Raw genomic sequence first — 57,671 nt, forward strand, 5'->3', positions numbered from 1 at the left:
TCGTTTGCAAAGGAAGGTAAATCTTTGCCAAATCAGATGTGTCTCTGATATGTTTAACTCCCGTTTAACAACCATGGAGTATAGGGCAGTAGCCCGCAGTATGGATCGTCACCGACGTCATTTCAGCATCAGGCCTTTTAACGCCTGCTTTTCTGGCACTTTATGCCGCACCTTTCGTTTGCCTTTTGTCGTTACGCCTGCATTATTTCTGGCGCCGAATAGCTATTCCTTAAGCAGGAGCTTGTCATGGAATTCTTAATGGACCCCTCAATTTGGGCGGGGCTACTCACGCTTGTTGTTCTCGAAATTGTGCTGGGTATCGATAACCTGGTCTTCATCGCCATTCTTGCTGACAAACTGCCGCCAAAACAACGCGATAAAGCGCGTTTGCTGGGATTATCACTGGCGCTGATTATGCGTCTGGGGCTGCTGTCGCTGATTTCATGGATGGTCACGCTGACCAAACCGCTATTTACCGTCATGGATTTCTCTTTCTCCGGACGCGACCTGATTATGTTGTTCGGGGGGATATTCTTGCTGTTTAAAGCGACAACCGAACTGCATGAACGGCTGGAAAACCGCGATCATGATTCCGGCCACGGTAAAGGCTACGCCAGTTTCTGGGTGGTCGTCACACAGATCGTCATCCTTGACGCCGTCTTCTCGTTGGATGCGGTAATTACGGCAGTAGGGATGGTTAACCATCTACCGGTGATGATGGCGGCGGTGGTGATTGCGATGGCGGTCATGTTGCTGGCATCGAAACCGCTGACGCGATTTGTTAACCAGCATCCAACGGTGGTGGTGCTCTGTCTGAGCTTCCTGTTAATGATTGGTCTGAGTCTAGTGGCAGAAGGTTTCGGTTTCCACATTCCGAAAGGTTACCTGTATGCCGCGATTGGCTTCTCGATCATCATCGAAGTGTTTAACCAGATTGCGCGTCGCAACTTTATTCGTCACCAGTCGACTTTGCCGCTGCGTGCGCGTACTGCCGATGCCATCCTGCGTTTGATGGGGGGGAAACGTCAGGCCAATGTTCAGCACGATGCCGATAACCCGATGCCTATCCCGGTACCGGAAGGTGCGTTTGCCGAAGAAGAACGTTACATGATTAACGGTGTATTGACGCTGGCGTCGCGTTCTCTGCGCGGGATCATGACGCCGCGCGGTGAAATAAGCTGGGTTGACGCTAATCTCGGGGTCGATGAAATCCGTGAGCAGCTGCTCTCCTCACCGCACAGTCTGTTCCCGGTATGTCGCGGTGAACTGGATGAAATCATCGGTATCGTACGTGCTAAAGAACTGCTGGTGGCGCTCGAAGAAGGTGTTGATGTGGCGGCGATTGCTTCGGCGTCTCCGGCGATTATCGTCCCTGAAACCCTTGACCCGATCAACCTACTGGGCGTGCTGCGTCGTGCTCGCGGGAGCTTCGTTATCGTGACCAACGAGTTTGGTGTGGTACAAGGCCTGGTCACGCCGCTGGATGTGCTGGAAGCCATTGCGGGTGAATTCCCGGACGCTGACGAAACGCCGGAAATCATTACCGATGGTGACGGCTGGCTGGTAAAAGGCGGTACAGATTTGCATGCCTTGCAGCAGGCGCTTGATGTTGAGCACCTTGCCGATGACGATGATATCGCGACGGTCGCGGGCCTCGTGATCTCGGCAAATGGTCACATTCCCCGTGTGGGCGATGTGATTGATGTAGGGCCACTGCATATCACCATCATTGAAGCCAATGATTATCGTGTTGATCTGGTTCGCATTGTTAAAGAGCAACCGGCGCACGATGAAGATGAGTAAGCGTTAACGTAACGGCATAACGGGCGTGATATGTCCATTATGCCGGGCGGGCGGCGGTTGGCTGCCCGCCAGCCATTTGGGAAAATCGCGTAGCGGCATCGGCTGTGCGTACAAATACCCTTGCAAAATATGCACGCCATGACGGCGCAAATACTTCGCCTGTTCTTGTGTTTCCACACCCTCCGCCACCAGTTCAATATTCAGTCTTTGCCCCAGTGCGATGATGATATCGGTCACCGTCGAGTTAACCGCGTCAGAACCTATAGCTGCGGTAAATGACTTATCAATTTTCAGCACGTCAGGACGTAATGTTTCAAGCCAGGAAAATGAACTGTTGCCGGTGCCGAAGTCATCAATCGCCAGTTTGACGTTTTTACGATGCAGCTCGCGGGCAATCCGATAATCAACATCCAGTAAGGCATCGCGTTCGGTGATTTCGAGGATCAGTTGCTGAATCGGGTGAGCGCTAAACCAGTACTGATTGAGATCTTTTATCAGCACACCACGGCGAAAATGGCTGGGTGCTACGTTAATGCCAACATGAAACTGACTACTCATTGGGAAAACATGCCGCTGACGGATGGTTTCTGCCATCACATAGCGGGTCAGTGGCACAATTAAATGATGTTCTTCCGCGATAGGAATAAACACATCCGGTGAAATCCAGCCCTGACGTGGATTGTTCCAGCGCAGCAAAATCTCTACACCAATACATTGCTGGCTGCGCGCATTAAGCAAAGGCTGGCAGAACAATTCGAACTCATGTTGCGCCAGGCCCAGATTGATTTCACGGGAAAAACTCATCCGGTAAGCGGTCGCCAGCCAGGTGATATAGCCCACAAGTAAACTTAGCAGCACCGCCAGCGGTAATTGTGTTGGAAGATAGTGCCATGCCAGCGCCGTAGCCCCCGGACCATTAACGTTAATGGTAAAAGGAAAGCGTTGCGAAGAAACCTGATAGTTTTCATTGTCTTCAGGTTGCGGAAGGGAATCTACCAGCCCATTACCATAGAGCAAATGCCGATCGTCCACCGTCAGGCTGGCGCTACTGATTTGCGGCAGTTGTGGCTCAAGCAGCATTGCCGCCAGTAAGTCGATGTTGATCATCTCCATGACCCCAGCATTGCTACTGCCCGCTGCAGGCGTCCATTGAATCAAAACCGGACTGCCTTTAATCAGGGCATGGTCGGTCGTCAGTCGTAAAAGTGGTTGCGGTGCAGGAAGTTCAGCCAGAATGTCCACGACGGGCACATTGCGATAACCAAAAATGCTGGAGCAATAAAGTGTGCCGTCTTGCACCAGGCCAATGGATCGCACAGTTTGGAGTTTTGCCGCCTGTTTACGTAATGGCAAATGGGCGACAGAGCAGGGCAGACCAATTAGCGGAAGTAAGACTTCGCTACCTGCCTGTAGGGGAAGCAGTACTTTATCTAATTCCTCTACAGCGTGATTGGCGAATTGTACTACCCGTTGTTGATTTAAGTTACGCTGTGAAATAAATCGCACGCTCAGGGTCGAAGCGAGCGTAACGAGTGCGCAAATCGTACAAACAATCATTCGATTACGGCGATAGGTTTTAATGATCCGTTGTGCTTTTTGCATGCGGGCCACCCTGTAAGCGTATGGCGACAAACGCCTGACGCAACAGTGGAAGTGTAGTGGGGAAAATTACAGCAGACGAGAAAGCAGGGATAAATTCGCCCATCCGTTGCAGATGGGCGAGGATAAAGTATTAGTCACACTGGACTTTAATTGCCAGACCACCACGAGACGTTTCGCGGTACTTGGCGTTCATGTCTTTACCGGTTTCGTACATCGTTTCGATGACTTTATCCAGCGAGACGCGCGGCGCACTGGTGCGACGCAGGGCCATCCGCGCGGCGTTAATCGCCTTGACTGACGCAATGGCGTTACGTTCAATGCACGGCACCTGAACTTGCCCTGCAACAGGGTCACAGGTCAGACCGAGGTTGTGCTCCATGCCAATTTCCGCTGCCACACAAACCTGTTCCGGGCTACCGCCCAACAGCTCGGCAAGGCCCGCAGCAGCCATTGAACAGGCAACACCCACTTCGCCCTGGCAACCGACTTCCGCACCGGAAATAGAGGCGTTCATTTTATACAGTGCACCAATCGCGCCCGCAGCCATAAAGTAACGGGTATAGATGTCCGGGCTAACCGATTCAATAAAGTGGTCATAATAAGCCAGCACTGCCGGAACAATGCCACAAGCACCGTTGGTTGGCGCTGTTACCACACGACCACCGGCGGCGTTTTCTTCGTTAACTGCCAGCGCAAACATGTTTACCCAGTCAATGACATTCATCGGATCGTTAGACAGTTTATCGCTGGAAACCAGCATCCGGCGCAGGGCCGACGCACGACGCGGCACGCGCAGCGGGCCTGGCAGTACGCCTTCGGTGTTCATCCCGCGATCGATACATGCCTGCATGGTTTGCCAGACATGCGCGAAATACTCGTCGATCTCTTTCTTGCTGTGCAGCGCCAGTTCGTTCTGCATAGCGAGACCAGACAGCGAATAGCCGGTTTCATTACAGTAAGCGAGCAGTTCGGTGGCAGATTTGAACGGATACGGCACGCTCACTTCGTTGGCGGCATCCTGACCAAAGTGTTCTTCATCGACGATAAAACCGCCGCCGATGGAATAATAAGTTTTGCTGTAGACGACTTCATCGCCGTTATAGGCGTGGATTTGCATACCGTTTTCATGCAGCGGCAGGTTGCCGTTATGAAAACGCATCCCGTTGTCGCGCGGGAAATCCACTTCATGCCGTCCCTGTGCCAGCAGCAGACGTTCGCGCTCTTCTACGTCGCGAATAAAACCGGGAATACTGTCGATATCCACGGTGGCAGGTTCGTTACCTGCAAGACCCATAATAATGGCGATATCGGTGTGGTGGCCTTTACCCGTCAGCGACAGTGAACCATAAACGTCCACGGCAACGCGAGTAACGCTATCCAGTAAGCCTTTTTCGACCAGATCATCGACGAACTGTTTACCCGCCTTCATAGGCCCTACGGTATGGGAAGATGAGGGACCAATCCCCACCTTAAACATGTCGAATAGACTAATCACGATAATACTCCTGACAAGGTGACTGGACTTCCAGTAACGAACGAATAACAGCGCATAGTGTAAGAGGGAACGCGGCGACTGGCTTAACTATTCACATGAATTAAACTAATCAAAAACCGCGATTTAACTAATATTGCGATGATTGTCTCAAGTAGTGTTTTGTAGATGTAAAGATAAGTATAGTCAGGGTTTCACACCAATTTGCAGCGCCAGCTCACGAATTATGCCTGCGGTCATTCCCCATACAAAATACTGTTCATACCAGGACAGCCATACCCGATGTGAATCGCCACGGCGGTAGATATCTAAAGGGTGATAACGACCCAGATGTAATGCCTGGGCGAGCGGCATTTCAAACACAGCGGAGACTTCATCTTCACTGGCGCGATACGGCAGATCGGGCGGGATAATGCCGACCACTGGCGTTACCTGGTAGCCAGTGACGCTATCGACGGGCGGCAGCACGCCGATAACTTCGACGGCGGAAGGTGGTATAGCAACCTCTTCTTCAGCTTCGCGCAGCGCAGCGGCGATAACTGACGCGTCCGTATCATCCACTGCGCCGCCTGGAAACGCCACCTGTCCGGCGTGTTTACGCAGATGAATGGAGCGTTGGGTAAGCAATAACCCTGGCTGTGGTCGGCGTACAATGGGGATCAACACGGCAGCCTGACGATGATTTAACGTTTCCCTGTTAATTTGCGGGCGCAAAAGTTGAAAGCGCGATAAAAAATCATCAAGCGTCAGGCTACGGTATTCCACGTTTATTTCTCCAGTTGCTTCAGGATACGATTAACTTTATCAAAAGTTTCCTGATATTCCGCTTCTTCCTGGCTATCGGCGACAATTCCACCGCCCGCAGAGCAGTATATTTGTCCGTTAATGGCAGTCAGCGTGCGGATAGTAATGCTGGTATCCATGTTGCCGCAAAAGCTCAAATAGCCAATGCTGCCGCACCAGGCATTGCGTCGCTGCGGTTCCAGTTCGTCGATAATTTCCATAGCCCGTACTTTCGGTGCTCCAGTTATTGAGCCACCAGGAAAAGCTGCGCGCAGCAGATCGCTGGTGTGTAACTGTTCTGGTAGTTGCGCCGTTATGGTGCTGACCAGATGATGCACGGCAGGGAAGGGTTCCACCACGAACAGCTCTGGTACTTTTACCGAACCTGCTACGGCAACACGACCGATATCATTACGCATTAAATCGACAATCATCAGATTTTCGGCACGATCTTTCGCTGAGTTCGCCAGTTTTTCTGCTTGTTTGCTATCTTCCTGAGGATCGGGCAGGCGTGGTAGCGTGCCTTTAATCGGGCGGGTCTGGATTTCACTATTATCACAAAGAATAAACCGCTCAGGCGAAAGGCTTAAAATCGCGCCCTGTTCAAGACGTAAAAAAGCGCTAAATGGCGCGCGGTTGGCCTGATTAAGCTGAAGGAATGCCTGCCATTCATCGCCAGAATAGGTCGCATGGAAACGCTGGGCGAGATTCACCTGATAGCAATCACCGCTGTGCAGATATTCCTGTACCTGGCGAAATTTTTCGCCGTACAGCTCGCGGGTCATATTGGATTGCCAGTCGGAAGTGAGCGTGAAATCTTCCTGCGGCGAGAATTGCTGGCTTTCCAGCCAGGCCCGACGGGCATTGACATCATTATGACTCAGCAAAGAAACTGTTTGACGCTGGTGGTCGACAATGAGCGCCCAGTCGTAGATACCCACAGCCATATCCGGCAGAACGATATCTTGCTGCGCAATTTCTGGCAGTGACTCAAAACGGCGGCCCAGATCGTAGCCAAACAACCCCAGCGCGCCGCCCTGAAATGGCAAATCTTCGTTATGCGCTGGGCGAATGTCTGCGCGATCCAGCACCTGCTGGAGCACCTGTAGCGGGTCATCAGTGGTCGTTGTGCGTTTTTCGCTTTCACTAACAACGGTTTCTTTACCGAAAGTGGTTAAAGTGCAAATCGGCTCGGCGACCACAATATCAAAGCGGCTATATGGATGATCGGCATAGCCGGAGTGTAAAAGCATCGCCCACGGCAGGTGACTTAAGCGGGAGAAATAAAATTCAGCGGCGTCCTGACGCCAGGGTAAAGTAATCACAGCGGGAGATAACGTCTTCATCAGTCCTGACTCTACTGGCTATGTGCCGGGTAGCATGAAATAATTAGCGCCAACAATTTAGCAGGAGTTAACAATGTTTGCAGGTTTACCTTCACTCACCCATGAACAGCAGCAAAAAGCCGTCGAGCGGATCCAGGAACTGATGGCACAAGGGATGAGCAGCGGCCAGGCAATCGCGTTGGTGGCAGAAGAGCTGCGTGCCAACCATTCCGGCGAGCGAATCGTGGCGCGTTTTGAGGATGAAGACGAGTAACACACTAATCCGTATCGCTTTCGTTATAGAAGCCGATGGTTATTTGATTGTGAGAAAAAGGACGCTTTTCATATGTGATTAAAAGCGTCCTGACCCATTTATGCTGATGTAAATTTAACTTAGACCAGTGCTTTTAGTTCTTCCTGCATATATGTTGAAAAGTATTCAGGATTTTTAATCACAATGCGTTCACCAGACTCCATTTTTTTTGCCCATCCAACCATTTTTTCCGTGAACCCAGGGTTCCAGCCTTCCTGGTCAGCTCGCGCCGTAATATCAGCGGCACTCGCGGGTACTCCCAGTTCTTTCAAATATTTAAAGATTCCCTTCGCCGTGCTTTCATTCATCGAACTTGGTGTTGGCGCTGATACATCCATGGCACCAATGAAATCCAGGGCTTTATCTATTACAGCAGGCATATTCTTATCCTTAAAATTAACCATGTTATCGATAAGGCTATATATGACCTTAATTTGCATCTAATATCAAAGGGATTATAACGATATGGCACGAGTTAACCTGTTGACATTCAGGTGTTTTAAAGGTAGCAGCTCATGGTGTGTTATCCAGTAAGAGGGAGAAAATTAACGGTCAGTTCTCACGCTATAACCAGATTGTTCAGCTAAGAAAGTAAACCAGAGATGCTAATCGAAGGGCGAACACAACGGCATTGTTATGTTTATTTATATAGTTAGTTTTATAGCTAAAATTGAAATTATAAAAATAAATAATGAATTAGCAGGAGCATCAACAGTAATATCTTAATCTCTGGTCGATTTATGTAAAACCGACCAGTATTATCGATAAATTATCGTCTGACTTATTTTGCTTCGATAAAGCTTACACCGCAGCCACAATCTTAATTTCAACTTTATACTTCGGGTTCATCAAACCCGCTTGTACCGTGCAGCGCACCGGCGCATGACCCGCGACAACCCAGGCATCCCACGCTTTATTCATCGCCGCGAAGTCGTTTTTATCAGCCAGGAAAATGGTGGCATCCAGAATGCTCGATTTATTGCTGCCCTGTTTTTCCAGCACGGCGTCAATCTGCGCCAGCGTATTCGCAGTTTGCTCAAAAGCATCGGCGTCGAGGTTTTCCGGTACACCAGTGTAGTAGAGCGTGTTGTTGTGGATTACTACATCAGACCAGCGGGCTTCAGCATCGATACGAACGATAGTCATCATTTTGTCCTCATTATCCTTCCATTTTCGTGCTGCAAAGACTGCCACAATGTGAGGTCGCCGTCACCACTTCAACTGGCGAAAGCGCCCTCATCCTGACATAATCCCTGTTCAAATCAACAGGGGGTAGTGTGACGGACGATTTTGCACCAGACGGTCAGCTGGCGAAAGCGATACCAGGCTTTAAGCCGCGAGAACCACAGCGTCAGATGGCGGTAGCCGTCGCCGGGGCGATAGATAAAAGCCAGCCGCTGGTGGTGGAGGCCGGAACCGGTACGGGCAAAACCTACGCTTACCTGGCCCCTGCGCTGCGGGCGAAAAAGAAAGTCATTATCTCGACCGGCTCAAAAGCGTTGCAGGATCAGCTCTACAGCCGCGATTTGCCAACGGTTTCAAAGGCGTTGAAATATACGGGCAACGTGGCGTTGCTGAAAGGGCGCTCTAACTACCTCTGCCTCGAACGTCTCGAACAGCAGGCGCTGGCGGGTGGCGATCTACCGGTACAAATTTTAAGCGATGTGATCCTGCTGCGCTCCTGGTCTAATCAAACAGTCGATGGTGATATCAGCACCTGCGTCAGCGTGGCGGAAGATTCACAGGCGTGGCCGCTGGTCACCAGCACCAACGACAACTGCCTTGGCAGCGACTGCCCGATGTATAAAGATTGCTTTGTGGTCAAAGCACGCAAAAAAGCGATGGACGCCGATGTGGTGGTGGTAAACCATCATCTGTTTCTGGCGGATATGGTGGTGAAAGAGAGTGGATTTGGCGAACTGATCCCGGAAGCTGACGTGATGATCTTCGACGAAGCCCACCAACTGCCTGACATTGCCAGCCAGTATTTTGGTCAGTCACTCTCCAGTCGACAACTGCTCGACCTGGCAAAAGACATCACCATCGCCTACCGCACCGAATTAAAAGACACTCAGCAGTTACAAAAGTGCGCCGACCGCCTTGCCCAGAGCGCGCAGGATTTTCGCCTTCAATTAGGTGAGCCAGGTTATCGTGGCAACCTGCGCGAACTGTTAGCTAATCCGCAAATTCAGCGGGCATTTTTACTGCTCGATGACACCCTTGAACTCTGTTATGACGTAGCGAAATTGTCGCTGGGGCGTTCCGCCTTGCTGGATGCAGCATTTGAACGCGCCACACTTTATCGTACGCGGCTTAAACGGCTGAAAGAGATTAACCAGCCGGGTTACAGCTACTGGTATGAATGCACTTCGCGCCATTTTACTCTGGCGCTCACGCCGCTTAGCGTGGCGGATAAATTCAAAGAATTAATGGCGCAAAAACCAGGTAGCTGGATCTTCACCTCAGCAACGCTGTCGGTGAACGACGATCTGCATCATTTCACCTCGCGGCTCGGGATAGAACACGCGGAGTCGTTGCTATTGCCAAGCCCCTTTGATTACAGCCGCCAGGCATTACTCTGTGTGCCGCGCAACCTGCCGCAAACCAATCAACCGGGTTCCGCTCGGCAGCTGGCGGCAATGCTGCGACCGATCATCGAAGCCAATAATGGTCGTTGTTTCATGCTTTGTACCTCGCACGCCATGATGCGCGATCTGGCCGAGCAGTTCCGCGCTACCATGACGCTTCCCGTGTTGTTGCAGGGGGAAACCAGCAAAGGCCAACTGCTACAGCAGTTTGTCAGTGCCGGTAATGCGCTGCTTGTGGCGACCAGCAGTTTCTGGGAGGGGGTGGACGTGCGTGGCGATACATTGTCACTGGTGATTATCGACAAGTTGCCGTTTACCTCCCCGGATGACCCGTTGTTAAAAGCGCGCATGGAAGATTGCCGTTTGCGCGGTGGTGACCCGTTCGATGAAGTACAACTGCCGGATGCGGTCATTACTCTCAAGCAGGGAGTAGGGCGACTGATTCGCGACGCCGACGATCGAGGGGTTTTGGTGATTTGCGACAATCGGCTGGTGATGCGCCCTTACGGCGCGACGTTTCTCGCCAGTCTGCCGCCAGCGCCGCGCACCCGTGACATTGCCCGTGCGGTTCGTTTCCTTGCGATACCATCCTCCAGGTAATTTGTGATGGAGTATGGTATGATGCGCGCCTTTTTATTGAGCTAAGCACGAAGACCCATGCGAATTCTGGCTATCGATACCGCGACAGAGGCCTGCTCTGTCGCCCTGTGGAACGACGGTACTGTCAACGCTCATTTTGAGCTTTGCCCTCGTGAACATACTCAACGAATCTTACCGATGGTGCAGGATATCCTGACCACCAGCGGAACTTCCCTGACGGACATAAATGCTCTGGCTTACGGGCGCGGCCCCGGTAGCTTTACCGGCGTGCGCATTGGTATTGGCATTGCGCAAGGGCTGGCGCTTGGCGCGGAATTACCGATGATTGGCGTCTCCACGCTAATGACGATGGCGCAAGGGGCGTGGCGCAAAAACGGCGCAACCCGCGTGCTGGCAGCCATTGACGCGCGAATGGGCGAAGTTTACTGGGCCGAATATCAGCGTGATGAAAATGGTATCTGGCACGGTGAAGAAACCGAAGCCGTACTCAAACCTGAACTCGTTCATGAACGGATGCAACAGCTTTCCGGCGAATGGGTGACGGTAGGGACGGGCTGGCAAGCCTGGCCGGATCTCGGTAAAGAGAGCGGTTTGGCCCTGCGCGATGGCGAAGTGTTACTGCCCGCTGCAGAAGATATGCTGCCGATTGCTTGTCAGATGTTGGCCGAGGGTAAAACGGTGGCGGTGGAACATGCCGAACCGGTTTATTTACGTAACAACGTCGCATGGAAGAAACTTCCGGGCAAAGAATGAATCTTAAGAGTATGCCCTGAGAAAAAAAGGAGTCGCATCATGGCGGTTCAAAAGAATGTTATCAAAGGCATACTGGCAGGTACGTTTGCGCTAATGCTGAGCGGTTGTGTCACTGTGCCGGACGCCATTAAAGGCAACAGTCCCACGCCGCAACAAGATTTAGTTCGGGTAATGAGTGCGCCGCAGCTGTACGTTGGTCAGGAGGCACGCTTTGGCGGCAAAGTGGTTGCGGTACAAAACCAGCAAGGGAAAACCCGCCTGGAAATTGCCACCGTACCGCTGGACAGTGGAGCCAGACCGACGCTGGGAGAACCTTCTCGCGGTCGCATTTATGCCGATGTGAACGGTTTTCTGGATCCGGTAGATTTTCGTGGACAATTGGTCACGGTAGTTGGACCAATCACCGGTGCGGTTGACGGCAAAATCGGCAACACGCCCTATAAGTTTATGGTGATGCAGGTAACAGGTTATAAACGTTGGCATTTAGCCCAGCAGGTGATTATGCCGCCTCAGCCGATTGATCCGTGGTTTTATGGTGGTCGTGGCTGGCCCTATGGCTACGGTGGATGGGGCTGGTATAATCCTGGCCCCGCGAGAGTACAAACAGTTGTAACTGAATAATTGCTTGTTTTTAAAGAAAAAGAAACAGCGGCTGGTCCGCTGTTTCTGCATTCTTACGGTAAAGATAAAAATAAATAGTGACGCGCTTCGCAACCTTTTCGTTGGGTAATTATCAAGCTGGTATGATGAGTTAATATTATGTTAACGGCATGTATATCATTTGGGGTTGCGATGACGACGAACACGCATTTTAGAGGTGAAGAATTGAAGAAGGTTTGGCTTAACCGTTATCCCGCGGACGTTCCGACGGAGATCAACCCTGACCGTTATCAATCTCTGGTAGATATGTTTGAGCAGTCGGTCGCGCGCTACGCCGATCAACCCGCGTTTGTGAATATGGGGGAGGTGATGACCTTCCGCAAACTGGAAGAACGCAGTCGCGCGTTTGCCGCTTATTTGCAACAAGGGTTGGGGCTGAAGAAAGGCGATCGCGTTGCGTTGATGATGCCTAACTTATTGCAATATCCGGTGGCGCTGTTTGGCATTTTGCGTGCCGGGATGATCGTCGTAAACGTTAACCCATTGTATACCCCGCGTGAACTTGAGCATCAGCTTAACGATAGCGGCGCATCGGCGATTGTTATCGTGTCTAACTTTGCCCACACTCTGGAAAAAGTGGTTGATAAAACCGCCGTTCAGCACGTAATTCTGACCCGTATGGGCGATCAGCTATCTACGGCAAAAGGCACGGTAGTCAATTTCGTTGTTAAATACATCAAGCGTCTGGTGCCGAAATACCATCTGCCAGATGCCATTTCATTTCGCAGCGCCCTGCACAACGGCTACCGGATGCAGTACGTCAAACCCGAACTGGTGCCGGAAGATTTAGCTTTCCTGCAATACACCGGCGGTACCACTGGTGTGGCGAAAGGCGCGATGCTGACTCACCGCAATATGCTGGCGAACCTGGAACAGGTTAACGCGACTTATGGGCCGCTGTTGCATCCGGGCAAAGAGCTGGTGGTGACGGCACTGCCGCTGTATCACATTTTTGCGCTGACCATTAACTGCCTGCTGTTTATTGAACTGGGTGGGCAGAACTTGCTTATCACTAACCCGCGCGATATTCCGGGGTTGGTAAAAGAGTTAGCGAAATATCCGTTTACCGCGATAACCGGCGTTAACACCTTGTTCAATGCGTTGCTGAACAATAAAGAGTTCCAGCAGCTGGATTTCTCCAGTCTGCATCTTTCTGCAGGCGGTGGTATGCCTGTTCAACAAGTGGTGGCTGAACGTTGGGTGAAACTGACCGGACAGTATCTGCTGGAAGGTTATGGCCTGACCGAGTGTGCGCCGCTGGTCAGCGTTAACCCGTATGATATTGATTATCATAGTGGTAGCATCGGTTTGCCGGTGCCGTCGACGGAAGCCAAACTGGTGGATGATGATGATAACGAAGTACCACCGGGTCAACCGGGTGAGCTTTGTGTCAAAGGACCGCAGGTGATGCTGGGCTACTGGCAGCGTCCGGATGCTACCGATGAAATCATCAAAAATGGCTGGTTACACACCGGCGACATCGCGGTGATGGATGAAGAAGGATTCCTGCGCATTGTCGATCGTAAAAAAGACATGATTCTGGTTTCCGGTTTTAACGTCTATCCCAACGAGATTGAAGATGTCGTCATGCAGCATCCTGGCGTACAGGAAGTCGCGGCTGTTGGCGTACCTTCCGGCTCAAGTGGTGAAGCGGTGAAAATCTTCGTTGTGAAAAAAGATCCATCGCTTACCGAAGAGTCACTGGTGACTTTTTGCCGCCGTCAGCTCACGGGCTACAAAGTACCGAAGCTGGTGGAGTTTCGTGATGAGTTACCGAAATCTAACGTCGGAAAAATTTTGCGACGAGAATTACGTGACGAAGCGCGCGGCAAAGTGGACAATAAAGCCTGAGCGTTAAGTCAGTCGTCAGACGCCGGTTAATCCGGCGTTTTTTTGACGCCCACTAAAGAGAATACAATTTGAATTACCAAATGATTACCACGGACGATGCGCTGGCTTCTTTGTGTGAAGCTGTCCGTGCCTTTCCGGCGATAGCCCTGGATACTGAATTTGTTCGTACGCGCACCTATTACCCGCAGCTGGGTCTAATTCAACTTTTCGATGGCGAGCATCTGGCGCTAATTGATCCTCTCGGGATCACCGACTGGTCACCGCTGAAAGCGATCCTGCGCGATCCGTCCATCACAAAATTTCTCCATGCAGGCAGTGAAGATCTGGAAGTGTTCCTCAATGTCTTTGGCGAATTACCACAACCCCTGATTGACACGCAAATCCTTGCTGCCTTCTGCGGACGCCCGATGTCATGGGGTTTCGCTTCCATGGTGGAAGAGTATTCCGGCGTTACGCTGGACAAGAGTGAATCGCGCACCGACTGGCTGGCCAGACCGCTGACCGAACGTCAGTGTGAATACGCAGCGGCGGATGTCTGGTATCTGTTACCGATCACCGCAAAGCTTATGGTAGAAACGGAGGCCTCCGGCTGGCTACCTGCGGCGCTGGATGAATGCCGCCTGATGCAAATGCGTCGTCAGGAAGTCGTTGCACCGGAAGATGCCTGGCGTGATATCACCAATGCCTGGCAGTTACGCACACGCCAACTGGCCTGTCTGCAACTGTTAGCCGACTGGCGACTGCGCAAGGCGCGGGAGCGCGATCTGGCGGTGAACTTTGTCGTGCGTGAAGAGCATTTGTGGTCGGTAGCGCGTTATATGCCGGGAAGTTTAGGCGAACTGGACAGCCTGGGCTTATCCGGTAGCGAAATCCGCTTTCACGGTAAAACGCTGCTGGCGCTGGTGGAAAAAGCGCAGACATTGCCGGAAGAGGCCTTACCGCAGCCGATGCTTAACCTGATGGACATGCCGGGTTATCGTAAAGCGTTTAAAGCGATTAAGTCGCTGATTACTGACGTGAGCGAAACACACAAGATCAGCGCCGAATTGCTGGCATCGCGTCGGCAAATCAACCAGCTGCTGAACTGGCACTGGAAACTGAAACCGCAGAACAATTTGCCGGAGCTGATTTCCGGCTGGCGTGGTGAGCTGATGGCGGAAGCATTACACAATTTATTGCAGGAATATCCGCAGTAAAACCTTCCTGAGCCGGACAGGGTGTGTCCGGCTTCAGACAAACTACAAATCCAAAACCAGGCGTTTACCCTTCGCGCGTGAACAACAGATCAACATACTTTGCTGGCTGGCACGCTCTTCATCGCTAAAATACTGATCCCGATGGTCAGCTTCACCTTCCAGTATTGCCGTTTCGCAGGTTCCGCATACCCCTTCACGACATAAACATTCCACTTTCGCTGCTTTACTATTTTCAATAACCTGCAAAATAGTCATCTCTTCCGGCACCACAAACTCTTTTCCGGAACGGGCAAGCACCAGCGTAAATGCATCGCCGGTTTTGTCTTCGATAGCAAATTGCTCAAAGTGCAGCGTATCGGTGGCGATGTCCAGACGCGCAGCTTCACTTCTTACCGCCTCATTTAGCGCCTCGGGGCCACAGGTATAAACATGTGTGCCAGGTTCGATATCCGCCAATAATCGCGCTAATTCCAGTCGTGTTCCGGTTGATGAATGATGCAAATGGACTTTCTCGGCCTGCGGATGCTGGACTAGCTCATCACGAAATGCGCAACTTTCTGGATTTCGCGAGCAGTAATGTAACTGCCAGTCGACGTCGCTGTATTGCAACTCTGCCATGTGCGACAGGAAAGGGGTGATACCAATACCGCCCGCGATAAACAGATGCTTTCTGGCCGAGGGAATTAGCGCAAACAGATTATTAGGCGTCGAAATGGTCAACCGATCGCCTGCTTTCACCTGCTGATGCAAAAAGCGCGAACCACCGCGCGAGTTTTCTTCCAGCCGAACGGCAATCTGATAACTAGAGGTGTCATGCGGCGAGCTCAGGAGTGAATAAGCATTGCTGTACTGGTTATCACCATCGCTCATCTGCACAATGATGTGACTTCCTCCAGTAAACGCAGGTAATGGTTTGCCATCGGTTGCCACCAGCGTGAAGCGTTTCACCTGTTCGGTAAGGGGGGCAACCTGACTCACCTGTACTTCAAACATTTGATAGTCTGACATTGCTGTACTCCATCAAAAATCAGCCCAGCGGCGGAAAATACCGCCGCCGATGTCATTAGTCCTTAAACACCTGCGCCAGCAGATTATGGAAATGGGCGATACCGTGTTCGGAAATGCCGCTACCGCTACTGTCGGCCATGATGCGCCCCTGACCACGATAGCCACGCGATTTCAGCCCTTTCTGTACGCTTTCAACCAGACGTAAATCTTCCGGACGGAACACGTCGCGATACCACTCAATCAGTGATTTTTGCTCGTCGGTTAACTCTTCATTGGTGAAGTAAATATCGTAGTTTTGCAGGGTAGTTTCAGAATCCACCGGGAATTCATAAATGACCGTCATCATGCCTTTGATCGGGGTGACGTTCAGCATCGTGCACGGCCACAGCCAGAAACCATGGAATGCCGCATCCGTGCCCTCTTCGAATTTGAAAGACTGTTCGGACGGTTTGGCGAAACCGTACTGCAGCGTCCAGTTACCGTGCATGGTGTGCCAGTAACGATCAACCTGAACGGAGTCGGAGAAACCTGGATGCGCCGGACCACAGTGATAGCACTCGAGATAGTTATCGACAATGTTCTTCCAGTTGGCAGGCGTGCGGGTGGTAAAGCGGGCCGCCAGTTTCAGGTTGTGGACTTCCGGGCAGGCTTCCAGCACTTTCGCCCCCAGACCGGGTAACTGATCTTCTACGCTGGTGGCGTTGGGGTCCATGTTGATGAAGACGAATCCGGCATATTCTTCCAGACGTACTGGAACCAGTTGCGCTTTGTCGCTATCGAAATTGGCGACGTTTTCGCAGTTACGCGCATGGGCCAGGTTGCCATCGAGTTTGAATGCCCAGGCGTGATACGGGCAGGTAATCACATTTTTCGCTTTCCCTTCGCCGCTCAATAACTGATGACCACGGTGCGGGCAAACGTTATAGAACGCGCGCAAAACCTTATCACGACCGCGTACCAGCACGATGCTTTCGCCAATGATCTCACGCGTCACATAATCATTGGCATTCGCCAGTTCGCTGCTGTGAGCGACGCAAATCCAGCTTTTGGCGAAGACGTTCTCTTTTTCGTGTTCAAACGCGTTCTGATCGGTATAAAAACGGGCAGGAATGGTCCACGCCTCTTGTGGGTTAGCGCAAAAATTTTCGGGTAGTACAAAGTCAGGGCTCAGATTGCTCATAGGGATACCTTTATCGTTAGGATGATGGCGTTCAGTTGTCGCCTTTGAATACGGTTCCAGCAGGAAGCACTGGCGCTTTTCCCGGGGCTTCAACCGGTGTCTGCGGGAGATAATGTTCAACTTGATGAGCCGGAATGTCGGCGTAATCCTGTTTCAGCCAGCGAATAAATCCGCCGACTTTCACCAGTAAAATGGCGAGGAAGGGAAGGGCAGTGAGGACGACAGTGGTTTTCATCGTTTCCAGCGACGCGCCAGTGAAAAGAATTGAAAGCGGGATCAGGGTAATTACCACGCACCAGAAAAGACGCAGCCCACGGTCAGGATCGTCACCTTCCTGGAGATTACGCGTACTGGTTGCCGCCATGGTGTAGGCCACCGCATCCATATGCGAGGCAAGGAAAATAATCATCACGCCCAGGTATGCGGCGAGGAACAATTTACCGGCTGGCAACGACATCAGAACTTGTTGCACAGCTGTTTCGCCGCCCAGTGTTTCCAGCACCTGTGGGACGTTGATTACGCCATTGATAAACTGATGAATGGCATAGCTTTCCATTACGCCGAAGAAGAACCAGCAACCGACGGTGCTGCCGAGGATCAGTCCCCAGATAACTTCTTTAATCTTACGACCGCGCGAAACTCGGGTGACAAACATTGCTACACCGGGGGTGTATGAGATCCACCACAGCCAGTAGAAAACGGTCCAGTTGCGGGTAAATGAACCATCGCCAAGCGGATCGGTGAATAAGCTCATTTGCAGGAAGTTTTGCGTGGTCAGGCCGATGGCATTGATGATGCTGTTGGTAATAAATTCGGTTGGACCGACAATCAGCACCAGCAATGGCAGCAGGAACGCGCCCCAGCCAACCATTTTGCTTAGACGTTGCAAACCGTTGTTGATACCAATCCACGAGCTTAGGCAAAAAATGCCGCCGGAAAGCAGGATCACAAATGCCTGTACGGTAAAGTTATCGGGTAAACCGGTCAGCGCGGAAAGCCCACGGGTAAAGGTTGCTGCGGTGACAACAAGGGAAATGGTCAGTGCGCCGACAGTGGCGATCAGGAACATCAAATCGACCAGTTTTCCCCACGGGCCTTGCGGGCGAACGCCGGTAATAGCAGCAATAATGCCGGAAAGGCTCAGCCCTTTATTTTTCCGCACATGAAAGTGATAAGCCATGATTAATGAGGCCAGCGTATAAGTTGCCCAGGCGCTGATGCCCCAGTGGAAGAAGGAGTAGGGAACGCTAAATTCGAGTGCCTGTTGTGAACGCGGTGCGATATTTAATCCAGGCGTTTGATAATAATAGGCCCATTCAGCAACCCCCCAATAAAGCGTAGAAGAACCTAAACCTGCACAAATAAACATAAACAGCCAGGAGAGCGTGCTGTATTCCGGTTTTCCTTCGCCAAGACGAATATTGCCGTATTTACTGGTGGCTAAATAAATCACCAGTCCCATTGCCAGCAAAACCAATACCTGTACGGCGGAACCTAACGTACGCGTAACAAAAGTGTATATTGCGTTGGCCGCGTCGGCCGATTGTTGTGGGAAAAGGCTTAATGCAGCTGCGATGAAAAGAATGGCCACCAGGCTGATGCTTATCAACGGCACATCTTTTTTCTTAACATTGCTCATCATGAGTCATCTCCTGGGCATAAAAGCCCGTCTCTGGCTTTTGCCAGTTGTAATTATTTGCAGGGTATGAGTTGTATGTTGTGTTTAACAAATTGATTATTTACATGTTACATAAATTAAACAATTAAGAATACGGAAAGCCATAAAACACGAAACGGAAACAATAAAAGGTGAAATGACGCAGGTTATTTACTGCAAAGAACGAATAAAAAAACCGCGTCAGTGACGCGGTTCAAATAAACTGGTTTGACCTTAACGCAAAATAATTTTGCAAATCGCGTCGGCAACCTGTGGCGTGGTGGCATTGCCTTTCATATCAGGTGTTCTCGGCCCGTGAGCAATCACTTCTTCAATCGCGGCCAGAATACCGTTATGCGCTTGCTGGAAACGCTCATCGCCATTGCCGAGAAAATCGAGCATCATTGCACCGGCCCAAATCGTGGCGATAGGGTTAGCAATATTTTTCCCGTAGATATCCGGCGCGGAACCGTGGACTGGCTCGAAGAGCGACGGGAAAGTGCGTTCCGGATTCAGGTTGGCGGATGGGGCAATGCCAATGGTGCCGGTGCAGGCCGGGCCAAGATCGGAAAGGATATCGCCAAACAAATTGGACGCCACTACCACATCGAAGCGTTCCGGCTGCATCACAAAACGTGCGCAGAGAATGTCAATATGCTGCTTGTCCCAGCGGATCTCCGGGTAATTCTCAGCCATTGCTTCCACTCGCTTATCCCAGTACGGCATGCTGATGGCTAAACCGTTCGATTTAGTGGCAGAAGTTAGCGTCTTACGTGGGCGGCTTTGCGCAAGTTCAAAGGCATAGCGCAAAATACGATCGACACCACGACGAGTAAATACCGATTCCTGAATGACGACTTCATGCTCTGTACCTTCATTCACTCTACCGCCGAGCGAGGAATATTCGCCTTCGGTGTTTTCCCTGACCACGTAAAAATCGATGTCGCCAGGCTGTTTTCCCGCCAGCGGGCAGGGAACGCCAGGAAAGAGACGAACCGGGCGCAGGTTGACGTACTGGTCGAACTCACGACGAAATTTCAGCAGCGAACCCCACAACGAAATATGGTCCGGAACGGTATCCGGCCAGCCGACGGCACCAAAATAGATGGCGTCGAAACGGCTAAGTTGCTCATGCCAGTCGTCCGGCATCATTTTACCGTGATGGCTGTAATACTCGCAGCTCGCCCACTCCATTTGCTCAAAACTCAAGGCGAAGCCCCAGCGCTCAGCGGCAGCCTGTAACACGCGAATCCCTTCAGGAAGGACTTCTTTGCCAATCCCGTCTCCCGGGATCGCAGCAATACGCATCGTTTTCATCATTGGGTTCTCACTTCCTGACCATCAAAATTGACAATACCCTCATCCTATAATTGACTGAAAAGGAATTAATCCCCGTAACTGGTGAAACATAAAACACGAATCATGAATAATTTACCGCTGCTGAACGATTTGCGCGTCTTTATGCTGGTGGCTCGCCGGGCTGGTTTTGCCTCCGTGGCAGAAGAATTGGGTGTTTCACCGGCTTTTGTCAGCAAACGCATTGCCTTGCTGGAACAAACGCTAAATGTGGTGTTGTTACACCGTACCACCCGCCGCGTCACTATTACCGAAGAAGGAGAGCGGATTTATGAATGGGCGCAGCGGATTTTGCAAGATGTCGGCCAGATGATGGACGAGCTTTCTGACGTGCGTCAGGTGCCGCAGGGGATGTTGCGTATTATCAGCAGCTTTGGTTTTGGACGGCAGGTGGTGGCTCCGGCGTTATCGGCGTTGGCGAAGGCGTATCCGCAACTGGAGTTACGTTTTGATGTGGAAGACCGACTGGTCGATTTGGTCAATGAAGGCGTCGATCTCGATATTCGTATTGGTGATGACATTGCACCTAACTTAATCGCCCGCAAACTGGCGACCAATTACCGTATTCTCTGCGCATCGCCGGAATTTATTGCGCAATATGGCACGCCGAAACATTTAACCGACCTTTCTGCATTGCCGTGCCTGGTCATTAAAGAGCGCGATCATCCTTTTGGTATCTGGCAATTACGCAATAAAGAAGGCCACCATGCGATTAAAGTCACCGGCCCGCTGTCGTCTAATCATGGAGAAATTGTTCATCAGTGGTGTCTTGATGGTCAGGGGATTGCGCTACGCTCCTGGTGGGATGTCAGCGAAAATATTGCCAGTGGTCATTTAGTGCAAGTGCTACCGGAGTATTACCAGCCAGCAAATGTCTGGGCCGTTTATGTTTCAAGGCTGGCGACGTCAGCGAAAGTGCGGATAACGGTAGAATTTTTACGCCAGTATTTTGCCGAGCACTACCCGAATTTTTCACTGGACCACGCCTGATTAATGATTCAATTATCGGGTTGATATCAGGTTAAACCCTGATTTTCTCCTTTCTAAGCCGCTAGAGATTGGTTAGCATATTCACCTTTAATCGCGCATGATCGATAGATAATTAAAGAGGTTAATGTGTTCGCTGAATACGGGGTACTGAATTACTGGACCTATCTGGTTGGAGCCATTTTTATTGTGTTGGTGCCAGGGCCAAATACCCTGTTTGTACTCAAAAATAGCGTCAGTAGCGGTATCAAAGGCGGCTATCTTGCGGCCTGTGGCGTATTTATTGGCGATGCAGTATTGATGTTTCTGGCATGGGCCGGAGTGGCGACATTAATTAAAACCACCCCGATATTATTCAACATTGTACGTTATCTCGGTGCGTTTTATTTGCTCTACCTGGGGAGTAAAATTCTCTACGCGACCCTGAAGGGTAAAAATAGCGAGGTCAAATCCGACGAGCCCCAATACGGTGCCATCTTTAAGCGCGCGTTAATTTTGAGCCTGACTAATCCGAAAGCCATTTTGTTCTATGTGTCGTTTTTTGTACAGTTTATCGATGTTAATGCCCCACATACGGGAATTTCATTCTTTATTCTGGCGACGACGCTGGAACTGGTGAGTTTCTGCTATTTGAGCTTCCTGATTATTTCTGGTGCTTTTGTCACGCAGTACATCCGTACCAAAAAGAAACTGGCTAAAGTGGGCAACTCACTGATTGGTTTGATGTTTGTGGGTTTCGCCGCCCGACTGGCGACGCTCCAGTCCTGATGCATTCAGCCCGCGTTGTCGCGGGCTTCCCACCTGTAATCCTCCCTGATTCTTCTCTGATACGGTGCTAAAAAGTAACCAATAAATGGTATTTAAAATGCAAATTATCAGGCGTACCCTGAAACGGCTGGAATAAACCGTTTTCAGCGCATTCACCGAAGGAGGGAAAAGGATGCTGCAAATCCCACAGAATTATATTCATACGCGCTCAACGCCTTTCTGGAATAAACAAACTGCGCCTGCCGGAATATTCGAACGTCATCTTGATAAAGGAACGCGCCCAGGGGTATACCCACGCCTTTCCGTTATGCATGGGGCGGTCAAATATCTCGGCTACGCTGATGAACACAGTGCAGAGCCTGATCAGGTGATCCTTATCGAAGCGGGGCAGTTTGCGGTGTTTCCGCCAGAAAAGTGGCACAACATTGAAACCATGACTGACGATACTTATTTCAACATTGACTTCTTCGTTGCTCCTGAAGTCCTGATGGAAGGCGCGCAACAACGGAAAGTCATTCATAACGGGAAATGAATCATGGGCAAAGCAACGTATACCGTGACCGTTACCAATAACAGCAATGGTGTTTCTGTCGATTATGAAACAGAGACGCCGATGACTTTGCTGGTGCCAGAAGTGGCGGCTGAAGTGATAAAAGATCTGGTGAATACCGTGCGTTCTTATGACACGGAAAACGAACATGATGTTTGTGGTTGGTAATTATCACTGATCGTTGATGGCGCAATTTCTGCGCCATCGCAAAAAAATCCTCCGTGATGCTTGTCACAAATCTTACCCTCCCGATGTTGTGCTATGCTTTTTATCAGCGACTAACCCGCTAATGCAAAACAGATAAGTGAGGAAACAATGGGCATTCTGTCATGGATTATTTTTGGGCTTATTGCCGGTATTCTGGCGAAGTGGATCATGCCAGGTAAAGATGGTGGTGGATTCTTTATGACTATCCTGCTGGGGATAGTCGGTGCCGTAGTCGGCGGATGGATCAGCACGCTGTTTGGCTTTGGTAAAGTCGATGGCTTCAATTTTGGCAGCTTCGTGGTTGCCGTTATTGGCGCGATTGTCGTGCTGTTTATCTACAGAAAGATTAAAAGTTAACGCTTAAATTGCACAAAGGCTGCACACAGGCAGCCTTTGCTATTTTCTAGATGTGACGTTACCACCATCCCAGCTCAGTGCCGAGTACGACAATAATCGCCACACCCATCATAATAATCGTTGTTTTTTTCATCTTTATGCTCCCGGGGCAGCATAGCCGCCAATAAAAAACCATGCTAAAAATACGACCGCTGTAATAAAGATTACAACCGGAAAAATAATACCGATTCGCATGTTATCACCAATCAAAAGGATGTGAATACGCCTCAGGAATGTAGCGCTGAATGCGCGACAAAAGGGGTTTTCTGTTTGTGTTTTTTCTCCTGATACATCGCGATATCGGCAGCATGCAGGGCGCTGTCTGCATCGGTCGTTTCAGGATCGACTTCTACTATGCCAAGACTGGCACCAGGATAATACAAATCAACATCACCTAAGTGATATTCTCCGCGTATTTGCTGTTGAATACGTTCTCGCAGCGATGGAATATCCGCATTCTCATTGTTCAGTGAAACAACCAAAAACTCATCACCGCCGAGACGACCAATAACTTCGCCATTTTGCTGGAGCGTATTAAGGCGCTCGCCAACCTGAATAAGAAACAGATCGCCACTATTATGACCAAAACGATCATTGATTAATTTGAAGTTATCCAGATCGATAAATGCGATCATTATCTTATGGTTAAGATGCCGGGCGAGGGAAAACAGCGTCGTCAGATTTTCAAAAATCGCCCGCCGATTTGGTAACCCGGTTAACGAGTCGGTATACGATTGCGCAATCAGCGCGGCATTGGCTTCGCGCAGCTGTTCTACCAGCGCCTCTTTTTGAATATATTGTGCAATCAGTCCGGCGAATAACTGCAAAACCTGTTCCGCGCGTTCACTCCACTGGCGCTTCTCACTGCTGGCGGCGCAAAGCGTGCCATAGAATGATCCATCCGGTAAGTGAATTGGCGTGCTCAGAAATGTGGTGATGCCAAGATTGCGTGCCGCAATACAGTCGCCCCAACGGTCGGGGACTTCATCGCTGAAAAAGCAGTTTTCATCAATGGCGCGTTTGCATAACGAGTAATCCCACGAGACGGTAAAATTCTCCGGGATGTGCATTTTCTGGCTGTTACGGGCAAACATTATATGCTGCAGGCGCGCTTCGACATCCACTTTGGTCAGGTAGGTTGATTCCATATCAGTGACCATTTCCAGCATCTCCAGAAGCTGTCGGACCAGACTTTCCAGTGACTGTTCTTTGGCAAGGGATTGCGAGACGCGGGCGATAATCTGATCTGACACGAAACAACTCCAGGATACGGCGGGTAAATGCTGATTATTTAATCTTTGCAGGCATGATAAAACATCATCAACAAAGATGAAACAAGGCGTAATATGATTTGAGTGAATGTAATAAAAATAGTGCTGCAAAACAAAACGATACCGCGATACTCTAAGCCTGGATAAATATGTGAGATCAATAAATGAAAATTATCAGTTTTGTTCTGCCTTGCTTGCTGGTCCTGGCTGGTTGTTCAACCCCTTCTCAGCCAGAAGCACCTAAACCGCCGCAGATTGGTATGGCAAATCCGGCGTCGGTCTATTGCCAGCAGAAGGGCGGGACGCTCATTCCTGTGCAGACAGCGCAAGGGGTCAGCAACAATTGCAAATTACCGGGCGGTGAAACGATTGATGAATGGGCATTGTGGCGACGGGACCATCCGGCTGGTGAAAAATAACCGCCGGATGCTGCACTAAAATCACAAGCTACGTAGCCAGTCGGCCAGCACCAGCGCATGGTTCTGCGTGGTGTTTTTTGCTGAGTAGAGCAGGGTCAGCGGCTGTTTTTTGGCGATGTCTGCCAGCCGCTTTCCTTCTTGCTCGTGTTGCGTCAGTTCTGCAAGATATTGCTCGCGAAAGGTTGCAAAATCGACGACTTCGCCGTGAAAGGCTTTGCGCAGTTCCGTTGACGGCGTGATTTCTTTATCCCACTCATCAAGGGCTAAATCGGTTTTTTTGATACCGCGTGGCCAGAGGCGGTCGACCAGTACGCGATAACCATCGCTCTGTTCAGCCGGATCATAAACGCGTTTGCACTGAATATTCATCGTATTTGTTCTCCCTTTCACGCATGATTTGTCACGTCACTATAGCACCGGATATTAGCGAATTTCTTTGTCTCTCCCGGCGCAAAGTCCGAAAATCGCCATCAGTAGTGAAAGTATTGCAACACCCATCAGTGGTACGGACCAGTCACCGTTAGCGTCGTGTATTTTACCCATCAGTGGCGGCCCACAGGCTGCCAGCAAATACCCGACGGATTGTGCCATCCCCGAGAGTGCCGCCGCCTGATGCGCAGAACTTGCCCGCAGACCAATGAACGTCAACCCCAGTATCATTGTTGCGCCGGAACCAAAACCGAAAAGCAGAGTCCAGGTGATCGCGTGTGCTGGCATAAAGCAGAGCCCAACCGCGCCCACTGCGCACATCAAGGCAACGAACGCTGCAATACCACGCTGATCTTTCACATGATGTAAGAAAAGTGGGATCAGCAAACCGGGAGCTGCTGTGGCTAGTTGCAGCAAACCATGCAGTGAACCCGCCTGTGCTTCGCTATAGCCGTGACTGATGAGGATCGCCGGAAGCCAGCCAATAATCACGTAATAGACGAGTGAGTTGATCCCAAGAAACAATGTTACCTGCCAGGCAAGCGGCGAACGCCAGATACCCCGAGTATGTAAGGCGCGTGAGGTACTCAAATTTGCATGTTGTTGACTTCGCCACTGTGGCAGCCATAAAAAAAGAGCCAGCAGAGGAAAACACATCAGCATGAGCAACGCGCCTTGCCAGCCAAAACCGTTCAAAGCCAGCGGCACGACCATAGCCGATCCCAGTGCCGCCGCAGCTCCCATTGTCAGGGAATATGCGCCGGTAAGTCTGGCGACGGAATGAGGGAAATCGCGTTTAATTAATCCTGGCAGTAAGACATTGCCTAATGCAATCCCACCGCCAATGACCGCTGTACCGCCAAATAATAAGTAAGGCGAAGGGAGAGAGCGAATTGCAATACCAGCACAGATCAAAAGTAACGCGGCAAACAGGCTACGTTCCATACCAAAACGTCGCGCCACCGGGGCAGCCAGCGGTGAGATTAGCGCAAAGGCTAATAATGGCAGGGTGGTCAATAAGCCGGTTTGCGCCGTCGTCAGCGAGTAAGCGGAACGAATCGTATCCAGTAACGGTGCTGCGCCGGTAAAGGTGACGCGTAATGTTGTGGCAATCATCAGAATGCCAGCGATAAGGACAATCCTGTTTTTGCCGCTTAATGAAGTTGAACAGGTCATATGCTTCTCATTGTTACAAACGAGGCTGTACCTTACCGTTTTTATTGTTATGTTGAATCAAGCTAAAATGACAAATTATCGCTAAATTCGGACAAAATGATGCACAGGTTGAATCTCAATGGCTATGAACCCGACCGACACCATGAAGCCGCGGTCGCATTTTGTATTCACGCCGGAACGGATGAGTTAACCAGTCCTGTACATCAGCACCGCAAAGGGCAGCTGATACTGGCGCTACATGGTGCAATTACCTGTACGGTGGAAAATGCTTTGTGGATGGTGCCGCCGCAATATGCGGTTTGGATACCGGGAGGGGTGGAACATAGCAATCAAGTGACAGCTAACGCTGAACTCTGTTTTTTGTTTATAGAGCCCAGCGCAGTGACAATGCCGACAACATGTTGCACATTGAAAATATCGCCCTTATGCCGGGAATTAATTTTAACCCTGGCAAACAGGACGACGACTCAGCGTGCTGAGCCGATGACCCGCAGATTAATTCAGGTCCTGTTTGATGAACTCCCTCAGCAGCCACAACAACAGCTGCACCTGCCCGTTTCTTCTCATCCTAAAATCCGCACGATGGTGGAGATGATGGCGAAAGAGCCCGTCGAGTGGGGCTCATTGGGGCAATGGGCTGGCTTTTTTGCGATGAGTGAACGCAATCTTGCCCGGCTGATAGTGAAAGAGACGGGGTTGAGTTTTCGCCAGTGGCGTCAGCAGTTACAGCTGATTATGGCGCTTCAGGGATTAGTGAAAGGCGATACTGTACAGAAAGTTGCTCATACGCTGGGGTATGATTCAACAACGGCCTTTATTACTATGTTTAAGAAAGGCCTGGGGCAAACGCCAGGCCGATATATTGCGGGATTAACTACTGTTTCCCCACAATCAGCGAAACCAGACCCGCGGCAATAAGCGGGCCAACCGGTACGCCGCGAAATAGCGCCACGCCCAAAACAGTGCCCACCAGCAGCCCGGCGACCAGTTGCGGCTGGCTGCCCATTAACGTCACGCCGCGCCCACCTAGCCAGGAGACAATAACGCCTACTGCAATTGCCACCAGCGATTTCCAGTTCAGAAACGAGTGAATCAGGGTTGAGGGCGGTAGCGTCCCGCTGGCGATGGGGGCCATAACGCCAATCGTCAGAATGATTATCCCGATACTTAGCCCCTGTTTTTCAATCCACGGGAAAAAGGTGCTTAACGGTGTGACGCGGACAATGATTAACACCAGAATTGAAACGGCGACAGTGGTGTTATGACTGATAAAGCCCAGCGCAGCTAACCCGAGCAGGATCAGCAAAGTGACATCAAACATCGTGGTTTCCTTGCCAAAAAATAATAAGCCTGCTTACTTTACGCTTGCTGCAGGAAGGAAGTAGAAAATCTTTACGTTTTTTGCATAAAAAATCAGGCGAACTGTCATCAAACTGCCATTTGTGCACGCTAACAATAACGTGAAAACAGCTATCTCCCCGGGGCATACTATGAACGATCAAATGTTTGTCGAGACACTGATTATCACGTCATCGTTTTTTGCCATTGCTGTTGTGCTGGTTTTGTCCGTTCTGCTTATTGAACGGACAGGCTAGTTACGCAGTGCGGCGGAAATTGACCAGTTCTGGTTGCGCAATGCGCAAATAATCCACGGTTTTCAAAATAACGGATTTATCAAGCATGCCTGCATTGAAGGCGATTTCATCAAATCGTTCGAAGAGTAGGGGGTCGGCAACCAGTTTGAGTTTTGGATGGAAGCTGAAAGGGGGGATCGCGCCGAAGACACAGCCTGTGAGTTCATCGACTTCCGCCGGGCTGGCCAACGAAGCGCGTAATCCGCCTATATGGCTGGCGAGTTGGCTCAGATCGGCCTGTTGATCGGCCGCGAGGATCGCCAGAACATGTTGATTTACACCATTGCCTTTGACTTTACATACCAGTGCCTTAGCCCCCTGGCCTAAAGCGGTGCCACGAATTTCTGACACCGCTTCACATTTACCTACCGCTTCATGGGTAACGACGCGGAAGTCAGCACCTTCTTGTGATAATAAAGCGATTAACCGCTGATGCGTCACGCTTCCTTTAGCCATTTCAGTCATTTCATGCTCCTGAGATTACAAGCAAACAACCACAGAAGGTTATCATGAACGGCTGTTTTTGTTCTGCTTATTGACATATAAACGCTCATCGGAAGCTTTATATGCATCATGTAACGTATCGTTTTCTTTCATCGCGTAAATACCGGAAGAGAAGCCGATCTCTTTCTGAGGCGCGATATGTTGCAGACGTTTTTCGATACGTTCAGGCAGTTGTGCTGCAATTTGCGGCGTCGAATCGACAAGAATGATGCAGAATTCATCGCCACCGAGTCGGATGGCATAATCACTTTTACGAATCGACTGTTTAATCGCCTGAGCTAATAACGTAATCGCTAAATCCCCCTCCTGATGACCGAGGGTGTCATTTATTTGCTTTAACTTGTCCATGTCAATAGCAATAAACATCACCGAAGAACCGGATTGCACCAGTTTCTGCAACCGCTGCTCCAGTTCAGGGGTTAAAATTTTGCGATTATAGAGTCCAGTCATCGCATCACTAATATTTTCTCGCGACACATTTTGGTATAAACGGAAGTGCATCCGCACCATATTCAGCAAAATTAACGCCGTCAAAATCCAGAACAGAACGCTTTTCCACGAAGATGTGATAAAGTAAAGAATATCAATGGATAACGATACACGAATGCCGCCCGGTAAGTCATGGACGTAACTGACATACTGGAACAGATTATCTTCGCTCTGGTTGATGATAATGTCGCGCCCAGAATCTGTATCGGTTAGCGTGACATTGAGAAAACGCCAAAGGAGAGGGCGGTCATGCGTGTAAAAGATATTCCGCAGATTGTTTTTGTTAATATCCAGCAGCACAATTCCTTTTAGCTGCCCTGCAACATACACTGGCGTCAGCAAACTCATCACGTTCTGTTTAGTACGCTGATCCTGGTAAATGCTCGATAATACGGTACGCCCGGTAAATACCTTTTCAATATCTTTGCGATCGATGCCAATACTTCCTGACTGCAGGAAGGACCAGTTATTCATCGCAAAGTACTCAACATTAACCGGCTCATAAAAATAGACATAGCGGTCATTGAGATCGAGATAATAGTGAAATTTCTCTTCGGCCATCCCAAGACCTGAACCGTAATCATCCTGGTGGCGGTTGCCTTCCACTGCCTGATCAAAAGCGGGTAATAGTGCTGCAGCTTCCACAATGGTGTCGCAGTCAGTGGATGCGGTTTGTAGTGTGCCGCGTAAGCCCGGGTATTTATGGGCAGTCAGGTTTAAACCATGGGTATTATTGGCAGACTCAAAAGCCTCGCAGATGGCGCGCCGCTGTTCTGGCGACACTTCCGACTGCTCAGCAGCGAGAGCGCGCATCACATGCGCGGCAATGCTCTGATTCTGATACTTATCATAAAGAAAGGAGGAGTCTGCTCTCTGCACGATATAGCGCAGATAGGCACTCATTGCTCTGTCGCTGGCGACAAGTTCAAAAATAAGGAAGGAAGATGTCAGCACAATGACACTTGCGGCGATAAAATGCCGGAGCATTCTATGGTGCAATTTCATGATAAATGGCACTCCTTCGGTTAGTGAAACGAGAAAACCAGATAAAGTTCGATTGCGGCCTGGCACAGGGGCGCTAATTATACTCATCTCTGCGCCGCTGGGGAGGGGAAATTTAGGGGTAATAGTAATAAATTGTATGCAAAAGCCACGCAAAAAGCATGGCTCTGAATATTTTTGCACTTAAATATGATGAATAATCACTTTGTTGCCCCCCTCGCTTTTCGCTTCGCGTAAGGCTTTATCTGCTTCCGTCATGACAAGCGAGATATTACGCGTGTCACCCGTTGAAAAAACCGTGCCAATACTGATGGTCATTTGTTCAGGAACATCATATCTGTTACTAAAACCGGTCAGGAGTTCGACATTTTTACGCATACGTTCCGCAATGATTTTTGCCTGGGCACTATTGAGTTCGGTAAATAGCAAGCCAAACACCTCACCCTCCAGTCGCGCTAAAATATCATCGGGGCGGATGCTTTGCTGGATAATATCGACAATTGAAACCAGCACTTTATCACCCACACGATGTCCCCATTGGGCATTGATGCGCTTGAACTGATTAATATCAACCAGCATGACACAAAAGTCCTTAACAACAGGTCGCGACAATAATGACTCTACGCTGTTGAAAAAGTAGCGCCGATTATAAATATTGGTCAGTACATCATGAACTGCCAGTTTGCTGGAGAGTTGCAGTTCCTGAAAAATGTTATAAATCAGAAAAGACACAACAAACAGTTTACTGGAAACTTCAATCCCGCGACTGATATACCAGATGGTGTAATTATACTCATCCAGAGTCAGTAGAAGTAAGTTGCAGCATAGCGATGCCAGACATAATAATGCTATTAACGGCCATAGTTCGCTGGCTAATCGTGTACGCATGATAATAAAGAACAGTAAAAATGCCCACAAACAAACCAATATTTTTGTATAGTTGATTCCCCAGGTCGCAGTATGGTTGTCCGGACAGTAATCGACGACATACAAAGAATAGTCAGCGTTATAACTGCTCAGATTGTGTGCCAGAAGGGGAAAAACTAAAAAAGGAATCAGCGCCAGCAACAGAATGCCAGTTTTTTTCTTATTGTTGTCAAGGATGTTGTCTTTCCCATAACAAAAGAGCGCCAGCGAGGTTAAACAAATGAAACTGAGTTGGCGGAAAATATAGAAAATAGAAACATCATTCGACTTTGTCTGGATCAGTGTACTGCCGTTGATTGGTTTATGGATAATTACAATGGTTTCAACTAAATAGATAAGGCCACTTAAAAATGCAAGGCTTAAAATGAGTGTTGGTAAAATTTGTTTGTTAGTGAAATACTTCATTAACATGAAAAGAAAAATGACGGCGTTAAGGAAAAACAAAGCCACAACAACCATCAGGTAATTCATCTGTGGGATGAGTTTTACATTGGTGTTTTCGTTATATAAGGTAGTAATGCAAAATAAAATTAACGTCAGCAATAAGCTGAAAATAAAAAAGCCTTGAGCTTTTAATTTTTGTGTACCCATAGAAGCCATAAAAAGGAGAGCAATGTGAGTGCTGGATTTTATTGATGGCAGAGATATATGGTTTTGACCAAGATCAATTTTCGTTGACGATAAAAAATAATTAAAGAATAACCCCAGGGAAATACGTGTTGACCGAATCATTTTTCCGAATGATTGTTTTCTGAAACTAAATTGTGTAAAGGTTATGCTGTCATATTTAAAGCGATTGTAAGCTAATGTATGTAATAAATGAGATAATTTACAGTGAGCTAAAAATCAGCCAGGCGATAATGACCCGGCTGACAGTTTTAGTCTTTAGCTGTTGCATTTTGTTTATGAAATAGTTCACGGAACACCGGATAAATATCATCCTGGTCGCGGATATGCTGCATCGCAAAATTGTCGAAAGTAGATTGCAGATGTTCATATTCTCGCCACAGTGTCTGATGAGCGCGACGGGTAATTTCGATATAGCTGTAATAACGAACAACGGGCAATAATTTTTTCGCCAGGATTTCATGGCAAAGTGGAGAGTCATCGGCCCAGTTATCGCCGTCCGATGCTTGTGCCGCGTAAATATTCCATTGCGCCGGGTTATAACGCTCTTTCACCACCTCATCCATCAGTTTCAGGGCGCTGGAAACAATGGTACCGCCAGTTTCCTGTGAGTAGAAAAACTCATGTTCATCGACTTCTTTCGCCTGGGTATGGTGCCGGATGTAAACGACTTCCACGTTCTTATACGTTCTGCTAAGGAACAGATACAGCAGAATATAAAAACGCTTAGCCATATCTTTAGTGGACTGATCCATTGAACCCGAAACGTCCATCAGGCAAAACATCACTGCCTGGCTGGAGGGATCGGGTCGTTTTTCGTAGTTCTTGTAACGTAAATCGAAGGTGTCAATAAAAGGGACGCGTTCAATTTTGGCACGTAATTCTGCAATTTCTTTGCGCAGACGTTCCTCTTCCAGTAGTTGCGCAGGCTCACTGTTGCTGATGATGGCCAAATTCTCTTCCAGCGCATGAAGTTCCCGCCGCTTGCCCGCCGTCATGGCTGTGCGTCGCGCCAGTGAGTTCTGCAATGAACGCACAACGCTGATATTGGCAGGAACGCCGTTAGCGGTATAACCCGCCCGGTGCGTTTTATATTCGGTCAGCTGGCGTTGTTGGTTTTGTTTCAGATTCGGTAAGGCCAAATCTTCAAAGAGCAGATCAAGATACTCATCTTTCGAAATCTGAAAGACAAATTCATCCTGACCTTCACCATCCTGGCTGGCCTGGCCCTGACCACTGCCAGAACCACCGCCGCCGCCCTGGGGGCGTTCAATGCGGTCATTCTGGACGAAATGGTCATTGCCCGGATGAACGCGGTGGCGCAGGCCGCCACGTCCCTGATGAAACATCGGTTCGCTAATATCTTCCGTTGGAATGGATACGGACTCGCCGCTGTCGACGTCAGTCACCGAACGCTTATTAATGGCCTCGGAGATCGACTGTTTAATTTGCGCTTTATAACGGCGTAAAAAACGCTGGCGATTCACCATGCTTTTGTTTTTGCCGTTCAGACGCCGGTCAATAAACCAGGTCATATGCCCCCCGTACTACATTTGCCAACTGTTTGCTACGCCTGTGTTGCCGCTTCTCTGGCCCACGGTTCGCTGTCGTTGTAGGCCCGGTAGCATGCGTACCGGGCCATGGTTGTTAAGACGATTTACGTACGCGCAAATACCATTCGCACAGTAAACGCACCTGTTTACGGGTGTAGCCTTTTTCCATCATACGGTCGACAAAATCGTCGTGTTTCTTCTGCTCGTCGGTTGACGTTTTGGCGTTAAACGAAATAACCGGCAACAGCTCCTCGGTATTAGAGAACATTTTCTTCTCAATAACCGTGCGCAGTTTTTCATAGCTGGTCCAGTTCGGATTGCGTCCGCTGTTATTCGCTCTGGCGCGCAGTACGAAGTTGACAATCTCGTTGCGGAAATCTTTTGGATTACTGATCCCCGCCGGTTTCTCAATTTTCTCCAGCTCAGCGTTGAGAGATTCGCGGTCAAATAGCTGCCCGGTATCCGGGTCGCGATACTCCTGATCCTGAATCCAGAAATCTGCATACGTGACATAACGGTCAAAAATGTTTTGTCCATATTCAGAATAGGATTCAAGATACGCAGTCTGAATCTCTTTACCGATAAACTCGGCATATTTCGGAATCAAGTAACCTTTCAGGAACTCGAGATAACGCTCAGCCTGCTCCTGAGGGAACTGCTCGCGCTCGATCTGCTGTTCCAGGACGTAGAACAGATGAACAGGGTTTGCTGCCACTTCCACGTGGTCGAAGTTGAACACGCGAGAGAGGATCTTAAACGCAAAACGCGTGGACAGACCGTTCATCCCTTCATCAACGCCTGCGTAGTCACGATATTCCTGATACGACTTGGCTTTCGGATCGGTGTCTTTCAGACTTTCGCCATCATAAACCCGCATCTTCGAATAAATGCTGGAGTTTTCCGGCTCTTTCAGACGCGAAAGAATGGAAAAACGAGACAGCGTTTCCAGCGTGCCAGGTGCGCAGGGGGCGTGAGTCAGTTCACTGTGATTAAGCAATTTCTCGTAGATTTTGATCTCTTCGGAAATACGCAAGCAATATGGCACCTTCACGATATAAACACGATCGAGGAAGGCTTCGTTGTTCTTGTTATTACGGAAAGTGACCCATTCGGATTCGTTCGAATGGGCGAGAATAATCCCGTTAAACGGCAGGGCGGAGATACCTTCCGTCCCGTTGTAGTTACCTTCCTGAGTGGCGGTTAACAGGGGATGCAGCACTTTAATCGGTGCTTTAAACATCTCGACAAACTCCATGATCCCCTGGTTGGCGCGGCACAGTGCACCAGAATATCCGTAGGCGTCCGGATCGTTCTGCGCATAGTGTTCGAGTTTACGGATATCGACTTTCCCTACCAGCGCTGAGATGTCCTGGTTGTTCTCATCGCCAGGTTCCGTTTTGGCGATAGCAATTTGTTGCAGAATTGACGGCCAGACCTTTACCACCCGGAACTTAGTAATATCGCCACCAAATTCATGCAGGCGTTTTGCTGCCCACGGCGACATGATGGTGCCAAGATAGCGTCGAGGAATGCCATACTCTTTTTCCAGAATCTGCGCATCTTCCTGCGGATTGAAAAGACAGAACGGATGATCGTTGACCGGGCTCCGCTCACCGTTAGCGCTTAATACATAGATCGGCACGAGCTGCATTAATGATTTCAGTCGCTCAGCAAGCGATGATTTACCCCCACCCACAGGCCCCAGCAGATACAGGATTTGTTTCTTCTCCTCCAGCCCCTGAGCCGCGTGTTTCAGATAAGAGACAATCTGTTCAATCGCGTCTTCCATGCCGTAAAACTCTTCAAAGGCCGGGTAACGTGCAATGACCCGGTTAGAAAAGAGTCGAGAAAGTCTGGGTTCCTGGGCTGTATCGACCATGACAGGCTCACCGATAGCCATCAATAGCCGCTCAGCCGCGTTGGCATAAGCACTGCGATCTTGCCGACAAGTGGTAAGAAACTCCTGCAGTGTGAACTCTTCGTCCTTGGCAGCTTCATATCGCTGGCGATAGTGATCGAATATATTCATGGTATGCCGTCCTTTCGTTTTTTAGCACAGGTTAAGAGCCGTTCATATGAATAGTAGAGGCTCCCGGAAGAGGTAAACTGAACGACGTCTCTTGCTAAAACACAGCAACTCTCATGCCATTTTATCGACGATGAGAACAACGTGCCCGGTGATACACCTTCAAAATTAAGCGTAGATGGCAAATGGAAAACTTGCCTGCACGGCTTTCTTAATTTCAATGGCATATCAACAACTCATCCATAAAATTTGCATAATTAATGTAAAGACCAGGGTCGCCAGTAACGCGTAATTCATTTGGCTGTAAGCGTGGTGTCATCTGCGTCAGGAAAATTAAACAGTTACTTTAAAAAATGAAAACGTAAAAAGGTTGGGTTTCGATGTATTGACGGGTAAACTTTGTCGCCCGCTAAACATTTGTTTAAGGAATGATTAATTGTGACCAAACTCAAACTTCTGGCACTTGGAGTGCTTATCGCAACGTCTGCAGGCGTAGCGCACGCTGAAGGTAAATTTTCCCTGGGCGCAGGCGTAGGTGTCGTTGAACACCCATATAAAGATTACGATACCGATGTTTACCCAGTACCGGTAATCAACTATGAAGGCGATAACTTCTGGTTCCGTGGCTTAGGTGGTGGTTACTACCTGTGGAATGACGCAACGGATAAACTTTCAATTACCGCTTACTGGTCGCCGCTTTACTTCAAAGCTAAAGACAGTGGCGATCACCACATGCGTCACCTGGATGACCGTAAGAGCACCATGATGGCTGGTCTGTCTTATGCTCACTTTACCCAGTACGGTTACCTGCGTACCACCCTGGCTGGCGATACCCTGGATAACAGCAACGGCATCATCTGGGATATGGCCTGGTTGTATCGTTACACCAACGGCGGCCTGACCATAACCCCGGGTATCGGTGTGCAGTGGAACAGCGAAAACCAGAACGAATACTATTATGGCGTATCGCGTAAAGAATCTGCGCGCAGCGGTCTGCGCGGCTATAACCCGAATGACAGCTGGAGCCCTTACCTGGAGCTGAGTGCCAGCTACAACTTCCTCGGCGACTGGAGTGTTTACGGCACCGCACGCTACACTCGTCTGTCTGATGAAGTTACGGACAGCCCAATGGTGGATAAATCCTGGACTGGCCTGATTTCTACCGGGATCACCTACAAATTCTGATAATGCATCTTTCCAGGGCATTTTGTGCATAAAAACAGGGCGTAATGCCCTGTTTTGCATTACGGTGGTGCAATACCTGGGAGGAAACAATGCAACAAAAAATGATTCAATTTAGTGGCGATGTCTCACTGCCAGCCATAGGGCAGGGAACATGGTATATGGGCGAAGATGCCAGTCAGCGTAAAACAGAAGTTGCTGCACTACGCGCGGGCATTGAACTCGGTTTAACCCTCATTGATACCGCCGAAATGTATGCCGATGGCGGTGCCGAAAAAGTGGTTGGGGAAGCATTAATCGGTTTGCGTGAGAACGTCTTTCTCGTCTCTAAAGTCTATCCGTGGAATGCTGGCGGGCAAAAAGCGATAAATGCATGCGAAGCCAGTTTACGCCGTCTCAATACTGATTATCTCGATCTCTACTTATTACACTGGTCTGGCAGTTTCGCTCTCGAAGAGACTGTCGCAGCGATGGAAAAATTGATCGCCCAGGGAAAAATCCGCCGCTGGGGCGTTTCTAACCTTGATTATGCCGATATGCAGGAACTCTGGCAGCTGCCGGGGGGAAATCAGTGTGCCACTAATCAGGTGCTTTACCATCTCGGTTCACGAGGGATTGAGTACGATCTACTTCCCTGGTGCCAGAAACAGCAGATGCCGGTGATGGCTTACAGTCCATTAGCCCAGGCCGGGCGGTTGCGCAATGGACTGTTAAAAAATGCGGTAGTCAACGAAATTGCACATGCTCACAATATCAGTGCGGCACAAGTATTGTTGGCGTGGGTAATCAGCCATCAGGGTGTGATGGCGATTCCAAAAGCGGCAACTGTCGCACATGTCCAACAAAATGCGGCTGTGCTTGAGGTTGAACTTTCGTCAGCGGAATTAGTTATGCTAGATAAAGCGTATCCGGCACCAAAAGGAAAAACTGCGCTGGATATGGTGTGATGTTGATACGTGCCGGATGCATCGCACCCGGCACACAATATTAACGCAAATTAACGTTTCGCAACGCGAATGGATTGCGCCAGATGTGCAGGTTTCTCTTTGGTGACTTTTTGCGTTTCTGAAGCGTACGCCGTTTCTACACAAACAAAGGTCTTGTAGCCATCATCCGGCATATCGCCCATGCTAACTGAAAGCGCCGGTCCTGGGTTCCAGCCTACAACGTTCAGATGATGCTGGTGGCCTACGGCGATAATACGATTCAGCGCTTCGTCATTAATTACGCTGCAATCTTGCGGATTCAGATACACGCGATCGGTACGGTCAGGGAAGGTCTGAATACCGTCGGTCAGTACATCTTCTTTCGCGTCATTTACTTTATCAATGAAGCGATCGCCTAGTCCACTGACGCTTACCTTAGCGATATCACCCACGTTAAAGTAGGTATGCAGAGCAGAGGTAGTTTCAAATTCGCCGTGTGCTTCAAGATCGATTTCACAGGTTTTACCCACGTGGAAATGCGCTAACAGCGTAAAGTCGTGCGGCCAGAATTTTTTCGTCTCTTCGCTTTGTGTCAATTCAAAAGTCAGCGCTACACCATCAGCATCTTCACGATGTGATTTCAGCGTCCACGGCAGGTTGCGGGCAAAACCGTGCGCAGGCAGACCTTGTTGTGCAGCCGGACCAAACCACGGCCAGCAAACCGGTATGCCACCGCGAATGGCGACGCCATTTTTGAACGGTGTGTTGTTACTCAACCACAGAACTTCTTCTTCACCCGCAGGTTTCCACGAGAGAAGGTGTGCGCCCTGTAATGCAAAAGAGGCTTTTACCTGGGGATGATCGACCACAATGAGGTCCAGTTCATCCAGTTTACGACGGGAGAGGACAGGGGAGATTTGTTCGATGACCGGAAGGGCAAAAATTTTCTTAATCATGACGCAGTCCTTTAACTTCATTTTATCAGGTAAAAAAAAGAGCGACCGAAGTCGCTCTTTTTAGATCACAGAGTCATCTCAACTTATTTGGAGATGTGAGCGATCAGGTCCAGAACTTTGTTGGAGTAACCGGTTTCGTTGTCGTACCAGGATACCAGTTTCACGAAGTTGTCGTTCAGAGCGATACCCGCTTTAGCATCGAACACGGAAGTGCAAACTTCGCCGTTGAAATCGGTAGATACTACGTCATCTTCGGTGTAGCCCAGAACGCCTTTCATTTCGCCTTCAGCAGCAGCTTTAACGGCAGCTTTGATCTGCTCGTAAGTTGCAGCTTTTTCCAGACGAACGGTCAGGTCAACTACGGATACGTTCGGGGTCGGAACGCGGAACGCCATACCAGTCAGTTTGCCATTCAGTTCTGGCAGTACTTTACCTACAGCTTTAGCAGCACCGGTAGAGGACGGGATGATGTTCTGGGAAGCGCCGCGGCCACCGCGCCAGTCTTTGTGAGACGGGCCATCAACGGTTTTCTGAGTAGCGGTAGTAGCGTGAACGGTGGTCATCAGACCTTCGATGATGCCGAAGTTATCATTGATAACTTTAGCCAGCGGAGCCAGGCAGTTGGTGGTGCAGGAAGCGTTAGAAACGATGTCCTGACCAGCATATTTGTCGAAGTTAGCGCCTTTAACGAACATCGGAGTGTTGTCTTTAGACGGACCAGTCATAACCACTTTTTTCGCACCAGCGGTGATGTGTTTACGAGCAGTTTCGTCAGTCAGGAACAGACCAGTTGCTTCAGCGACAACGTCAACACCAACTTCGTCCCATTTCAGGTTAGCCGGATCACGTTCAGCGGTAACACGGATTTTTTTACCGTTAACGATCAGATGACCGTCTTTCACTTCAACGGTACCGTCGAAACGGCCGTGAGTGGAGTCATATTTCAGCATGTATGCCATGTAATCAGCGTCTAACAGGTCGTTGATTGCAACGATCTCGATGTCAGAACGTTTCTGAGCAGCACGGAAAACAATGCGACCGATACGGCCAAAACCGTTGATACCTACTTTGATAGTCATATATTCCACCAGCTATTTGTTAGTGAATAAAAGGTTGCCTGTAAAATTACAAAAACCTTACGCAGCGTCAAGCGGAATCGTGTCAATCATTGCGACAAATCAATCCTGTGCCTAAGCATTATGCGACTGACTCGCCTCACTCTTCCTTTGGGCTTGAGACCACATGGGGTCGGCGCCCCGAATTTTAAAGGGCAATTACGATAAAAATGTGATTTTCATCACGATTTAGGTGCAGCCATTTCGTCGAGATCAAGTTTAGGACAAAATTTTGCCAGTTGGTGTTAATGTTTTGTTAGAATCAGTCACGTAATGTGAGCACGATTAAAGTGAGATGTGAGCAAATGGCTAATAAACCTTCGGCAGAAGAACTGAAAAAAAATTTGTCCGAGATGCAGTTCTACGTGACGCAGAATCATGGGACAGAGCCGCCATTTACGGGTCGTTTACTGCATAACAAGCGTGACGGCGTATATCACTGTTTGATCTGCGATGCCCCGCTGTTTCATTCCCAAACCAAGTATGATTCCGGCTGTGGCTGGCCCAGTTTCTACGAACCGGTGAGTGAAGAATCCATTCGTTATATCAAAGACTTGTCACATGGAATGCAGCGCATAGAAATTCGTTGCGGTAACTGTGATGCCCATCTGGGGCATGTCTTCCCCGACGGGCCGCAGCCAACGGGTGAACGTTATTGTGTTAACTCAGCCTCTTTACGCTTTACCGATGGCGAAAACGGCGAAGAAATCAACGGTTGAAAAAACGATTCAGCAACTTATTCCACAGGAGCGGAAAAATTATGAATCTTGATGACATTATCAACAGCATGACGCCTGAGGTATACCAGCGTTTGTCGACTGCTGTTGAACTGGGAAAATGGCCCGATGGTGTTGCGCTGACCGAGGAACAAAAAGAGAACTGCCTGCAATTGGTGATGCTTTGGCAAGCCCGCCATAATACCGAAGCTCAGCATATGACAATTGACACAAATGGTCAGATGGTTATGAAGAGCAAACAACAGTTAAAAGAAGATTTTGGTATCTCAGCAAAGCCTATTGCCATGTTTAAGTAAGTGGTTTGTCCCCTTTTTGCCCCGGTTATAAAGGGGATAGCCAACAATAACCCCACGACTCATCTCAATTATCTCGCCCCGACCTGGCTAAGTCCCAGCCCGGTCTCTTGCAGTCGCGTTCACGCCTGAATGACTTCTCCTGAACTTAAGTCTCAGACCTATTTGGCCGGTAATCCCTCTCAAATTTGCTCATTTTGCGTTCCACCTTCCATCACCCTGTAACAGACCCGGCCATTTTCTGCGTAATTGTGATCTGAGTTGTAAAACACAGATCAATATCTGTGTTTTAAAGATTTAATGTTGACCTCAAAAATCATGTGGGTAAGTATGATGGCCATCTAAGCAAAACAAAACACAGAGGATGACGCAATGAAAGCACTGGCTCGGTTTGGCAAAGCCTTTGGCGGCTACAAGATGATCGATGTCCCACAACCCATTTGTGGCCCGGAAGATGTGGTGATTGAAATTAAAGCTGCGGCAATCTGCGGCGCAGACATGAAGCACTACAATGTCGATAGCGGTTCTGATGAGTTTAACTCTATCCGCGGCCATGAGTTCGCAGGTTGTATTGCGCAGGTTGGTGAAAAAGTCAAAGACTGGAAAGTGGGGCAACGCGTCGTGTCGGATAACAGCGGTCACGTTTGCGGCGTTTGTCCGGCCTGTGAACAAGGTGATTTTCTGTGTTGTAAAGAAAAAGTAAACCTTGGTCTGGATAACAATACGTGGGGCGGTGGTTTTTCCAAATATTGTCTGGTTCCTGGTGAAATTCTCAAAATTCATCGTCATGCGTTGTGGGAAATCCCTGATGGTGTTGATTATGAGGATGCAGCCGTACTTGACCCTATCTGCAATGCCTACAAATCCATCGCGCAGCAATCGAAATTCCTCCCTGGTCAGGATGTAGTCGTCATCGGCACTGGCCCACTCGGGCTGTTCTCCGTACAAATGGCGCGGATTATGGGGGCGGTAAATATCGTCGTCGTTGGTCTACAAGAAGATGTGGCGGTCCGCTTCCCGGTTGCAAAAGAACTGGGTGCGACGGCTGTAGTAAATGGTTCTACCGAAGATGTGGTGGCGCGCTGCCAGCAAATTTGTGGTAAAGACAATCTGGGACTGGTGATTGAATGCTCCGGTGCCAATATCGCACTTAAACAAGCCATCGAAATGCTCCGTCCGAACGGGGAAGTGGTACGCGTTGGAATGGGCTTCAAGCCTCTTGATTTCTCGATTAATGACATTACCGCCTGGAACAAAAGCATCATTGGGCATATGGCCTATGACTCCACCTCATGGCGTAACGCTCTCCGGCTATTAGCCAGCGGCGCTATCAAAGTCAAACCGATGATCACGCATCGTATCGGCCTGTCGCAATGGCGCGAAGGGTTTGATGCGATGGTCGATAAAACCGCAATCAAAGTGATCATGACTTACGACTTTGATGAATAACTACTCTCCTGAAGGAACGTTATCGCATGGAACAGATAACAAAACCGCATTGTGGTGCACGGCTGGATCGCTTACCGGATTGCCGCTGGCATTCGTCAATGTTTGCCATCGTCGCGTTTGGCTTGCTTGTCTGCTGGAGTAATGCCGTTGGTGGCTTGATCCTCGCGCAGCTGAAAGAGTTGGGCTGGACAGATAATTCCACCACTGCCACATTCTCAGCAATTACGACCGCCGGAATGTTTCTCGGTGCGCTGGTTGGCGGCATCATCGGTGACAAAACCGGTCGCAGAAATGCGTTCATCCTCTATGAGGCCATTCATATTGCCTCGATGGTTGTCGGTGCTTTTTCACCGAATATGGATTTCCTTATTGCCTGCCGTTTTGTGATGGGCGTTGGGCTGGGAGCTTTACTGGTGACGCTGTTTGCTGGTTTCACCGAATATATGCCCGGTAGAAATCGCGGAACATGGTCCAGTCGGGTTTCCTTTATTGGCAACTGGTCATATCCGCTCTGTTCATTGATTGCGATGGGACTCACGCCACTGATTAGTGCAGAGTGGAACTGGCGAGTACAACTGCTTATCCCTGCAATATTGTCGCTTATCGCTACGGCGCTGGCCTGGCGCTACTTTCCTGAATCCCCGCGCTGGCTGGAATCGCGCGGACGGTATCAGGAAGCCGAGAAAGTCATGCGGAGTATAGAAGAAGGCGTCATACGCCAGACGGGTAAACCTTTGCCGCCCGTGGTTATTGCTGATGACGGTAAAGCGCCACAAGCGGTGCCGTATTCAGCCTTACTGACAGGAGTATTACTGAAACGCGTGATATTAGGTTCTTGTGTGCTGATTGCCATGAACGTTGTGCAGTACACACTAATTAACTGGTTGCCAACGATATTCATGACCCAGGGGATTAATTTAAAAGACTCGATTGTTTTAAATACCATGAGTATGTTTGGCGCGCCATTTGGTATTTTTATTGCCATGCTGGTGATGGATAAAATTCCGCGTAAAACAATGGGTGTGGGGCTATTAATCCTGATTGCGGTGCTCGGATATATCTATTCACTGCAAACCAGTATGTTGCTCATAACGCTGATTGGTTTCTTCCTGATTACTTTCGTCTATATGTACGTTTGCTATGCCTCGGCAGTGTATGTCCCTGAGATCTGGCCGACAGAGGCCAAATTACGTGGCTCCGGTCTGGCGAATGCAGTAGGGCGAATCAGTGGTATTGCCGCACCTTATGCCGTTGCAGTGCTGCTCAGTAGTTATGGCGTAACGGGAGTCTTTATTCTTCTGGGGGCGGTTTCAATTATTGTCGCAATTGCTATCGCCACCATTGGAATTGAAACCAAAGGTGTCTCCGTTGAAAGTTTAAGTATTGATGCAGTAGTCAATAAATAATACTGGTGGATTCAAAATGAGAAATTCAAAAGCAATATTGCAGGTGCCGGGCACAATGAAAATTATTTCAGCAGAAATACCTGTGCCTAAAGAAGATGAAGTTTTGATTAAAGTAGAATATGTCGGTATTTGTGGTTCAGATGTACATGGTTTTGAATCAGGCCCGTTTATTCCGCCTAAAGACCCAAATCAAGAAATTGGCCTGGGTCATGAATGCGCCGGGACGGTTGTGGCTGTGGGAAGCCGTGTGCGCAAATTTAAAGCGGGGGATCGAGTAAATATCGAACCTGGCGTTCCTTGCGGTCACTGTCGTTACTGTCTGGAAGGCAAATATAACATCTGCCCGGACGTTGATTTTATGGCGACACAACCTAACTACCGCGGCGCATTAACGCACTATCTGTGTCATCCGGAGAGCTTTACTTACAAACTGCCCGACAATATGGACACGATGGAAGGGGCGCTGGTGGAGCCTGCCGCAGTCGGGATGCATGCCGCGATGCTGGCAGATGTTAAACCGGGTAAGAAGATAATTATTCTGGGAGCGGGTTGTATTGGTTTGATGACGTTGCAAGCATGCAAATGCCTGGGAGCTACGGATATTGCCGTCGTTGATGTACTGGAAAAACGTCTGACAATGGCGGAACAGCTCGGCGCGACAGTGGTTATCAACGGCGCAAAAGAAGACACTATCGCACGCTGTCAGCAATTTACCGAAGAAATGGGCGCAGATATTGTTTTCGAAACAGCGGGTTCTGCGGTCACCGTTAAACAGGCACCTTATCTGGTAATGCGCGGCGGTAAAATTATGATTGTTGGTACTGTACCTGGCGATTCGGCAATCAATTTACTCAAAATCAATCGCGAAGTCACTATCCAGACAGTATTCCGCTATGCCAATCGTTATCCGGTCACGATTGAAGCTATTTCCTCAGGGCGATTCGATGTGAAATCGATGGTGACACATATTTACGATTATCAGGATGTACAACAGGCATTTGAAGAGTCGGTTAACAACAAACGCGACATTATTAAAGGCGTTATTAAAATTAGCGATTAATTAATACGGGAGAACAGAATATGCTCGCAGATATCAGATATTGGGAAAACGATGCCACAAATAAACATTATGCAATTGCCCATTTTAACGTATGGAATGCAGAAATGTTGATGGGCGTTATCGACGCAGCCGAAGAAGCGAAATCACCGGTTATTATTTCTTTTGGTACAGGTTTTGTCGGGAACACCTCATTTGAAGATTTCTCTCACATGATGGTATCAATGGCAAAAAAAGCAACGGTGCCGGTAATAACTCATTGGGATCATGGTCGGAGTATGGAAATTATTCATAACGCCTGGACTCATGGTATGAATTCATTAATGCGTGATGCTTCCGCATTTGATTTCGAAGAAAATATTCGTTTAACCAAAGAGGCTGTTGATTTCTTCCATCCGCTGGGTATTCCGGTAGAGGCAGAATTAGGGCATGTCGGTAATGAAACCGTTTATGAAGAAGCGCTGGCGGGCTATCACTATACCGATCCTGACCAGGCGGCTGAATTTGTTGAACGTACGGGCTGTGACTCATTGGCTGTCGCCATCGGCAACCAGCATGGGGTTTATACGTCAGAGCCACAATTGAACTTTGAGGTCGTCAAACGCGTACGCGATGCCGTTTCTGTTCCGCTGGTTTTGCACGGCGCATCGGGGATCAGTGATACCGACATTAAAACTGCAATTTCGTTGGGTATCGCGAAAATCAACATTCATACGGAGCTCTGTCAGGCCGCAATGGTAGCAGTGAAAGAAAACCAGGATCAGCCTTTCCTGCATTTAGAACGTGAAGTACGTAAAGCTGTAAAAGAACGGGCATTGGAAAAAATTAAACTGTTCGGTTCTGATGGCAAAGCGGAATAATGATATGGATAATCTCGACGTTATTTGTATAGGTGCCGCTATTGTTGATATTCCATTGCAACCGGTCAGTAAAAATATCTTTGATGTGGATTCTTATCCTCTTGAAAGAATCGTAATGACCACCGGGGGTGATGCAATAAATGAAGCAACAATTATTTCTCGTCTGGGCCATCGCACAGCATTAATGAGTCGTATTGGTAAAGATGCCGCCGGGCAATTTATTCTCGACCATTGCCGCAAAGAGAATATTGATATTCAAAGCCTGAAGCAGGACGTCAGCATAGATACCTCTATTAACGTTGGACTGGTGACGGAGGATGGCGAGCGGACGTTTGTCACAAACCGTAACGGCAGTCTGTGGAAATTGAATATTGACGATGTTGATTTTTCGCGGTTTTCTCAGGCGAAATTATTATCTCTGGCCAGTATTTTCAACAGTCCTCTATTGGATGGTAAAGCGCTAACAGAAATTTTTACGCAAGCTAAAGCCCGGCAGATGATTATCTGTGCCGATATGATCAAACCGCGGTTGAATGAAACGCTGGATGATATTTGCGAAGCATTGAGTTATGTCGATTATCTATTTCCTAATTTTGCCGAGGCAAAATTACTCACTGGGAAAGAGACACTGGATGAAATTGCTGACTGCTTTCTTGCGTGCGGCGTAAAAACGGTGGTGATTAAAACGGGTAAAGACGGCTGCTTTATCAAGCGTGGTGACATGACGATGAAGGTGCCGGCGGTCGCAGGAATAACCGCCATCGACACTATTGGCGCAGGCGATAACTTTGCTTCTGGCTTTATAGCGGCTCTGTTAGAAGACAAAAATCTGCGTGAATGCGCACGCTTTGCCAATGCAACGGCGGCTATCTCGGTTCTAAGCGTCGGTGCCACCACCGGTGTAAAAAACAGAAAGCTGGTCGAACAATTGCTGGAAGAATACGAAGGATAATGAAGGCAAATGAAAAAGATACCTTTAGGCACAACGGATATAACGCTTTCGCGAATGGGGTTGGGGACATGGGCCATTGGCGGCGGTCCTGCATGGAATGGCGATCTCGATCGACAAATATGTATTGATACGATTCTTGAAGCCCATCGTTGCGGCATTAACCTGATTGATACTGCGCCAGGATATAACTTTGGCAATAGTGAGGTTATCGTCGGTCAGGCGTTAAAAAAACTGCCCCGTGAACAGGTTGTAGTAGAAACCAAATGCGGCATTGTCTGGGAACGAAAAGGGAGTTTATTCAACAAAGTTGGCGATCGGCAGTTGTATAAAAACCTTTCCCCGGAATCTATCCGCGAAGAGGTAGAAGCCAGCTTGCAACGTCTGGGTATTGATTACATCGATATCTACATGACGCACTGGCAGTCGGTGCCACCATTTTTTACGCCGATAGCTGAAACTGTCGCAGTGCTCAATGAGTTAAAGGCCGAAGGGAAAATTCGCGCTATAGGCGCTGCTAACGTCGATGCTGACCATATCCGCGAGTATCTGCAATATGGTGAACTGGATATTATTCAGGCGAAATACAGTATCCTCGACCGGGCAATGGAAAGCGAACTGCTGCCGCTATGTCGTGATAATGGCATTGTGGTACAGGTTTATTCCCCGCTAGAGCAGGGATTGTTGACCGGTACCATCACTCGTGATTACGTTCCGGGCGGCGCTCGGGCAAATAAAGTCTGGTTCCAGCGTGAAAACATGCTGAAAGTGATTGATATGCTTGAACAGTGGCAGCCACTCTGTGCTCGTTATCAGTGCACAATTCCCACTCTGGCACTGGCGTGGATATTAAAACAGAGTGATTTAATCTCCATTCTTAGTGGGGCTACTGCGCCGGAACAGGTACGTGAAAATGTCGCGGCACTGAATATCAACTTATCGGATGCAGACGCAACATTGATGAGGGAAATGGCAGAGGCTCTGGAGCGTTAAATACTCAACATGATTCACCTCTGTTTCTGTGAAAACTGTGATTAAAATCTGTGATTCAAACGGGTTATTTTGAAAGTAAACATCGGTTATGCGATAATCTCGCTAATGTGATGTAAAAAGATACAGGGGTGTAATCGTGGCGGCAAAAGACAGGATTCAGGCAATTAAGCAAATGGTTGCCAACGATAAAAAGGTGACAGTCTCAAATTTGAGTGGGATTTTTCAGGTAACCGAGGAAACCATTCGCCGCGATCTTGAGAAGCTGGAAGATGAAGGCTTTTTGACCAGAACCTATGGTGGTGCTGTTTTAAATACAGCGATGTTGACGGAGAATATCCATTTTTATAAGCGCGCTTCATCGTTTTATGAAGAGAAGCAGCTTATTGCACGCAAGGCGCTACCCTTTATCGACAATAAAACCACTATGGCAGCCGATTCCAGTAGTACCGTTATGGAATTGCTCAAATTGTTGCAGGACCGTAGTGACCTGACGTTGCTAACTAACTCGGCGGAAGCGATTCATGTTCTGGCTCAATCAGAAATTAAAGTCGTTTCAACGGGGGGGGAACTAAACAAAAATACACTTTCCCTGCAAGGAAGAATTACTAAAGAGATCATCAGCCGCTACCATGTCGATATCATGGTAATGAGTTGTAAAGGTCTTGATATTAACAGCGGCGCGCTGGACTCTAACGAAGCGGAAGCTGAAATCAAAAAGACAATGATCCGTCAGGCGACAGAAGTTGCGTTATTGGTTGATCACTCTAAGTTTGATCGCAAAGCTTTTGTCCAGTTAGCTGACTTTAGTCATATTAATTACATAATAACTGATAAATCACCGGGTGCAGAGTGGATAGCATTTTGCAAAGACAATAATATCCAGCTGGTGTGGTAATTTAAGCACACGTTGTCAATATTATTTGTTCCTGCGCCTGGAAAATAAAATGATGATAAAGATGCGGCAAGTGAATTTGCCGCAATTGCTACCTTTTTAGCAAATCCGAGGCACCTAATGGAACAATATGATCAAATTGGCGCAAGACTGGACCGCTTGCCTTTGGCCCGGTTTCATTATCGTATATTTGGTATTATAAGCTTTAGTCTGTTATTAACGGGTTTTTTGAGTTATTCAGGCAATGTTGTTTTAGCAAAGCTGGTAAGCAATGGATGGTCAAATAATTTCCTCAATGCCGCCTTTACCTCGGCATTAATGTTTGGTTATTTCATCGGCTCTCTTACCGGTGGGTTCATCGGTGATTATTTTGGGCGGCGCAGGGCTTTTCGCATAAATCTTCTCATCGTCGGTATTGCGGCAACAGGGGCCGCTTTTGTCCCTGATATGTACTGGCTCATTTTCTTTCGCTTCCTGATGGGCACAGGAATGGGGGCGCTGATTATGGTTGGCTATGCTTCGTTTACGGAGTTTATCCCCGCGACGGTGCGTGGAAAATGGTCCGCGCGGCTGTCATTTGTCGGTAACTGGTCGCCCATGCTGTCTGCGGCGATAGGCGTGGTGGTTATCGCTTTTTTTAGTTGGCGGATAATGTTTCTGCTGGGTGGTATTGGCATACTGTTAGCCTGGTTTCTCTCAGGTAAATACTTTATTGAGTCGCCTCGATGGTTGGCGGGGAAAGGACAAATCGCAGGTGCCGAAAGCCAACTTCGTGAAGTAGAGCAGCAAATTGAAAGAGAGAAGAGTGTTCGTTTACCCCCGCTTACTTTGAATCAGAGCAACAGCAAGGCTAACGTAATCAATGGTACTTTCTGGCTGCTGTTTAAAGGGGAAATGTTACGACGTACATTAGTCGCGATTACTGTTTTAATTGCAATGAACATTTCACTTTATACCATCACCGTATGGATACCGACCATATTTGTTAACTCCGGCATTGATGTTGATAAATCAATATTAATGACTGCTGTTATTATGATTGGCGCTCCGGTAGGTATATTTATTGCGGCATTAATTATTGATCATTTTCCTCGTCGATTATTTGGCTCCGCCTTACTTATTATTATTGCCGTGTTAGGCTATATCTATTCAATTCAGACTACAGAGTGGGCGATTTTAATCTATGGCCTGGTGATGATCTTCTTTTTGTACATGTATGTTTGCTTCGCGTCGGCGGTTTATATACCGGAACTTTGGCCAACGCATTTACGCTTGCGTGGTTCGGGTTTCGTTAATGCCGTCGGACGGATCGTCGCAGTCTTCACGCCCTATGGCGTTGCGGCATTATTAACACATTATGGGTCAATCACGGTGTTTATTGTGCTTGGTGTGATGTTAGTGCTCTGCGCGCTGGTTCTCTCCATTTTTGGCATCGAAACGCGGAAGGTGTCGCTGGAAGAGATTTCTGAGGTGAATTAAATCTTTCGTTGATGGCGTCAATTGCCAGATGTACCACTGACGTGTTTTATCTGGCCTACAATGGCAGTACAGAATTGTAGGCCAGCATAAAATTACTCCTGCGTCTCTTCCCAGTCTGCCAGCGTATATAGCGTTGCCCCAGCTGCTGACATCTCCATAAACGCGTGCGCACTGTCCTGTGGCTGGATATTCACGCCACGACAACCATCGGTAATCACATTAACCTTATAACCTAACTGTAACGCGTCCAGCACGGTAAACTTCACGCAATAGTCAGTAGCCAGGCCCATAATGATCAATTCATCGATTTCATGATCGCGTAACCAGTCATCGAGCGTGGTTTTCTGCCGACGGCCGTTATCAAAAAAGGCACTGTAACTGTCAACTAAAGGATTTTCGCCTTTATGGAACACCGCTGCGATCGCTTTTTGGTTCAGTAACGGATGTAATTGTGCGCCTTCACTGTTCTGCACACAGTGATCTGGCCAGAAGGTTTGTGGCAAACCGTCGAGTTGGCCTGGCGTATAAGGCTCTACACCGTGCTGACTGGCAAAACTGCCGTGAATCGCCGGGTGCCAGTCTTGACTGGCGATAACCGCTTCACCGCGCGACTGGCACCAGTCAATCAGGCGGTTAGCGACATCCACCGTACTGTCACCTTCCGGCACGGCGAGCGCGCCACCAGCACAGAAATCATTTTGTAAATCGACCAGTAACAGGGCGCGAGGGGGCATTGCAGTCTCCTTAATCATCCGGCGTCAGTTCGCCGCGCAGGTTTTGGCTCATGGCCTTGCGAATGGTTTCAGTATCCAGTTCCTGGCTAAGCAGGTAATGCAGTTTGGTTAGCGTGGCTTCTACAGTCATATCTGCACCGCCAATAACGCCGGCATGGGCGAGGGCGTTACCGGTGGCATAACCCCCCATGTTCACTTTACCGGACATACATTGTGTCAGGTTGACTACCACAATTCCGCGATCGCTGGCTTCTTGTAATTCTTGCAGGAAGGCTTTGTTTTGTGGCGCATTACCCACGCCATATGAGCGCAGAATCAATGCTTTCACCGGTTGGCGCAGAAAATTGCGCACGACGTCAGCAGAAATCCCCGGATAAATCGTCACTACGCCAATCGGTTGTGGGGTGATTGGATGAACGATCAATTCCCCTTCACCGTGCGGGGCGGGGGGCGTATTCAAACGACGAATATGGATACCTGCTTCCAGTAACGGAGGAAGGTTTGGAGAGGCAAACGCATCAAAACCATCGGCATGGGCTTTGGTGGTACGGTTGCCACGATAAAGTCGATTATTAAAAAAGAGAGTTACTTCGTTGATAGGATAATTCGCCGCAACGTACAACGCATTCAGCAGATTAATTTGTCCGTCAGAGCGTAACTCAGCCAGCGGGATTTGTGACCCTGTCACAATGACCGGTTTACCGAGATTCTCGAGCATGAACGACAGCGCAGAGGCGGTATACGCCATCGTGTCGGTGCCGTGCAGAATGACAAAACCATCATAGTCGTCATAATGCGCTTTAATATCTTCAGCAATATGCTGCCAGTCTTCTGGCGTCATATCTGAAGAGTCCATCAGCGGCGTATATTCATGAATGGTGAAATCTGGCATCTCCGGGCGATGGAATTCTGGCATCAGCGCCAGTTGGCGTTGTAGATGACCTGACACCGGAATATAACCCTGCTCGGAACGCTGCATCCCGATGGTCCCGCCCGTGTAGGCGACGTAAATTGATTTCTTTTGCATGATATTGATATGAATGATATCGAAAGAGCAAAAGTATATACGTGAGGGGCAGCGAGCGCACCTGGATACTCTGTGGATATGAGAAAAGTCCGGCAGAACGGAGGGATTAGTGTCCCGCCGGAGAAAAGTGGTTAATCCTGCAATGCATAGGTTACGGTGGTGACTACGCGTACCGTTTTATTAATCGCCGTAGGATCATCTTCATCACTGCCACTGGCGAAGATCTGGAACACGCCTTGTGAGGCATCGCTAATTGACCCCACCTGGCTACCTGAGTCCGTTGCAAATTGTAATGCTGCGTTGCGTGCATCTTTGGTGGCGGCGGCAATCATCTCAGCGCGCAGTGCGCCAATACCATTAAAGCGATAGGCGACTTTGCTCTCAGCGATAGCGCCCTCCGTAGCGACTTGCAGTTCGTTTAATTTCGCGACGACTTTTTCGACAGCAGCAACATTATGGGTTTTTATCGTCACTGACCCGTCTGCGTTATAGCGTGGCATTGTGGGATCATCTTTCAGATAAAAGGAATCTGTTCGCTTGCTTGTCCATTGGCCCAGGGTTATCTCTTTCTCGTTAATCCCCTGAGCATTGAGTTCGGCAACAATTTTTTTCTGCGCGTCTTCCAGTTTCGGGAACAGTTCGCCGGGAATATTACCCTTAAAGTTAATCGCAATTGTTAATTCTGCCGTATCTGCGCGAACTTCTTTTTCAGAAAGCCCACGCACATTTACATAACGGTTATTGGTTTTTAAATGTTTAACACCATCGCCAACAAAATAACCACAGGCGCTAATCCCCAGTCCGAGGACGATAGCGGCAATTAAAGAGGGGGCCTTATTCACTGATGACTCCATATCAGATGCTAAATGAGCAAGGGAATGTAGTGGAGAGAGGGAGTGAAAGACAGTCCGATTCAGGAGTGTGGCCGACAGCATATCGGCCACATTTTTGCAGGATTTAACGCACGTTGGCACAGGTCAGGCAAAACGCATAACGGTTTTGTGGGTCGTTAAACGCTGCCAGCTTGTCGCTTTCACTTTTAACGGTAGAGGCTACCGAGGCCAGCGGTGCAGGTAACATGGCCTGGAACGCATCTGGCAACATTGCCCGGACAGAACCAGACATATTGTCCATCACTTTGTCGAAGAAGGTCGGTTCATCAACGTAGTATTCCAGATGCCACTGTTTCACTTTTGCCAGCTCTGCTGCTTTGGCAACCGCATCATCGAAATCCCCGAGACTATCGACCAGCCCGTTAGCTTTTGCATCCTGACCGGTCCAGACGTGGCCCTGGGCGATTTTATCAATCTGCTCCGGCGTCGAATGACGCGCATCAGCAACCAGCGTGATAAAGCGTTTATAGCCATTCTCAATGCTTAACTGCATCATCTGCTGCGCTTCCGGCGGCAGTGCCTTGGTGATAGAAACATCCGCCAGCGGTGAAGTTGAGACGCCATCGGTATGAACACCAATCGAATCCAAACTATTTTCTACGGTAGTGATCACGCCGAAGATACCGATAGAACCGGTCAGGGTGCTGGGGTTAGCCACAATGTAATTAGCTGGCGTGGAAATCCAGTAACCACCAGATGCCGCCATGCCGCCCATCGATACAACCACAGGCTTACCCGCTGCCCTGGCGGCTGCCAGTTCAGCGCGAATCACTTCAGAGGCGGTAACGCTGCCGCCAGGGCTATTAACACGCAGAACAATCGCTTTCACTTTCGGGTCAAGGCGAGCGTCGCGGATTTGTGCCGCAGTGGTATCACCGCCAACATTCCCCTGAGTTTCCTCGCCATCCATAATTGCGCCATTCGCGAAGACGACACCGATGCTGTCACCGGTATCTGCCGGCGTTTTCAATGCGTAATCGTAATAACTGATGGCGCGATAATTTTTATCAGTCTTACTCCAGCCGAACTCTTTGGTCAGAGCTTTTTCGATTTCGGCACTTGATGCCAGTGCATCGACCAGCTTGTTTTCCAGCGCATATTTCGCGGTATCGCCACCTGTTTTGGTTAAACCCTCAAGCAACCCTTGCGCACCAGGGAATACCTGCTGAGCAGGGATCTGCCGGTTAGCGGCAACAGTATTCAGATAGTTTTGCCACAGCTCACCGATCCAGCGGCTGTCAGCTTCGCGGGCTGCCGGTGACATATCATCACGAATAAACGGTTCAACGGCAGATTTATACGTACCCACGCGGAACACATGGGTGGAGACTTTCAGCTTATCCAGTAACGATTTGTAGTACAGACCGTTGGTAGCAAAACCGTGCAGATCCACCACGCCTTGTGGAGATAGCCAAATTTTGTTGGCGAAACTGGCGAGATAATATTGCCCCTGGCTGTAGTTCTCGCCTATGGCATAAACTGGCTTCCCGCTGTCACGAAACTCTTTCAGGGCTTTGCCGATGTACTGCATAGACGGCTGGTCGCCGCCTGCGAAGTTTTTCAGATCCATCACGATACCGGTGATATTGCGGTCGTCCTTCGCCTGGCGAATGGTGTTGACGATATCAAACAGTGAGTTTTCCTGCAGACGATCGGAACTGGCACCAAGGAGCTGGCGGCTTAGCTTACTAAACCGCTGAGAACTGTCGGGTTTATCGACGATTACACCAGATATGTCCAGCAGCAGCGCGCCACGACTGGCCGTTTCTTTCGAATCACCACCACTGACCTGCATCCAGATCCCCACACCAACCAGTACGAGAAAAATAAAGAACAGGTTAAGTACCATTTCACGGACGAAATTCAGCAGACGCCACGTCCATTTAAAAAATCCGGCAATAAATCGCCAAAGGGTTCGCATGTATTCTCCCAACTTAAGGTCACACCTGTCACAGGCGCAATAGATGTGGTTATCGTAATGACCCAACCGGCACTTGTCAGCAGGAATTGCGGACTGTGCTGTAACAAAATCCACTCTCGTGTTAATTTTGTGAATAAATATCATGACAGGAGTTAATCAAATGGATGCACTCGAACTATTGATCAATCGCCGTAGCGCCTCCCGCCTGGCTGAACCTGCGCCAACGGGTGAACAACTGCAAAACATACTGCGAGCGGGTATGCGTGCCCCGGACCATAAGTCCATGCAACCGTGGCATTTTTTTGTGATTGAAGGGGAAGGACGCGAGCGTTTCAGCGCATTATTGGAACAGGGGGCGATTGCTGCCGGTAGTGATGACAAAGCTATCGACAAAGCGCGTAATGCGCCGTTCCGCGCACCGCTCATCATAACGGTGGTGGCAAAATGCGAAGAAAATCATAAAGTCCCGCGCTGGGAACAGGAAATGTCTGCGGGATGTGCGGTCATGGCGATGCAAATGGCAGCAGTTGCCCAGGGGTTTGGCGGCATCTGGCGCAGTGGCGCATTAACTGAAAGTCCGGTAGTGCGTGAAGCATTCGGTTGCCGTGAGCAGGATAAAATTGTCGGTTTTCTCTACCTTGGTACGCCGCAGTTGAAAGCATCTACATCGATAAACGTTCCGGACCCGACGCCGTTTGTGACTTATTTCTGATAATTGTCGCGAAACTGTCTGGATTGTGAGCAAAGGCGCAGGAATTCAGACACTCTCACTTATCACTTCATGGAATGAGGGTTACCATACCCGGATTGCATTGACAGGAGATGTCCATGAGCGAGAACTCGATTCGTTTGACCCAATACAGCCACGGTGCAGGTTGCGGCTGTAAAATTTCCCCAAAAGTGTTGGAAACCATCCTGCACAGTGAGCAGGCGAAGTTTGTTGATCCGAATTTGCTTGTGGGTAATGAAACCCGCGACGATGCGGCGGTGTACGATCTGGGCAATGGCACCAGCGTTATCAGTACCACCGACTTCTTTATGCCGATCGTTGATAAACCTTTCGATTTTGGCCGCATTGCGGCGACTAACGCCATCAGCGATATCTTCGCGATGGGTGGCAAACCGATTATGGCGATTGCGATCCTCGGCTGGCCTATTAACAAACTTTCCCCTGAAATTGCCCGCGAAGTAACCGAAGGTGGACGCTATGCATGCCGTCAGGCGGGTATTGCGCTGGCTGGCGGTCACTCCATCGATGCGCCGGAGCCGATTTTTGGTCTGGCGGTAACGGGGATCGTACCGACCGAGCGGGTGAAGAAAAACAGTACTGCACAAGCCGGATGCAAACTGTTCCTGACGAAACCGCTGGGAATTGGCGTTCTTACTACGGCTGAGAAAAAATCACTGCTGAAACCAGAACATCAGGGACTAGCGACGGAAGTGATGTGCCGGATGAATATTGCAGGCGCGTCCTTTGCCAACATCGAAGGCGTAAAAGCGATGACTGACGTGACTGGTTTTGGTCTGCTGGGGCATTTGAGCGAAATGTGTCAGGGTGCTGGTGTGCAGGCGCGAGTCGACTATGACGCGATCCCGAAACTGCCGGGGGTTGAAGAGTACATTAAGTTGGGCGCAGTGCCTGGCGGCACCGAACGTAACTTTGCCAGCTATGGGCATCTGATGGGTGAAATGCCGCGTGAAGTGCGCGATCTGCTGTGCGATCCGCAAACTTCTGGCGGTCTGCTGCTGGCGGTCATGCCGGAAGCAGAAAATGAGGTCAAAGCTACAGCCGCCGAGTTTGGCATTGAACTGACGGCGATTGGCGAACTGGTGCCAGCGCGCGGCGGTCGTGCCATGGTTGAGATCCGTTAATTCAATGCGGTTGTTTATTGCCGAAAAACCGAGTCTGGCGCGCGCCATTGCTGATGTCCTGCCCAAACCGCACCGGAAAGGCGATGGCTTTATCGAGTGCGGTAATGGCCAGGTGGTGACCTGGTGTATCGGTCACCTGCTTGAGCAGGCGCAGCCAGACGCCTACGACAGTCGCTATGCGCGCTGGAACCTGGCCGATCTCCCCATTGTCCCGGAAAAGTGGCAATTACAGCCACGACCCTCCGTGACCAAACAACTTAACGTCATCAAACGCTTTCTGCATGAAGCCAGCGAAATCGTTCACGCCGGTGACCCGGACCGTGAAGGGCAATTGCTGGTAGATGAAGTGCTGGACTACCTGCAACTGGCACCAGAAAAGCGCCAGCAGGTACAGCGTTGTTTGATAAACGACCTGAACCCGCAGGCGGTTGAGCGGGCGATCGATCGTCTTCGCTCCAATAGCGAGTTTGTACCACTGTGCGTTTCTGCGCTGGCGCGAGCACGAGCCGACTGGTTATACGGCATCAATATGACCCGCGCGTACACCATTCTCGGTCGTAATGCGGGTTATCAGGGCGTGCTTTCCGTGGGCCGCGTGCAGACGCCCGTGCTCGGGCTGGTGGTGCGCCGCGATGAAGAAATTGAAAACTTCGTGGCGAAAGACTTCTTTGAAGTCAAAGCGCATATCGTGACACCTGCCGATGAGCGGTTTACCGCTATCTGGCAACCGAGCGAAGCGTGTGAACCGTACCAGGATGAAGAAGGGCGCTTGTTACATCGTCCGCTGGCGGAGCATGTGGTCAACCGCATCAGCGGCCAACCGGCTATTGTCACCAGCTATAACGATAAACGGGAATCAGAATCCGCACCGCTGCCGTTTTCGCTTTCGGCGTTGCAGATTGAAGCGGCTAAACGCTTTGGTCTGAGTGCGCAGAACGTGCTTGATATCTGCCAGAAGTTGTACGAAACGCACAAGCTAATCACTTATCCGCGTTCCGATTGTCGCTATCTGCCAGAAGAGCATTTTGCCGGACGCCACGCGGTGATGAATGCTATCGGCGTCCATGCGCCGGATCTGTTGCCGCAACCAGTGGTAGATCCAGATATACGCAACCGCTGTTGGGATGACAAAAAGGTCGATGCGCACCACGCCATCATCCCGACCGCGAGGAGTTCTGCCATCAACCTGACGGAAAACGAGGCGAAGGTCTATAACCTGATTGCTCGTCAGTATTTGATGCAGTTCTGTCCGGACGCGGTGTTCCGCAAGTGTGTTATCGAACTGGAAATAGCCAAAGGCAAATTTGTCGCTAAAGCCCGTTTTCTTGCTGAAACAGGCTGGCGCACACTGTTAGGCAGCAAAGAGCGCGATGAAGAAAACGACGGCACGCCACTGCCTGTGGTGGCGAAAGGCGATGAGTTGCTGTGTGAAAAAGGTGAAGTGGTAGAGCGGCAAACCCAGCCGCCGCGCCATTTTACCGATGCAACACTGCTTTCGGCGATGACCGGGATCGCGCGCTTTGTGCAGGACAAAGATCTGAAAAAGATCCTTCGTGCCACCGATGGTCTGGGGACAGAAGCAACCCGTGCCGGGATTATTGAACTGCTGTTCAAGCGTGGCTTTCTGACCAAAAAAGGGCGCTATATCCACTCCACCGACGCCGGAAAAGCGTTATTCCATTCACTGCCAGAAATGGCTACGCGACCGGACATGACCGCGCACTGGGAATCGGTGCTGACGCAAATCAGCGAAAAGCAGTGCCGCTACCAGGACTTTATGCAACCGCTGGTGGGGACG

Annotated in this window: 58 protein-coding genes (1 of these 58 only partly in view); 31 read left to right on the plus strand and 27 right to left on the minus strand. The window is 49.4% G+C overall.

The window, feature by feature from the left end:
• Positions 1-100: 100 nt before the first annotated feature.
• Both HEN33_RS26775 and yoaE read left to right on the plus strand, forming a co-directional pair.
• On the plus strand, positions 101-259 hold the full coding sequence (locus tag HEN33_RS26775) for a protein YoaL (protein ID WP_269218577.1): 159 nt from the start codon (positions 101-103) through the stop codon (positions 257-259).
• The gene (yoaE, locus tag HEN33_RS01360; RefSeq protein WP_000394976.1) at positions 247-1,803 is read left to right on the plus strand and encodes a CNNM family cation transport protein YoaE; all 1,557 of its coding nucleotides are present in this window, start codon (positions 247-249) and stop codon (positions 1,801-1,803) included. Before HEN33_RS26775 ends, yoaE begins: the two co-directional genes overlap by 13 nt.
• 3 nt (positions 1,804-1,806) lie before the next feature.
• Here yoaE and HEN33_RS01365 read toward each other — a convergent pair whose 3' ends face one another.
• The 4 genes from HEN33_RS01365 to pabB form a co-directional block, all read right to left on the minus strand.
• Positions 1,807-3,405 carry an EAL domain-containing protein gene (locus tag HEN33_RS01365; protein WP_176263763.1) on the minus strand — a complete coding sequence of 533 codons (1,599 nt, stop codon included), beginning with the start codon at positions 3,403-3,405 and terminating at the stop codon, positions 1,807-1,809.
• Between the two features lie 130 nt (positions 3,406-3,535).
• A complete protein-coding gene (gene sdaA, locus HEN33_RS01370) occupies positions 3,536-4,900 on the minus strand; it encodes an L-serine ammonia-lyase (protein ID WP_000624298.1) in 1,365 nt (454 codons plus the stop codon).
• A gap of 183 nt (positions 4,901-5,083) precedes the next feature.
• Positions 5,084-5,662, minus strand: coding sequence for a CoA pyrophosphatase (locus HEN33_RS01375; protein WP_000456725.1), 579 nt, complete (start codon positions 5,660-5,662; stop codon positions 5,084-5,086).
• Positions 5,663-5,664: 2 nt separating this feature from the next.
• Positions 5,665-7,026, minus strand: coding sequence for an aminodeoxychorismate synthase component 1 (gene pabB / locus HEN33_RS01380; protein ID WP_176263762.1), 1,362 nt, complete (start codon positions 7,024-7,026; stop codon positions 5,665-5,667).
• A 73-nt stretch (positions 7,027-7,099) separates the two neighbouring features.
• Here pabB and HEN33_RS01385 point away from each other — a divergent pair, with 73 nt between their 5' ends.
• Entirely contained in the window at positions 7,100-7,279 is a 180-nt protein-coding gene (locus HEN33_RS01385; protein WP_000457334.1) for a YoaH family protein, read from the plus strand.
• Between the two features lie 119 nt (positions 7,280-7,398).
• On the opposite strand, the gene HEN33_RS01390 is transcribed toward HEN33_RS01385, so the two are convergent.
• The gene (locus HEN33_RS01390; protein ID WP_001111989.1) at positions 7,399-7,698 is read right to left on the minus strand and encodes a DUF1889 family protein; all 300 of its coding nucleotides are present in this window, start codon (positions 7,696-7,698) and stop codon (positions 7,399-7,401) included.
• Positions 7,699-8,119: 421 nt separating this feature from the next.
• Positions 8,120-8,464 (minus strand): RidA family protein, encoded by a 345-nt coding sequence (locus tag HEN33_RS01395; RefSeq protein WP_001295493.1) that lies wholly within the window; start codon positions 8,462-8,464, stop codon positions 8,120-8,122.
• A gap of 131 nt (positions 8,465-8,595) precedes the next feature.
• Between HEN33_RS01395 and HEN33_RS01400 the strand changes: the two genes are divergently transcribed.
• The 5 genes from HEN33_RS01400 to rnd all read left to right on the plus strand — a co-directional run bounded on the left by HEN33_RS01400 (position 8,596) and on the right by rnd (position 14,966).
• A complete protein-coding gene (locus HEN33_RS01400; RefSeq protein WP_176263761.1) occupies positions 8,596-10,506 on the plus strand; it encodes a helicase C-terminal domain-containing protein in 1,911 nt (636 codons plus the stop codon).
• Positions 10,507-10,563: 57 nt separating this feature from the next.
• A complete protein-coding gene (tsaB, locus tag HEN33_RS01405; protein ID WP_176263760.1) occupies positions 10,564-11,259 on the plus strand; it encodes a tRNA (adenosine(37)-N6)-threonylcarbamoyltransferase complex dimerization subunit type 1 TsaB in 696 nt (231 codons plus the stop codon).
• 39 nt (positions 11,260-11,298) lie between these two features.
• Positions 11,299-11,880, plus strand: coding sequence for a Slp family lipoprotein YeaY (gene yeaY, locus HEN33_RS01410; RefSeq protein ID WP_115738681.1), 582 nt, complete (start codon positions 11,299-11,301; stop codon positions 11,878-11,880).
• Between the two features lie 204 nt (positions 11,881-12,084).
• Positions 12,085-13,770: a long-chain-fatty-acid--CoA ligase FadD gene (gene fadD, locus HEN33_RS01415; protein WP_000758422.1), complete on the plus strand. Its 1,686-nt coding sequence runs from the start codon at positions 12,085-12,087 to the stop codon at positions 13,768-13,770.
• Between the two features lie 80 nt (positions 13,771-13,850).
• Positions 13,851-14,966: a ribonuclease D gene (rnd, locus tag HEN33_RS01420; protein WP_001303529.1), complete on the plus strand. Its 1,116-nt coding sequence runs from the start codon at positions 13,851-13,853 to the stop codon at positions 14,964-14,966.
• A 42-nt stretch (positions 14,967-15,008) separates the two neighbouring features.
• Here the strand turns inward: rnd and yeaX are convergent, their stop codons facing one another.
• From yeaX to dmlA, 4 genes are all read right to left on the minus strand, one after another.
• Positions 15,009-15,974, minus strand: a complete 966-nt coding sequence (gene yeaX / locus HEN33_RS01425) for a carnitine monooxygenase reductase subunit YeaX (RefSeq protein WP_032184401.1) — start codon at positions 15,972-15,974, stop codon at positions 15,009-15,011.
• A gap of 55 nt (positions 15,975-16,029) precedes the next feature.
• Entirely contained in the window at positions 16,030-17,154 is a 1,125-nt protein-coding gene (yeaW, locus tag HEN33_RS01430) for a carnitine monooxygenase, oxygenase subunit YeaW (RefSeq protein WP_032184400.1), read from the minus strand.
• Between the two features lie 31 nt (positions 17,155-17,185).
• A complete protein-coding gene (gene yeaV / locus HEN33_RS01435) occupies positions 17,186-18,796 on the minus strand; it encodes a BCCT family transporter YeaV (RefSeq protein ID WP_000987522.1) in 1,611 nt (536 codons plus the stop codon).
• Positions 18,797-19,045: 249 nt separating this feature from the next.
• Positions 19,046-20,131: a multifunctional D-malate/3-isopropylmalate/tartarate dehydrogenase gene (gene dmlA, locus HEN33_RS01440; RefSeq protein WP_176263759.1), complete on the minus strand. Its 1,086-nt coding sequence runs from the start codon at positions 20,129-20,131 to the stop codon at positions 19,046-19,048.
• A gap of 102 nt (positions 20,132-20,233) precedes the next feature.
• Here dmlA and dmlR point away from each other — a divergent pair, with 102 nt between their 5' ends.
• The 5 genes from dmlR to HEN33_RS01465 all read left to right on the plus strand — a co-directional run bounded on the left by dmlR (position 20,234) and on the right by HEN33_RS01465 (position 23,036).
• A complete protein-coding gene (gene dmlR, locus HEN33_RS01445) occupies positions 20,234-21,157 on the plus strand; it encodes a DNA-binding transcriptional regulator DmlR (protein WP_001353156.1) in 924 nt (307 codons plus the stop codon).
• A gap of 126 nt (positions 21,158-21,283) precedes the next feature.
• On the plus strand, positions 21,284-21,922 hold the full coding sequence (gene leuE, locus HEN33_RS01450; protein ID WP_000457194.1) for a leucine efflux protein LeuE: 639 nt from the start codon (positions 21,284-21,286) through the stop codon (positions 21,920-21,922).
• Positions 21,923-22,094: 172 nt separating this feature from the next.
• Entirely contained in the window at positions 22,095-22,454 is a 360-nt protein-coding gene (gene yeaR / locus HEN33_RS01455; RefSeq protein ID WP_000939320.1) for a DUF1971 domain-containing protein YeaR, read from the plus strand.
• A 3-nt stretch (positions 22,455-22,457) separates the two neighbouring features.
• Complete coding sequence (locus tag HEN33_RS01460; RefSeq protein ID WP_000513737.1) at positions 22,458-22,640, plus strand: DUF1869 domain-containing protein; 183 nt, start codon at positions 22,458-22,460, stop codon at positions 22,638-22,640.
• Between the two features lie 147 nt (positions 22,641-22,787).
• The gene (locus HEN33_RS01465; protein ID WP_000512153.1) at positions 22,788-23,036 is read left to right on the plus strand and encodes a GlsB/YeaQ/YmgE family stress response membrane protein; all 249 of its coding nucleotides are present in this window, start codon (positions 22,788-22,790) and stop codon (positions 23,034-23,036) included.
• 58 nt (positions 23,037-23,094) lie between these two features.
• On the opposite strand, the gene yoaJ is transcribed toward HEN33_RS01465, so the two are convergent.
• The 3 genes from yoaJ to dgcP are packed head-to-tail and all read right to left on the minus strand — an operon-like array spanning position 23,095 to position 24,328.
• A complete protein-coding gene (yoaJ, locus tag HEN33_RS01470) occupies positions 23,095-23,169 on the minus strand; it encodes a protein YoaJ (RefSeq protein WP_001386836.1) in 75 nt (24 codons plus the stop codon).
• 2 nt (positions 23,170-23,171) lie between these two features.
• Positions 23,172-23,270, minus strand: a complete 99-nt coding sequence (locus HEN33_RS01475; RefSeq protein ID WP_001219350.1) for a YoaK family small membrane protein — start codon at positions 23,268-23,270, stop codon at positions 23,172-23,174.
• Positions 23,271-23,302: 32 nt separating this feature from the next.
• On the minus strand, positions 23,303-24,328 hold the full coding sequence (gene dgcP, locus HEN33_RS01480; RefSeq protein WP_024212062.1) for a diguanylate cyclase DgcP: 1,026 nt from the start codon (positions 24,326-24,328) through the stop codon (positions 23,303-23,305).
• Between the two features lie 182 nt (positions 24,329-24,510).
• On the opposite strand from dgcP, the gene yoaF reads away from it, so the two are divergent.
• Complete coding sequence (gene yoaF / locus HEN33_RS01485) at positions 24,511-24,765, plus strand: DUF333 domain-containing lipoprotein YoaF (protein ID WP_000691930.1); 255 nt, start codon at positions 24,511-24,513, stop codon at positions 24,763-24,765.
• A 21-nt stretch (positions 24,766-24,786) separates the two neighbouring features.
• Here the strand turns inward: yoaF and HEN33_RS01490 are convergent, their stop codons facing one another.
• Both HEN33_RS01490 and nimT read right to left on the minus strand, forming a co-directional pair.
• A complete protein-coding gene (locus tag HEN33_RS01490) occupies positions 24,787-25,134 on the minus strand; it encodes a DUF488 domain-containing protein (protein ID WP_001354723.1) in 348 nt (115 codons plus the stop codon).
• Positions 25,135-25,188: 54 nt separating this feature from the next.
• Positions 25,189-26,370, minus strand: coding sequence for a 2-nitroimidazole transporter (gene nimT, locus HEN33_RS01495; RefSeq protein ID WP_000128490.1), 1,182 nt, complete (start codon positions 26,368-26,370; stop codon positions 25,189-25,191).
• A 96-nt stretch (positions 26,371-26,466) separates the two neighbouring features.
• On the opposite strand from nimT, the gene nimR reads away from it, so the two are divergent.
• Positions 26,467-27,288, plus strand: coding sequence for a DNA-binding transcriptional regulator NimR (nimR, locus tag HEN33_RS01500; RefSeq protein WP_000972246.1), 822 nt, complete (start codon positions 26,467-26,469; stop codon positions 27,286-27,288).
• Here nimR and HEN33_RS01505 read toward each other — a convergent pair.
• Positions 27,245-27,691 carry a DUF441 domain-containing protein gene (locus HEN33_RS01505; protein ID WP_000460707.1) on the minus strand — a complete coding sequence of 149 codons (447 nt, stop codon included), beginning with the start codon at positions 27,689-27,691 and terminating at the stop codon, positions 27,245-27,247. The genes nimR and HEN33_RS01505 overlap by 44 nt on opposite strands.
• A 169-nt stretch (positions 27,692-27,860) precedes the next feature.
• Between HEN33_RS01505 and yoaI the strand changes: the two genes are divergently transcribed.
• Positions 27,861-27,965 (plus strand): small membrane protein YoaI, encoded by a 105-nt coding sequence (gene yoaI, locus HEN33_RS01510; RefSeq protein WP_000999630.1) that lies wholly within the window; start codon positions 27,861-27,863, stop codon positions 27,963-27,965.
• On the opposite strand, the gene yeaK is transcribed toward yoaI, so the two are convergent.
• From yeaK to yeaG, 5 genes are all read right to left on the minus strand, one after another.
• Positions 27,966-28,469, minus strand: coding sequence for a mischarged aminoacyl-tRNA deacylase (yeaK, locus tag HEN33_RS01515; protein WP_112901302.1), 504 nt, complete (start codon positions 28,467-28,469; stop codon positions 27,966-27,968).
• 42 nt (positions 28,470-28,511) lie between these two features.
• Positions 28,512-30,002: a diguanylate cyclase DgcJ gene (dgcJ, locus tag HEN33_RS01520; RefSeq protein ID WP_000766137.1), complete on the minus strand. Its 1,491-nt coding sequence runs from the start codon at positions 30,000-30,002 to the stop codon at positions 28,512-28,514.
• A gap of 180 nt (positions 30,003-30,182) precedes the next feature.
• The gene (locus HEN33_RS01525) at positions 30,183-31,658 is read right to left on the minus strand and encodes a sensor domain-containing diguanylate cyclase (RefSeq protein ID WP_161397405.1); all 1,476 of its coding nucleotides are present in this window, start codon (positions 31,656-31,658) and stop codon (positions 30,183-30,185) included.
• Between the two features lie 146 nt (positions 31,659-31,804).
• Positions 31,805-33,088, minus strand: a complete 1,284-nt coding sequence (locus HEN33_RS01530) for a YeaH/YhbH family protein (RefSeq protein ID WP_000219686.1) — start codon at positions 33,086-33,088, stop codon at positions 31,805-31,807.
• 112 nt (positions 33,089-33,200) lie between these two features.
• Positions 33,201-35,135: a protein kinase YeaG gene (gene yeaG, locus HEN33_RS01535; protein ID WP_001019882.1), complete on the minus strand. Its 1,935-nt coding sequence runs from the start codon at positions 35,133-35,135 to the stop codon at positions 33,201-33,203.
• 435 nt (positions 35,136-35,570) lie between these two features.
• Here yeaG and mipA point away from each other — a divergent pair, with 435 nt between their 5' ends.
• The gene (gene mipA / locus HEN33_RS01540; protein ID WP_176263758.1) at positions 35,571-36,317 is read left to right on the plus strand and encodes a scaffolding protein MipA; all 747 of its coding nucleotides are present in this window, start codon (positions 35,571-35,573) and stop codon (positions 36,315-36,317) included.
• Positions 36,318-36,406: 89 nt separating this feature from the next.
• Positions 36,407-37,261 (plus strand): methylglyoxal reductase YeaE, encoded by an 855-nt coding sequence (gene yeaE / locus HEN33_RS01545; RefSeq protein ID WP_001296125.1) that lies wholly within the window; start codon positions 36,407-36,409, stop codon positions 37,259-37,261.
• A gap of 50 nt (positions 37,262-37,311) precedes the next feature.
• Here yeaE and HEN33_RS01550 read toward each other — a convergent pair whose 3' ends face one another.
• Positions 37,312-38,196, minus strand: coding sequence for a D-hexose-6-phosphate mutarotase (locus tag HEN33_RS01550; protein ID WP_001296124.1), 885 nt, complete (start codon positions 38,194-38,196; stop codon positions 37,312-37,314).
• 83 nt (positions 38,197-38,279) lie between these two features.
• Positions 38,280-39,275: a glyceraldehyde-3-phosphate dehydrogenase gene (gapA, locus tag HEN33_RS01555; RefSeq protein ID WP_000153502.1), complete on the minus strand. Its 996-nt coding sequence runs from the start codon at positions 39,273-39,275 to the stop codon at positions 38,280-38,282.
• A gap of 341 nt (positions 39,276-39,616) precedes the next feature.
• Here gapA and msrB point away from each other — a divergent pair, with 341 nt between their 5' ends.
• From msrB to HEN33_RS01605, 10 genes are all read left to right on the plus strand, one after another.
• Positions 39,617-40,030, plus strand: a complete 414-nt coding sequence (gene msrB / locus HEN33_RS01560; RefSeq protein WP_001284618.1) for a peptide-methionine (R)-S-oxide reductase MsrB — start codon at positions 39,617-39,619, stop codon at positions 40,028-40,030.
• A gap of 41 nt (positions 40,031-40,071) precedes the next feature.
• Positions 40,072-40,344 carry a YeaC family protein gene (locus HEN33_RS01565; RefSeq protein ID WP_001046790.1) on the plus strand — a complete coding sequence of 91 codons (273 nt, stop codon included), beginning with the start codon at positions 40,072-40,074 and terminating at the stop codon, positions 40,342-40,344.
• 369 nt (positions 40,345-40,713) lie between these two features.
• Positions 40,714-41,790 carry a zinc-binding dehydrogenase gene (locus tag HEN33_RS01570; RefSeq protein WP_176263757.1) on the plus strand — a complete coding sequence of 359 codons (1,077 nt, stop codon included), beginning with the start codon at positions 40,714-40,716 and terminating at the stop codon, positions 41,788-41,790.
• 26 nt (positions 41,791-41,816) lie between these two features.
• A complete protein-coding gene (locus HEN33_RS01575) occupies positions 41,817-43,196 on the plus strand; it encodes an MFS transporter (protein ID WP_000435312.1) in 1,380 nt (459 codons plus the stop codon).
• A gap of 16 nt (positions 43,197-43,212) precedes the next feature.
• Complete coding sequence (locus HEN33_RS01580) at positions 43,213-44,256, plus strand: NAD(P)-dependent alcohol dehydrogenase (RefSeq protein WP_176263756.1); 1,044 nt, start codon at positions 43,213-43,215, stop codon at positions 44,254-44,256.
• Between the two features lie 20 nt (positions 44,257-44,276).
• Complete coding sequence (locus HEN33_RS01585) at positions 44,277-45,113, plus strand: ketose-bisphosphate aldolase (protein ID WP_000878883.1); 837 nt, start codon at positions 44,277-44,279, stop codon at positions 45,111-45,113.
• A gap of 4 nt (positions 45,114-45,117) precedes the next feature.
• Positions 45,118-46,065, plus strand: a complete 948-nt coding sequence (locus tag HEN33_RS01590; RefSeq protein ID WP_176263755.1) for a carbohydrate kinase family protein — start codon at positions 45,118-45,120, stop codon at positions 46,063-46,065.
• A gap of 9 nt (positions 46,066-46,074) precedes the next feature.
• Entirely contained in the window at positions 46,075-47,055 is a 981-nt protein-coding gene (ydjG, locus tag HEN33_RS01595; RefSeq protein ID WP_000723727.1) for an NADH-dependent methylglyoxal reductase, read from the plus strand.
• Positions 47,056-47,191: 136 nt separating this feature from the next.
• Complete coding sequence (locus HEN33_RS01600; protein WP_000719088.1) at positions 47,192-47,950, plus strand: DeoR/GlpR family DNA-binding transcription regulator; 759 nt, start codon at positions 47,192-47,194, stop codon at positions 47,948-47,950.
• Positions 47,951-48,067: 117 nt separating this feature from the next.
• On the plus strand, positions 48,068-49,426 hold the full coding sequence (locus tag HEN33_RS01605) for an MFS transporter (protein WP_000438819.1): 1,359 nt from the start codon (positions 48,068-48,070) through the stop codon (positions 49,424-49,426).
• Between the two features lie 92 nt (positions 49,427-49,518).
• Here HEN33_RS01605 and pncA read toward each other — a convergent pair whose 3' ends face one another.
• The 4 genes from pncA to sppA all read right to left on the minus strand — a co-directional run bounded on the left by pncA (position 49,519) and on the right by sppA (position 54,001).
• Positions 49,519-50,160: a bifunctional nicotinamidase/pyrazinamidase gene (gene pncA, locus HEN33_RS01610; RefSeq protein WP_176263754.1), complete on the minus strand. Its 642-nt coding sequence runs from the start codon at positions 50,158-50,160 to the stop codon at positions 49,519-49,521.
• A gap of 10 nt (positions 50,161-50,170) precedes the next feature.
• Complete coding sequence (gene ansA, locus HEN33_RS01615; RefSeq protein WP_001170162.1) at positions 50,171-51,187, minus strand: asparaginase; 1,017 nt, start codon at positions 51,185-51,187, stop codon at positions 50,171-50,173.
• Between the two features lie 131 nt (positions 51,188-51,318).
• On the minus strand, positions 51,319-52,029 hold the full coding sequence (locus HEN33_RS01620; protein ID WP_001030438.1) for an SIMPL domain-containing protein: 711 nt from the start codon (positions 52,027-52,029) through the stop codon (positions 51,319-51,321).
• A gap of 115 nt (positions 52,030-52,144) precedes the next feature.
• The gene (gene sppA, locus HEN33_RS01625; RefSeq protein ID WP_088541829.1) at positions 52,145-54,001 is read right to left on the minus strand and encodes a signal peptide peptidase SppA; all 1,857 of its coding nucleotides are present in this window, start codon (positions 53,999-54,001) and stop codon (positions 52,145-52,147) included.
• Positions 54,002-54,161: 160 nt separating this feature from the next.
• On the opposite strand from sppA, the gene HEN33_RS01630 reads away from it, so the two are divergent.
• From HEN33_RS01630 to topB, 3 genes are all read left to right on the plus strand, one after another.
• Positions 54,162-54,713, plus strand: coding sequence for an NAD(P)H nitroreductase (locus tag HEN33_RS01630; RefSeq protein WP_000339269.1), 552 nt, complete (start codon positions 54,162-54,164; stop codon positions 54,711-54,713).
• Between the two features lie 116 nt (positions 54,714-54,829).
• Complete coding sequence (gene selD / locus HEN33_RS01635) at positions 54,830-55,873, plus strand: selenide, water dikinase SelD (protein WP_105271082.1); 1,044 nt, start codon at positions 54,830-54,832, stop codon at positions 55,871-55,873.
• 4 nt (positions 55,874-55,877) lie between these two features.
• Positions 55,878-57,671, plus strand: partial view of a DNA topoisomerase III gene (topB, locus tag HEN33_RS01640; protein WP_105271083.1) — the 5' portion only. It continues 162 nt past the right edge of the window; the window shows 1,794 of its 1,956 coding nt (coding positions 1-1,794); its start codon is at positions 55,878-55,880; the stop codon falls past the right edge of the window.

Origin of the sequence: Escherichia sp. 94.0001 (genome assembly GCF_013369155.2) — a bacterium.
GTDB classification, from domain to species: domain Bacteria; phylum Pseudomonadota; class Gammaproteobacteria; order Enterobacterales; family Enterobacteriaceae; genus Escherichia; species Escherichia coli_F.

What these genes read in the sequence shown, in the direction of transcription:
- dmlR (WP_001353156.1), top strand. Translation starts at nt 20,234, where the DNA reads ATGAATAATTTACCGCTGCTGAACGATTTGCGCGTCTTTATGCTGGTG.
- HEN33_RS01590 (WP_176263755.1), top strand. Translation starts at nt 45,118, where the DNA reads ATGGATAATCTCGACGTTATTTGTATAGGTGCCGCTATTGTTGATATT.
- yeaK (WP_112901302.1), bottom strand. Translation starts at nt 28,469, where the DNA reads ATGACTGAAATGGCTAAAGGAAGCGTGACGCATCAGCGGTTAATCGCT.
- HEN33_RS01460 (WP_000513737.1), top strand. Translation starts at nt 22,458, where the DNA reads ATGGGCAAAGCAACGTATACCGTGACCGTTACCAATAACAGCAATGGT.
- HEN33_RS01585 (WP_000878883.1), top strand. Translation starts at nt 44,277, where the DNA reads ATGCTCGCAGATATCAGATATTGGGAAAACGATGCCACAAATAAACAT.
- yeaR (WP_000939320.1), top strand. Translation starts at nt 22,095, where the DNA reads ATGCTGCAAATCCCACAGAATTATATTCATACGCGCTCAACGCCTTTC.
- dgcJ (WP_000766137.1), bottom strand. Translation starts at nt 30,002, where the DNA reads ATGAAATTGCACCATAGAATGCTCCGGCATTTTATCGCCGCAAGTGTC.
- HEN33_RS01365 (WP_176263763.1), bottom strand. Translation starts at nt 3,405, where the DNA reads ATGCAAAAAGCACAACGGATCATTAAAACCTATCGCCGTAATCGAATG.
- HEN33_RS01395 (WP_001295493.1), bottom strand. Translation starts at nt 8,464, where the DNA reads ATGACTATCGTTCGTATCGATGCTGAAGCCCGCTGGTCTGATGTAGTA.
- yeaE (WP_001296125.1), top strand. Translation starts at nt 36,407, where the DNA reads ATGCAACAAAAAATGATTCAATTTAGTGGCGATGTCTCACTGCCAGCC.
- HEN33_RS01525 (WP_161397405.1), bottom strand. Translation starts at nt 31,658, where the DNA reads ATGATTCGGTCAACACGTATTTCCCTGGGGTTATTCTTTAATTATTTT.
- yoaE (WP_000394976.1), top strand. Translation starts at nt 247, where the DNA reads ATGGAATTCTTAATGGACCCCTCAATTTGGGCGGGGCTACTCACGCTT.
- ansA (WP_001170162.1), bottom strand. Translation starts at nt 51,187, where the DNA reads ATGCAAAAGAAATCAATTTACGTCGCCTACACGGGCGGGACCATCGGG.
- HEN33_RS01465 (WP_000512153.1), top strand. Translation starts at nt 22,788, where the DNA reads ATGGGCATTCTGTCATGGATTATTTTTGGGCTTATTGCCGGTATTCTG.
- gapA (WP_000153502.1), bottom strand. Translation starts at nt 39,275, where the DNA reads ATGACTATCAAAGTAGGTATCAACGGTTTTGGCCGTATCGGTCGCATT.
- HEN33_RS26775 (WP_269218577.1), top strand. Translation starts at nt 101, where the DNA reads ATGGATCGTCACCGACGTCATTTCAGCATCAGGCCTTTTAACGCCTGC.
- HEN33_RS01385 (WP_000457334.1), top strand. Translation starts at nt 7,100, where the DNA reads ATGTTTGCAGGTTTACCTTCACTCACCCATGAACAGCAGCAAAAAGCC.
- rnd (WP_001303529.1), top strand. Translation starts at nt 13,851, where the DNA reads ATGATTACCACGGACGATGCGCTGGCTTCTTTGTGTGAAGCTGTCCGT.
- HEN33_RS01530 (WP_000219686.1), bottom strand. Translation starts at nt 33,088, where the DNA reads ATGACCTGGTTTATTGACCGGCGTCTGAACGGCAAAAACAAAAGCATG.
- nimT (WP_000128490.1), bottom strand. Translation starts at nt 26,370, where the DNA reads ATGACCTGTTCAACTTCATTAAGCGGCAAAAACAGGATTGTCCTTATC.
- dmlA (WP_176263759.1), bottom strand. Translation starts at nt 20,131, where the DNA reads ATGATGAAAACGATGCGTATTGCTGCGATCCCGGGAGACGGGATTGGC.
- HEN33_RS01490 (WP_001354723.1), bottom strand. Translation starts at nt 25,134, where the DNA reads ATGAATATTCAGTGCAAACGCGTTTATGATCCGGCTGAACAGAGCGAT.
- HEN33_RS01570 (WP_176263757.1), top strand. Translation starts at nt 40,714, where the DNA reads ATGAAAGCACTGGCTCGGTTTGGCAAAGCCTTTGGCGGCTACAAGATG.
- msrB (WP_001284618.1), top strand. Translation starts at nt 39,617, where the DNA reads ATGGCTAATAAACCTTCGGCAGAAGAACTGAAAAAAAATTTGTCCGAG.
- HEN33_RS01565 (WP_001046790.1), top strand. Translation starts at nt 40,072, where the DNA reads ATGAATCTTGATGACATTATCAACAGCATGACGCCTGAGGTATACCAG.
- yeaG (WP_001019882.1), bottom strand. Translation starts at nt 35,135, where the DNA reads ATGAATATATTCGATCACTATCGCCAGCGATATGAAGCTGCCAAGGAC.
- tsaB (WP_176263760.1), top strand. Translation starts at nt 10,564, where the DNA reads ATGCGAATTCTGGCTATCGATACCGCGACAGAGGCCTGCTCTGTCGCC.
- HEN33_RS01630 (WP_000339269.1), top strand. Translation starts at nt 54,162, where the DNA reads ATGGATGCACTCGAACTATTGATCAATCGCCGTAGCGCCTCCCGCCTG.
- HEN33_RS01550 (WP_001296124.1), bottom strand. Translation starts at nt 38,196, where the DNA reads ATGATTAAGAAAATTTTTGCCCTTCCGGTCATCGAACAAATCTCCCCT.
- yoaI (WP_000999630.1), top strand. Translation starts at nt 27,861, where the DNA reads ATGAACGATCAAATGTTTGTCGAGACACTGATTATCACGTCATCGTTT.
- ydjG (WP_000723727.1), top strand. Translation starts at nt 46,075, where the DNA reads ATGAAAAAGATACCTTTAGGCACAACGGATATAACGCTTTCGCGAATG.
- HEN33_RS01575 (WP_000435312.1), top strand. Translation starts at nt 41,817, where the DNA reads ATGGAACAGATAACAAAACCGCATTGTGGTGCACGGCTGGATCGCTTA.
- yeaV (WP_000987522.1), bottom strand. Translation starts at nt 18,796, where the DNA reads ATGATGAGCAATGTTAAGAAAAAAGATGTGCCGTTGATAAGCATCAGC.
- HEN33_RS01390 (WP_001111989.1), bottom strand. Translation starts at nt 7,698, where the DNA reads ATGCCTGCTGTAATAGATAAAGCCCTGGATTTCATTGGTGCCATGGAT.
- HEN33_RS01505 (WP_000460707.1), bottom strand. Translation starts at nt 27,691, where the DNA reads ATGTTTGATGTCACTTTGCTGATCCTGCTCGGGTTAGCTGCGCTGGGC.
- yeaY (WP_115738681.1), top strand. Translation starts at nt 11,299, where the DNA reads ATGGCGGTTCAAAAGAATGTTATCAAAGGCATACTGGCAGGTACGTTT.
- yeaW (WP_032184400.1), bottom strand. Translation starts at nt 17,154, where the DNA reads ATGAGCAATCTGAGCCCTGACTTTGTACTACCCGAAAATTTTTGCGCT.
- yoaF (WP_000691930.1), top strand. Translation starts at nt 24,511, where the DNA reads ATGAAAATTATCAGTTTTGTTCTGCCTTGCTTGCTGGTCCTGGCTGGT.
- nimR (WP_000972246.1), top strand. Translation starts at nt 26,467, where the DNA reads ATGATGCACAGGTTGAATCTCAATGGCTATGAACCCGACCGACACCAT.
- pabB (WP_176263762.1), bottom strand. Translation starts at nt 7,026, where the DNA reads ATGAAGACGTTATCTCCCGCTGTGATTACTTTACCCTGGCGTCAGGAC.
- sppA (WP_088541829.1), bottom strand. Translation starts at nt 54,001, where the DNA reads ATGCGAACCCTTTGGCGATTTATTGCCGGATTTTTTAAATGGACGTGG.
- HEN33_RS01475 (WP_001219350.1), bottom strand. Translation starts at nt 23,270, where the DNA reads ATGCGAATCGGTATTATTTTTCCGGTTGTAATCTTTATTACAGCGGTC.
- HEN33_RS01605 (WP_000438819.1), top strand. Translation starts at nt 48,068, where the DNA reads ATGGAACAATATGATCAAATTGGCGCAAGACTGGACCGCTTGCCTTTG.
- HEN33_RS01580 (WP_176263756.1), top strand. Translation starts at nt 43,213, where the DNA reads ATGAGAAATTCAAAAGCAATATTGCAGGTGCCGGGCACAATGAAAATT.
- yeaX (WP_032184401.1), bottom strand. Translation starts at nt 15,974, where the DNA reads ATGTCAGACTATCAAATGTTTGAAGTACAGGTGAGTCAGGTTGCCCCC.
- selD (WP_105271082.1), top strand. Translation starts at nt 54,830, where the DNA reads ATGAGCGAGAACTCGATTCGTTTGACCCAATACAGCCACGGTGCAGGT.
- pncA (WP_176263754.1), bottom strand. Translation starts at nt 50,160, where the DNA reads ATGCCCCCTCGCGCCCTGTTACTGGTCGATTTACAAAATGATTTCTGT.